At 58.6% G+C, this 45,593-nt stretch carries 36 protein-coding genes, 1 tRNA gene and 3 pseudogenes; 13 read left to right on the top strand and 27 right to left on the bottom strand.

Annotation, left to right across the window (positions count from 1 at the left end; all coding sequences use genetic code 11):
• Together LKG04_RS05135 and LKG04_RS05130 are read right to left on the bottom strand one after the other, a co-directional pair.
• The coding region (locus LKG04_RS05135; RefSeq protein WP_291763368.1) for a 30S ribosomal protein bS22 at nucleotides 1–61 on the bottom strand (61 nt) is incomplete at its 3' end.
• 181 nt (nucleotides 62–242) lie between these two features.
• Nucleotides 243–851, bottom strand: coding sequence for a hypothetical protein (locus tag LKG04_RS05130; RefSeq protein ID WP_291759794.1), 609 nt, complete (start codon nucleotides 849–851; stop codon nucleotides 243–245).
• 170 nt (nucleotides 852–1,021) lie between these two features.
• Here LKG04_RS05130 and radA point away from each other — a divergent pair, with 170 nt between their 5' ends.
• The 10 genes and pseudogenes from radA to LKG04_RS05080 all read left to right on the top strand — a co-directional run bounded on the left by radA (nucleotide 1,022) and on the right by LKG04_RS05080 (nucleotide 13,450).
• The gene (radA, locus tag LKG04_RS05125; RefSeq protein WP_291759798.1) at nucleotides 1,022–2,437 is read left to right on the top strand and encodes a DNA repair protein RadA; all 1,416 of its coding nucleotides are present in this window, start codon (nucleotides 1,022–1,024) and stop codon (nucleotides 2,435–2,437) included.
• A gap of 606 nt (nucleotides 2,438–3,043) precedes the next feature.
• Nucleotides 3,044–4,189: a HesA/MoeB/ThiF family protein gene (locus LKG04_RS05120; RefSeq protein WP_291763365.1), complete on the top strand. Its 1,146-nt coding sequence runs from the start codon at nucleotides 3,044–3,046 to the stop codon at nucleotides 4,187–4,189.
• Nucleotides 4,179–5,354, top strand: coding sequence for an insulinase family protein (locus LKG04_RS05115; protein WP_291759803.1), 1,176 nt, complete (start codon nucleotides 4,179–4,181; stop codon nucleotides 5,352–5,354). Before LKG04_RS05120 ends, LKG04_RS05115 begins: the two co-directional genes overlap by 11 nt.
• A gap of 16 nt (nucleotides 5,355–5,370) precedes the next feature.
• Complete coding sequence (locus LKG04_RS05110; RefSeq protein WP_291759806.1) at nucleotides 5,371–6,678, top strand: MFS transporter; 1,308 nt, start codon at nucleotides 5,371–5,373, stop codon at nucleotides 6,676–6,678.
• A 289-nt stretch (nucleotides 6,679–6,967) separates the two neighbouring features.
• Nucleotides 6,968–8,557: an adenosylhomocysteinase gene (locus tag LKG04_RS05105; protein WP_291759809.1), complete on the top strand. Its 1,590-nt coding sequence runs from the start codon at nucleotides 6,968–6,970 to the stop codon at nucleotides 8,555–8,557.
• A 119-nt stretch (nucleotides 8,558–8,676) separates the two neighbouring features.
• Nucleotides 8,677–10,002: pseudogene (locus LKG04_RS05100) on the top strand (amidohydrolase family protein); the annotation flags it as partial.
• A 107-nt stretch (nucleotides 10,003–10,109) separates the two neighbouring features.
• Nucleotides 10,110–10,661: a cupin domain-containing protein gene (locus LKG04_RS05095; protein ID WP_291759812.1), complete on the top strand. Its 552-nt coding sequence runs from the start codon at nucleotides 10,110–10,112 to the stop codon at nucleotides 10,659–10,661.
• A gap of 224 nt (nucleotides 10,662–10,885) precedes the next feature.
• A complete protein-coding gene (locus LKG04_RS05090; RefSeq protein WP_291759813.1) occupies nucleotides 10,886–11,758 on the top strand; it encodes an ABC transporter substrate-binding protein in 873 nt (290 codons plus the stop codon).
• Between the two features lie 16 nt (nucleotides 11,759–11,774).
• Entirely contained in the window at nucleotides 11,775–12,647 is an 873-nt protein-coding gene (locus LKG04_RS05085; RefSeq protein ID WP_291759928.1) for an amino acid ABC transporter permease, read from the top strand.
• Complete coding sequence (locus LKG04_RS05080) at nucleotides 12,644–13,450, top strand: amino acid ABC transporter ATP-binding protein (protein WP_291759815.1); 807 nt, start codon at nucleotides 12,644–12,646, stop codon at nucleotides 13,448–13,450. The genes LKG04_RS05085 and LKG04_RS05080 overlap by 4 nt, the downstream gene beginning before the upstream one ends.
• 66 nt (nucleotides 13,451–13,516) lie before the next feature.
• Here the strand turns inward: LKG04_RS05080 and LKG04_RS05075 are convergent, their stop codons facing one another.
• The 4 genes from LKG04_RS05075 to LKG04_RS05060 form a co-directional block, all read right to left on the bottom strand.
• Complete coding sequence (locus LKG04_RS05075) at nucleotides 13,517–14,434, bottom strand: ABC transporter substrate-binding protein (RefSeq protein WP_291759817.1); 918 nt, start codon at nucleotides 14,432–14,434, stop codon at nucleotides 13,517–13,519.
• Nucleotides 14,435–14,615: 181 nt separating this feature from the next.
• Nucleotides 14,616–15,293, bottom strand: coding sequence for an ABC transporter permease (locus LKG04_RS05070; protein WP_291759820.1), 678 nt, complete (start codon nucleotides 15,291–15,293; stop codon nucleotides 14,616–14,618).
• Complete coding sequence (locus LKG04_RS05065) at nucleotides 15,293–16,027, bottom strand: ABC transporter permease (protein ID WP_291759822.1); 735 nt, start codon at nucleotides 16,025–16,027, stop codon at nucleotides 15,293–15,295. Before LKG04_RS05065 ends, LKG04_RS05070 begins: the two co-directional genes overlap by 1 nt.
• Nucleotides 16,024–16,851, bottom strand: a complete 828-nt coding sequence (locus LKG04_RS05060; RefSeq protein WP_291759824.1) for an ABC transporter ATP-binding protein — start codon at nucleotides 16,849–16,851, stop codon at nucleotides 16,024–16,026. The genes LKG04_RS05065 and LKG04_RS05060 overlap by 4 nt, the downstream gene beginning before the upstream one ends.
• A gap of 390 nt (nucleotides 16,852–17,241) precedes the next feature.
• Between LKG04_RS05060 and LKG04_RS05055 the strand changes: the two genes are divergently transcribed.
• Nucleotides 17,242–18,666, top strand: a complete 1,425-nt coding sequence (locus LKG04_RS05055; RefSeq protein WP_291759827.1) for a dihydrolipoyl dehydrogenase family protein — start codon at nucleotides 17,242–17,244, stop codon at nucleotides 18,664–18,666.
• 95 nt (nucleotides 18,667–18,761) lie between these two features.
• Here the strand turns inward: LKG04_RS05055 and LKG04_RS05050 are convergent, their stop codons facing one another.
• The 13 genes from LKG04_RS05050 to nusA form a co-directional block, all read right to left on the bottom strand.
• Complete coding sequence (locus tag LKG04_RS05050) at nucleotides 18,762–19,349, bottom strand: NAD(P)H-dependent oxidoreductase (protein ID WP_291759830.1); 588 nt, start codon at nucleotides 19,347–19,349, stop codon at nucleotides 18,762–18,764.
• Entirely contained in the window at nucleotides 19,346–20,041 is a 696-nt protein-coding gene (locus LKG04_RS05045; RefSeq protein WP_291759833.1) for a TetR/AcrR family transcriptional regulator, read from the bottom strand. Before LKG04_RS05045 ends, LKG04_RS05050 begins: the two co-directional genes overlap by 4 nt.
• A 138-nt stretch (nucleotides 20,042–20,179) precedes the next feature.
• The gene (locus tag LKG04_RS05040) at nucleotides 20,180–22,216 is read right to left on the bottom strand and encodes an ATP-binding cassette domain-containing protein (RefSeq protein WP_291759836.1); all 2,037 of its coding nucleotides are present in this window, start codon (nucleotides 22,214–22,216) and stop codon (nucleotides 20,180–20,182) included.
• Nucleotides 22,213–23,979: an ATP-binding cassette domain-containing protein gene (locus LKG04_RS05035; RefSeq protein WP_291759839.1), complete on the bottom strand. Its 1,767-nt coding sequence runs from the start codon at nucleotides 23,977–23,979 to the stop codon at nucleotides 22,213–22,215. Before LKG04_RS05035 ends, LKG04_RS05040 begins: the two co-directional genes overlap by 4 nt.
• A 114-nt stretch (nucleotides 23,980–24,093) precedes the next feature.
• The gene (locus LKG04_RS05030; RefSeq protein ID WP_291759841.1) at nucleotides 24,094–25,149 is read right to left on the bottom strand and encodes a hypothetical protein; all 1,056 of its coding nucleotides are present in this window, start codon (nucleotides 25,147–25,149) and stop codon (nucleotides 24,094–24,096) included.
• Nucleotides 25,149–26,162, bottom strand: a complete 1,014-nt coding sequence (locus tag LKG04_RS05025; RefSeq protein ID WP_291759843.1) for a SagB/ThcOx family dehydrogenase — start codon at nucleotides 26,160–26,162, stop codon at nucleotides 25,149–25,151. The genes LKG04_RS05030 and LKG04_RS05025 overlap by 1 nt, the downstream gene beginning before the upstream one ends.
• 1 nt (nucleotide 26,163) lies before the next feature.
• The gene (locus tag LKG04_RS05020; RefSeq protein WP_291759846.1) at nucleotides 26,164–27,489 is read right to left on the bottom strand and encodes a radical SAM/SPASM domain-containing protein; all 1,326 of its coding nucleotides are present in this window, start codon (nucleotides 27,487–27,489) and stop codon (nucleotides 26,164–26,166) included.
• A 9-nt stretch (nucleotides 27,490–27,498) separates the two neighbouring features.
• Nucleotides 27,499–27,642: a hypothetical protein gene (locus tag LKG04_RS05015; RefSeq protein WP_291759848.1), complete on the bottom strand. Its 144-nt coding sequence runs from the start codon at nucleotides 27,640–27,642 to the stop codon at nucleotides 27,499–27,501.
• A 406-nt stretch (nucleotides 27,643–28,048) separates the two neighbouring features.
• Entirely contained in the window at nucleotides 28,049–29,251 is a 1,203-nt protein-coding gene (locus tag LKG04_RS05010) for a riboflavin kinase (protein ID WP_291759850.1), read from the bottom strand.
• 44 nt (nucleotides 29,252–29,295) lie between these two features.
• A complete protein-coding gene (gene truB / locus LKG04_RS05005) occupies nucleotides 29,296–30,465 on the bottom strand; it encodes a tRNA pseudouridine(55) synthase TruB (protein WP_291759852.1) in 1,170 nt (389 codons plus the stop codon).
• Entirely contained in the window at nucleotides 30,462–31,058 is a 597-nt protein-coding gene (rbfA, locus tag LKG04_RS05000; RefSeq protein ID WP_291759854.1) for a 30S ribosome-binding factor RbfA, read from the bottom strand. The genes truB and rbfA overlap by 4 nt, the downstream gene beginning before the upstream one ends.
• Before the next feature lie 276 nt (nucleotides 31,059–31,334).
• Nucleotides 31,335–34,193 carry a translation initiation factor IF-2 gene (gene infB / locus LKG04_RS04995; protein ID WP_291759856.1) on the bottom strand — a complete coding sequence of 953 codons (2,859 nt, stop codon included), beginning with the start codon at nucleotides 34,191–34,193 and terminating at the stop codon, nucleotides 31,335–31,337.
• A gap of 245 nt (nucleotides 34,194–34,438) precedes the next feature.
• Nucleotides 34,439–35,509, bottom strand: a complete 1,071-nt coding sequence (nusA, locus tag LKG04_RS04990) for a transcription termination factor NusA (protein ID WP_291759859.1) — start codon at nucleotides 35,507–35,509, stop codon at nucleotides 34,439–34,441.
• Nucleotides 35,510–35,633: 124 nt separating this feature from the next.
• Between nusA and LKG04_RS04985 the strand changes: the two genes are divergently transcribed.
• Together LKG04_RS04985 and LKG04_RS04980 are read left to right on the top strand one after the other, a co-directional pair.
• A complete protein-coding gene (locus tag LKG04_RS04985) occupies nucleotides 35,634–36,479 on the top strand; it encodes a hypothetical protein (protein ID WP_291763361.1) in 846 nt (281 codons plus the stop codon).
• Between the two features lie 189 nt (nucleotides 36,480–36,668).
• Nucleotides 36,669–38,423 (top strand): TcaA 3rd/4th domain-containing protein, encoded by a 1,755-nt coding sequence (locus LKG04_RS04980; protein ID WP_291759864.1) that lies wholly within the window; start codon nucleotides 36,669–36,671, stop codon nucleotides 38,421–38,423.
• 228 nt (nucleotides 38,424–38,651) lie between these two features.
• Here LKG04_RS04980 and LKG04_RS04975 read toward each other — a convergent pair.
• From LKG04_RS04975 to rpsK, 8 genes and pseudogenes are all read right to left on the bottom strand, one after another.
• Nucleotides 38,652–38,737, bottom strand: a tRNA-Ser gene (locus LKG04_RS04975).
• 117 nt (nucleotides 38,738–38,854) lie between these two features.
• A complete protein-coding gene (locus LKG04_RS04970; RefSeq protein ID WP_291759866.1) occupies nucleotides 38,855–39,658 on the bottom strand; it encodes a transglutaminase family protein in 804 nt (267 codons plus the stop codon).
• Nucleotides 39,659–39,764: 106 nt separating this feature from the next.
• Nucleotides 39,765–40,553 (bottom strand): annotated as a pseudogene (locus LKG04_RS08790) (alpha-E domain-containing protein); the annotation flags it as partial.
• A 255-nt stretch (nucleotides 40,554–40,808) separates the two neighbouring features.
• Nucleotides 40,809–42,158, bottom strand: a pseudogene (locus tag LKG04_RS08785) (circularly permuted type 2 ATP-grasp protein); the annotation flags it as partial.
• Between the two features lie 139 nt (nucleotides 42,159–42,297).
• A complete protein-coding gene (gene truA / locus LKG04_RS04960; RefSeq protein WP_291759931.1) occupies nucleotides 42,298–43,215 on the bottom strand; it encodes a tRNA pseudouridine(38-40) synthase TruA in 918 nt (305 codons plus the stop codon).
• Nucleotides 43,216–43,363: 148 nt separating this feature from the next.
• Nucleotides 43,364–44,008, bottom strand: a complete 645-nt coding sequence (rplQ, locus tag LKG04_RS04955; protein ID WP_291759871.1) for a 50S ribosomal protein L17 — start codon at nucleotides 44,006–44,008, stop codon at nucleotides 43,364–43,366.
• A gap of 83 nt (nucleotides 44,009–44,091) precedes the next feature.
• On the bottom strand, nucleotides 44,092–45,087 hold the full coding sequence (locus LKG04_RS04950) for a DNA-directed RNA polymerase subunit alpha (RefSeq protein WP_291759876.1): 996 nt from the start codon (nucleotides 45,085–45,087) through the stop codon (nucleotides 44,092–44,094).
• 79 nt (nucleotides 45,088–45,166) lie between these two features.
• Entirely contained in the window at nucleotides 45,167–45,565 is a 399-nt protein-coding gene (gene rpsK, locus LKG04_RS04945) for a 30S ribosomal protein S11 (protein ID WP_024464353.1), read from the bottom strand.
• Nucleotides 45,566–45,593 lie beyond the last annotated feature (28 nt).

The raw sequence follows: 45,593 nt of genomic DNA, 5'->3' as shown, positions 1-45,593 counted from the left end.
GCATTTTGCGGTGCTTCTTCTTGCTCATCCGCTTGCGGCGCTTCTTGATGACAGAACCCATCTGAAGCCTCCAATCCTTGACTATAAGTGTGCAACTTGCCCAATACTACACTGCTTTGGCGACTTTGGGGCTCGGCGTGGGAAACTGGCCGAAGGCTGTTCGCGAACCACTACGAACCGATCTCCGCCTGACCCTGCGCCCCTCAGCTCCACTCCTGACATTGGCATGCAAGTCGAACCGGCTACAGCGGGAACTTCTGGTAGAACCGTTCAACCGCGTCCTTGGAGCCTGTCGCCTGGAAAACCACAGTGTCGTTCTGCCATAGCGCCACAGCCTTGCTGTCATCCGTCGAATCTGTTTTGACCACGTAGCTGCCCGTGGCATTGCCTGCGACCTTGACGCTTCCCGAGCCCAACTCCTGACCCTTCATCGTGCCTGCAAGCGAGTCATATTGTGCCTTGGCCTCGTCGGCGCTCGACCATTGGGCTGTGATCAGAGTGACGGTGCCGGCAGCGGCGCCAGTGCCGTATGTCAACGTGTATTCCTCGATGGGCGTCGATGCAGACCAGCTGGTGCTGGAAGCGGTTTTGGTACGCGCGAAATTCAGCACACTGTCGGGCATCGCCTTGAGCAGTTCGCTCGCGTCACTCGGCAACGGGCTCGCCGTGATGCTTGGCGTCGTCGGCGCCTCCGTGCTCTTCTGCACGCCCGGGTTCTGGGCAGGTGCCTTGTTCAACGCCCAACCCGGCCAGATGAACGCGGAAAGGAAGGCGAGCACGATGACGAGCGCTGCGGAGACGACGACCGCGATGAGCCTGCCATGAGAAGATGAGGATTCGCTTTTCGACATGGCACCGATTATCGCACAGCGGATTGACTCACCGCTGACTGTGCGGGGCGGCCAAAGCATACGCGCGATTGACAAAAACGGCTGAAGCACTCAACACTGAAACACTCAATATCGTGTCTGAAACTGTTATCCGGCAACGCTTGTCTCGAAACTTCGCTAGCGTCGCAGACATGGCAAAGAGCGCAACGCAATACGTGTGCACGGAATGTGGCTGGAACGGACCAAAATGGTATGGCCGCTGCCCGCAGTGCGGCCAGTGGGGCACCGTCGAAGAGTTCCATGAGGCTCGCCCAGCCACTTCCACGCATACGGCGGCCCCGGGCCGCACGTCACGCACCTTGGCCAACCACACTGGTGATTTGGGCGCCACACCTATCACTGACATCGACACGCACGGCGTACAGCGTATCCCGACCGGGTTCGGCGAATTCGACCGCGTGCTTGGCGGCGGCATCGCGCCCGGTTCGGTCGTGTTGGTGGCCGGCGAGCCAGGCATCGGCAAGTCAACGCTGCTGCTGGAGACGGCCGGGCATGTGGCGCGCGGCCAATCGCCTAGATCAGTGTTGTATATCTCAGGTGAAGAGTCTCAGGCCCAGGTCAGGATGCGGGCATCACGCATCAACGCGGTCGAGAGCAATCTGCTGCTGGCCTCCACCACCGATCTGTCGACGGCGCTTGGCCTGATCGAGCAGGAGAAGCCGGCGCTAGTCATCGTGGATTCGGCACAGACCATTGTGTCCCAGGATGTGGATGGCATCGCCGGCGGCTCCACGCAAGTGCGCGAGGTAGCCGGCGCCTTGATCGACAGCGCGAAAAGCATGGACATCCCCGTGTTCCTCGTGGGCCATGTGACCAAGGACGGTTCGATCGCCGGCCCGCGCACGCTGGAGCATGTCGTCGACGTCGTCTGCCAGTTCGAAGGTGATGCACAGACGGCGCTGCGCATGCTGCGCGCCGTGAAGAACCGTTTCGGACCGACCGACGAGGTCGGCTGCTTCGATATGAGCGGCGAAGGCATTGAGGAGGTGCCCGATCCTTCCGGGCTGTTCCTGTCAGCTGCCGACGAGCCGACCGAAGGCACCTGCGTCACATTCACCCTGGATGGCCACCGCAGTCTGCCGATCGAGGTACAGGCCTTGGCGACCGCTTCGGCGCTGCCCACCCCACGACGTGCCACCAACGGCATCGACGCGAACCGCTTGGCTATGCTCATCGCAGTGCTCTATAAGCATGGCCATGTGAATCTCCTGGCCAAGGACGTGTATGTTTCGACGATCGCGGGCGGATTGGCGAAGGAGCCGGCGTGCGACTTGGCCATCGTGTCCGCGCTGGCGAGCGCCGCCGCGTCGCGCCCGATCGCACGCACCACCTGTGCGATCGGCGAGATCTCGCTCACCGGCCAGGTGCGCCCGGTGCCTCGTCTGGCGCACCGCCTGGCCGAGGCGACCCGGCTGGGGTTCACTACAGCTGTCGTGCCGGTGCCGCGCGGCCGCCGGGCCCCTGCGCCCGCACTAGCCGGAATGCATGTCATCGAGGTTGCATCGCTGCGCGACGCGTTGGCGGCTCTAGGCGTCACGGCGCGGTAAAGAGTTCTCATGAAAAAACTTCATCGTTGAATGTGTACTACTCATATTCAGCTCGACATGCATTCGAATCTTTTCTATATCACCCATGTGTCGAAATTCGGGATTGTATTCATCATAATAATACTGTATGTATACAAAACGCTGCGCTAGGACGATCAGACAAACTAATGTAATATATTTTCACTCTTCACACTATAGTTACATTTCTGTAACATTCGGCTACACATACTAAATATGTGCTTATTGCATATCAGTAATAGGTGCACAGCGGAACGATGAGTTGTCTTGGGGTGATTTTGGCAACGTATCGTTTTAGCCTAATGTCAGGGGAGGCAAAAAAATCACACTTGTGAACCATTATCATTGATTAGATTGGTAAATCTTCTTTAAGGAGTAATTATGCAGTTTGCAACAACGCACGTTCTTGATGATGTATATGTTGAAGACGAAGCTTTCGACATGGAGCAGGATTCGAGAGCTGCAAGCAAAACAGTGGTGAATTGGTACTTCATCTAGTAACTAATAACGTTTTACTCGGCTAATTGGATGGGGCTGGCGGAGAGCATTGCTATCGCCAGCCCCATTTCCAGTAAATGGAAGTGTACAGTGTTCGAATCCTTATACCCAATGATACCGAGAAATCGGTTTATTTATCATATGCAAAATAATGAGACCAGGATTGGGACTGATGATAACGACATTTATTCCATAATGGATTCCTCTAAAAAGTGGTATCGCCTACTTAAATTGCTAGATGGGGAGCATAGTGTCCGACAGGTTTACGACTTGTATCATCCTCAGCAGTGTTTGTCTTTTGATTCCTACAGAAAAGTCTTAGCTAAGCTAGAGAAAATAGGTGCTGTGACTTTTCTCTCAAAACCTTTTCATGAGCTAGATGAGTACGAAAAACGGAAATCTGATTTTACGTTATATTATGGAAAGGGCGTTGATGGTGAAAAGACAGTTAGATGGCTTCAGGGACTTACTGTAGCGGTTTTAGGTAGTGGGGTCGGGGGTTGCCTCATTGCGCTTGAATTGGCAGAACTTGGAGTGGGTTCACTAAAGATAGTCGATCCTGATATTGTCGATCTGCAGAACCTCGACCATCAATTGGTTTACACACAAGAAGATGTAGGACATCCCAAGGTACTGGCCCTGCAGAAGCATATCAACAGCAGATGTAAAAAATGCCAAGTGCAAACTTCAGTGGCAAGAATACATAATGTTGCTGACGCGTTGGCAGAGGTTAATGAAACGGACTGGGTGTTCTGCTGCATGGACGAGCCACCTTATGTGGCGCAGCGAATAGTCAACCGCGCCTGTTATATAAAAAGCATTCCGAGCTTATATGCATTTTCTTCCAGAGATTCAGCAAAGGCTTTCATCGTTGATCCAGATATAACAGGTTGTGCGGATTGCCTATTATCGTCAGAAGCTGCCAATGGTTTGACACAACTGGTAGCTGCACTAAAGAAGGCAGATTTTTCTCCCATCACTCCGACAAATGCAGTCAGCGCAGCAATAGAGGCCTCTTGGATAGTACAGAAATGGCTTCAGAAGTGCATATTCAATACAGCTTCCGGAGGTATCCTATACAGGTTTGATTTTGATGCAATGCAAGAAGACAAGTTCGTGCATTTTCAGCGTGATTCGGCCTGTCCAACTTGCGGAAGACAATCGCCACCCAACAATTCTCAGCGAGATCTCTGGAAACTTATCTCAATAGAAAGTCAAGGTACAAATGTATCTTAGAACCCAAAAAACGCAATCTTCAGGCGTGGCAGGATTATGTGTCAAGTTTCATCGCGGAGCAAATTTAGACCCGAAAGACAAGATCGGTGTCACGCACCTAGTTGAGCATATACTACTTCACGCCTCTTCTCCGTATCTAGACAATATTCGAACAGCTAATGGGGAATTCCAAGGTGAAACCACCCGATCGGAAACATCATTCATTTTGCTATGCCCATCCGAAGTTTTCAAATCCTGTGCCGAAAATTTCTTGAATGAAATATTCTTTTTCCATCCAAGCAAAAAAGATCTGGAAGATGAAAAATCTACAGTAATTCAAGAGATTCGGGAATACTCTCACGATTCCATCTCAGTTTTTATCAACGAGGCTTTGGCCTTAGCTTTTGATGAGCGACAAGGGCACGACCCGATCATGGGGGATTCACATACCGTGTCCTCGTTTTCGTTAGATGATGTCTTTTCAAGTCTTAAAGAGTTGCGTAAAGTACAAAATGCAGTTTGTTATGCTGTTGGCGACGATGTCGAATTCCTTCATAAATATGTAGAAAAAATAAATACTAATATTATACTGTCGTTTGGAAACAAGGAAGAGGGATTAGTTTCTCCAATGTTTCATGCGCTCAGTACTGAGCAAAAGAAAAGTTCAGATCCTACAATTTCTTCGATCTCATTCATTTTTCCGTTACCTGATATAGCCTCTCGAGACATAATCGCAACAAGCATGCTGCTCACTCTATTGACAACAAATCGAGGCTTTAACTTGAAGGGTGAACTTCGCAGCGTAGTCGACGGAATTTACGACATTATCGTTCGCCCGTTGTTATATGGCGACAAATGTTTTATACAGATTTTGACGAACGTAGGAGGAAAATCAGCCAGTAACTTTGTTACAATGCTTCAACAGAAACTTCGATCACTATCAAACTTCCCAGCGTCTGAACTAGAAGCTTTGGCCGAAACCCAATATCAATATGTCCACTTTCGCCAGAGCCTCTTATTTGATGGCGTTCAAAAATCTATACGAAGTTTTTCTCATATGCCAGAAAAACAGGAATCAATTATTGAGCTTCCTTCACATCTAGATATACATATAAAGGCTAACTTCATCGAGCTCGTCCGCTCAATAGGAGAGGAGAAGAACAGTGTCTACACTGTCCAACAGTGATAATGAAGGGCTGACTATGGGACATAAGCCAACTTCGCGCTGGAGTATTCCGATTCTGCTGGCGGGCGAGGGGGCTTCGCAGCTCGGCGACAACCTATTCATGCTGGCGGCGGACTGGTACATCGCCAAATTGACGCAGAATGCGGCCATCATCGGCATATTCTCCGCATTGTTCGCTTCCACCAGCCTGACCATGGTGTTCACCGGCGGGGTGGCCGACCGGCATCGGCGCATGCCATTGATGCTTGGCGTCGACGCAGTGCAGACGGCCATCATGCTTGCGGCGACCTTCCTGTATGCAGCGGTTCCTCCCACGGTGGTGGGACTGGCCGCCATCGTGCTGCTGACGCGACTGGTCGGCATGTTCTTCATGCCTGCAGTCAACGCGCTGATCCCACAGCTGGCCGATGACGATTCGCTCGAACGGGTCAATGGCATGTACCAGGGCGTGTCCATGTCCATGCAGATGGCGGGCACACTCATCGGCGGTGCCATCGTCGCCCTGATGCCGCTGGCGACGTTCACCGCGATCAACGCTTTGACGTTTCTGGCGTCCCTTGCATGCGTGGGTGCACTTATGCATGTGCATGCGGAAACCTACGAGCCTGCTGCGAACGAGGATGCGCACGGCTGGCGGCAGGGAATCGACTACATCCGTGGCAATAGCCTGATGCTCGGCGTCATTCTGCTCGCCCTCGTCGTCAACTTCGCGCTCGGCCCGGTGATGAGCCTGGATGTGCTGTGGGTACAGCAGGTTTTGCACGCCTCCGCATTCGCATACAGTTCCATCCAGATCGTGCTGATGATCGGCATCATCCTGGGCAATGTCGCCGTATTCGCATTGCAGCGCGCACCGTTCAAGGCCAAACTGATCGGCCCGCTGCTGGGTATGGCTGGGTCGATTGCGATCCTTGCGCTGTTTCCTTCGCTCTGGCTTACGCTGGCGATGATTCTCGTGATGGGGCTTGCCGCCGGAATCGTGAACGTGACGATCGCGACCACCGTGCAGCGTTTCACGCCCGAGCACCTGCTGGGCAGGGTCAACGGCGCGTTGCTCACCGGCACACAGGCCGCACTGCCTGTAGGCATGGCGCTCGGCGGCGTCATCGCGCAGCGCATCGGGGTCGCGGGCGTATTCCTGGGCGGTGCTGCAATCGCCATGATCGCGGCGCTCGTGGCTGCCACACGCCCATGGAACGTGCCGGACGAGGAGACTGAAACCAATGTGCCCGAGGATTCCAAGTCGTTCGAGGCGCTCCAGACTACTGTCGATGAGGCTACGCAAGGGGTGTCGGCAGCCGAAGGCGGGCAGACCAAGGCCTGAGAATCTGAACCGAACGGGATGGCGCGCAATGAGGCGCGGCATGGCTGAAATCATGCAATGGCAAATCGCATACAGGGAATCGCATACAGGGAGCCTCATGGCGAAAATCACAGGCAGGGGAACTGTACACTCTGCGTGATGCCACTAGACTGGCATGCAGCTGGACAATCAACATTGAGTTAAATAACACAGAGTGATCGGCATAGAGTAATCAACACTGAGTTAAATAACACATGGCAATCAACATATGATGCCATGCCCTACGCCGCATGCAAGGAGACGTATCACCATGACTACCGAGAGGGCCGCCGATTTTGCATCATGGGCCTGCCGATATTCGCAGCGCACCAATCGATCGCTGGCCGGGGCACACATTGTGCTGCCTGAGACGGTCGACGCATTGTCAGCATCCACTGCGTCGCGATCGACTGCTGAGCCAGCGCCTATCGCCGCACAATCCTCATCGCAGGCGCAATCATCGGTTCCTCTCATGCCGGCTGCGGCGCAGCAATGGGGTATGGTGCCTGTCGACGCTGACCAGCCGTCGCAGCCCGACCCCGGCCAGTTCCTCATCGATGCGACGATATCTGCCGATCAGGTGCCGGACATGCGCCTGGCGACAGGTGCTGCCGCCATGGATTATGCTCAGGAGCATATGGTCGTGCTGCGCACACTGATGGCCCAGCTGCGCGGCGAGATCGATTTCACAGGCGTGCGCATCGCCGTCTGCCTGATTCTCGAACCGAAAACCGCCGTGCTGCTGCGCGCACTGCATGCAGCCGGCGCGATCGTCGGCGTGTTCGGCGGCCCGGATACGACTGATCAACGCGTGGCACGCCAGTTGCGTGCTGAGGGCATCGTCGTCGAGGCGGACACCGGCTGGGACGCCCGGCAGACTCATGAGGCGGCGCTGCGACTTCTTGACGAAATACGCCCCGAGATCATCGTCGACGACGGCGCGAGTTTCGCCCGCCTCGCCTCGCTCGAACGCCCCGAGTTGATGCGCAGGCTAATCGGCGTGGCTGAGGAGACCACCAGCGGCGTGCGCGCCTTCCAGGCGATGCAGGACGCCGACGAACTGAACTATCCGGTGGTGGCGGTTAACGACAGTACGCTCAAAACCGGCTTCGACAACGCGCATGGCACTGGAGAGACCTGTGTAACCACATTGCAGCGAATCCTGGGCGAGCATGTTTTTGCAGGTGCCAAGGTCGCCGTAATCGGCTACGGGCCGGTCGGGCGGGGGTTCGCGCTCAGAATCCGAGCGCTTGGTGCGCAGGTCACCATCTGCGATACAGACCCTGTGGCCTGTCTGAAAGCGGTGTTCGAAGGCTTCGCTGCCCAAGACATTGACGACGCACTGCCTGCGGCCGACATTGTCATCTCCGCGACCGGCGTGCGGCATACCATCACGCTCGATCATCTTCAGCGCATGCGCGGTGGAGCCGTACTGAGCGTCATCGGCGGCATCGCGAACGAGATCGCGTTGGACGACATCCCTGACTTCGTGCCACAGATCGGTCGCGACAGCATGACACTGACCGTTTCCAACGGCCCGACCATCACGCTCATCGCCGACGGGGACGGCGTGAACTACACCGTGGGCGGCGGCAACCCCATCGAGATCATGGACTTGAGCTTCGCCGTGCAGGTCAGCGCCGTGACCTATCTGCTGCAGCATTGCGACGAACTGGATCCCGGCTTGCTGCGGCTCGACGCGCAATCCGACCGCCGCATCGCGACGATCGCTTTGGAAGCCCGTGGCTGCCATGCCAGTCACGCAACCGTGGATAACGGCTACGACTGGCGGCTGACGCGCTTCGCAGAAGAGGACGCGGCACGCACGCGCTCATGCAGGGGAAACGAGGAAGCCGCATGACCGCGAATACAGTCGAAGCCGTGGATGCCGCAAACACCACCAATATTCCACACGTCACCGATACCCCACATGTCATCAGCGACGCGCCCGTCACCAATCCAGCAGCCAGCAGCGACCTCATGAGCGAAGTCACCATATATTCAGCCAAACTCGTGATTCCCGTGACCGGGCCGGTGATCGTCGACGGTGCGGTTGCGGTGCACGGCGACCGCGTCATGCATGTCGGCAAACGCCGCTGGGTGCTGAATGCGGTGAAACAGGAAACCACGTCGGGCGCCGCAATCGCCGAATGGCACTGGGACGGCGTGCTCACGCCAGGCCTCATCAACGCGCACACCCATCTGCAATACACCGGCATGGAGGCGGTAGGCAAAGGCACATACGGGCGTTTTCGCGATTGGGAGCTGGCGTTCAACAGCGTCTACGCGCTGGCAAAAGACAATCAGCCGTGGAAACCGTGGGCTGATCGCGGCGCACGCATGCTCGTGGAGGCGGGCACTACCGCCGCAGCCGATATCGTCACCGACTTGCAGGCTGCCGACGCCTTGGGCTCGCAAGGATTGCACGGCATTGCCTATTGGGAGGTGATGGGTTGGCATAACGACGAGTGGCAGGCCACAGGACGGTTCGAATTGCGCCGTCAGCTGCGCGAGATGAGCCGCAGACGGCTGCCCAGCCTCGGCATCAGCCCGCACGCCCCGTATACGCTGGAATCCGAGCCGTTCGTAGACCTTCCCGACATCGCTCGGCAGCTCAATATGCGTCTGCATATCCATTTGGCGGAGACGCCGTTGGAGGCCGGCACATATCCTCCGGTACTCACCACATATTCCAGCGATGACTGGAACCGCGAGACGTGGGACAGCTACCGCCAGCTCAAATCGAGCGGCAAAGGCGCCTCCGCTATCCAGTTCGTTGACCAGCTTGGCTCGCTGGGACCTGATGTGCATATCGCGCATGGCGTGTGGGCCGACAGGGAAGACCGCCGTATCCTGCGCCAGCGCGGCGTCGGCGTGGCGCTGTGCCCGCGTTCCAATCGCATCACCAACACCGGCAGGGATGCGCCGGTGCGCGAATATCTCGATGAGGGCAATCTGCTTAGCGTCGGTACCGATTCGCTGTCCAGCTCGCCCAGCCTCGACGTGCTCGACGATGTGGCAATGCTTTACGATCTGGCGCGCGAGCAAGGATACAACGGCGACGATCTGACACATCGGCTTATCCGCATGATGACGCTCGGCGGGGCCGAGGCCATGGGTATGCACGTTGGCGTCAACCGTATCGGCCAGATCAATTCTGGCGCCTTGGCCGATCTGGCCTTCTTCGACGTGCCGACCAACACTACGTCGCCAGCGAAGATCGAGGAGACCATCGAGACCTTGGTACGCCATGGGGCGGGCACCAACCGCGCCACTGTGCTCTCCGGCAGATTGGTGTACAACGACGGCGCATTCGCACGCGCGGACGCGGCCGCGGGCATCCACACGGTTGCGCCCATGGGCGCAACATCCGCCGGCACCGCTGCAGCCACCACTAATTCCAAGGAGCCACAATGAGCATTCCACTGGATGATATGAGCGCGTTCGCCCGCGACGCAGCACGGCGCCTCGGTCTCGAGGCCCATCCGGAAGGCGGCTGGTACGCGCGCGACTGGCAGAGTCCACGCACCGATTCGATCAGTGAGCGTCCGTTGGCTTCGCTGATCTATTTTCTGCTGCCCCAGGGCGATGCGAGCGCATGGCACAAAGTCGACGCCGACGAGATCTGGCTATGGCACGGTCCGGCCGCGGTCACACTTGAACTCGGCGGCAACGGCGATCAGCCCGCAGCCGACCCGGCGCTGCGCACGCTCATCACACTCGGCGCCGGACTATCCGGCACAGACGCAGACACACAGTACGCCGCAAACGTCAACGCCCAAGACGCCGATGGCCCTGCAGCCGCGCAGACGGCACCTGCAGCATCCCAGGCTACCCCCACAGGCCATGCCATCGTGCCGGAGGGATGCTGGCAGCGCACGCTTCCTGGCCCGGGAGACGCGCTCGTCTCATGCGTGGTCTCCCCCGGATTCGTGTTCGAAGGCTTTACACTCGATCAGGCCTGACTTCGTGACGGCACAGCCGCAGCGCTCCGGCGCTGCGACGCATCCAACACACTGACGCCCAACACGCTGATAACTCGCCATCACCGTTTGCTATACTCGCGGCGCAGCGCATGCAACGTCTGTCGGCTACACTGAATTCGTTATCACGTACCTTCGATACGCAACCACTGCATTGGCGCTTGCGCGACACGCCACGCCAAGCGTCCCAGAAGAGAGGAAACATTATGATCGGGAAAAGCTCGAAAGGCTTCGCACGGGCACTGGTCGCGGGAGCAAGCATCATGGCACTGGCATTCGCGGCGGCGTGTGGCTCCGGCCAATCCACAGCGCAAGCCAGCGGCTCGACGTCGGACGATATCACGCAGCAGACCATCACCCCGGGGAAGCTCACCATCGCGACGGGCGACCCGGCTTATGAACCGTGGGTGATGGACGACAAGCCCGAGAGCGGCAAGGGCTTCGAGGCCGCTTTGGCGTATGCCGTCGCCGACAAGCTCGGCTTCTCCAAGAGCGATGTGGTCTGGACGCGCACGACCTTCGATACCGCCATTGCGCCCGGTCCGAAAAACTGGGATCTGAACATCCAGCAGTTCGGCATCACCCAGGAGCGCAAGAAGGCCGTTGATTTCTCCAGCAGCTACTACAACGACACCCAGTCGGTGATTGTCAAGAAGGACAGCAAATACGCCGACGCGACGAGCCTGGCGCAGCTCAAGGACGCCAAGATCGGCGCGATGATTGGCACGGAAGGCTACGACTACGCCAAGAAGCTCATCACCGACGACGTGCAAACTTTCAACGACGACGCCGCCGTGGCGCAGGCGCTCGACGCGGGGCAGATCGACGCGATGATCACCGGCACAGTCGAAAGCGTTTATATCGTCCAGTCCGGCCAGGTCAAGAACGGCAAAGTGATCGGCAAGGTACCCGGCTCCGAAGACCATAGCGGCACCGGCATCGTGCTGCCCAAGGATTCCAAGCTCACAGCCCCGGTGACCAAAGCCATGGACGAGCTCAAGGCAGACGGCACGCTCAAGAAGCTGCAGGACACCTGGCTCGCTGAGTACACGACCGATCTGACCGAACTCGCGAAGTGATTGCGTGAGCGTGCGCATGGATTCGGCAGGTGACGCGTTGAACGGCGGATATGCCGTCAGCCAGGTCGAGCTTGGCCGACGGGGCTTCCGGCGCAGCCAGCAGATCAAATCGGTGATCACCAGCATCGTGAGCACGATCGTGCTGGCGGTCATCATCATTGTGGGGTTGGAGCTTTCGCCCGGCTGGAGCCACGTCAAAGAGACCTTCTTCTCGCCCGAATACTTCGTCAAATCCCTTCCCGACGTGGCCAAAGGCCTATGGCTCAACGTGCGCGTGCTGGTCGTCGCAGTGATCGGCGTCGCGCTGATGAGCACCCTGCTGGCGCTCATCCGCACCAGCCGCACCCCGATCCTCTTCCCGCTGCGGGCGCTCGTGGCGATCTACACCACCGTGATGCGCGGCGTGCCGATCATCGTCGTGCTGTATCTGATCGGCTTCGGCATCCCCGGACTGGGCCTGTTCGGGCGCATCGATCCCTCGATTCTGGGCACAATCGCCGTGGTCATGGGCTACAGCGCCTACGTTTCCGAAGTGCTGCGTGCCGGGTTCAACGATGTGCACCCCTCGCAGCGCGCCTCGGCCCGCTCGCTGGGGCTGACCTCCGGCCAGACAACCCGCATGGTCGTCATCCCCCAGGCGCTGCGTTCGGTCGCCCCGGCGCTTATGAACGATTTCATCTCCATGCAGAAGGACGTCGGCCTCATCTCCGTGCTTGGCGCGGTCGATGCGGTGCGCGCCGCGCAGATCGACGTGGCCAGCACCTACAACTTCACCCCGTATGTGGTCGCCAGCATCCTGTTCATCCTGCTGAGCGTGCCGTTCATCGTACTCAACGACTGGTATTCGGACCGGCTGCGCAAACGCGAACTGAGCGGAGGTACGGTATGAGCAAAATCGACGAAACAACGTCGTCAGCTGAGCCCGCAGGTTCAGCAGCTGCCGATGCCCCGGCGGTGCCGCCGGTGCTGCGTCTCGACCGAGTGCGCAAATCCTTCGGTTCCGCCGCAGTGCTCAAAGGCATCTCCTTCGAGGTGAAGGAGCACGAAGTGGTCGCGCTGCTCGGGCCGTCCGGCTCGGGCAAATCGACGCTGATGCGCTGCATCAACCTGCTCGAGCGCGTGGATGACGGCCAGATCTGGCTGCGCGGCACCGACATCACCGATCCGCGGGCCAACCAGGACCGGATACGAGCGCGCATCGGCGTCGTGTTCCAGCAGTTCAACCTTTTCCCGCATATGTCAGTGCTCAAGAACGTCACGTTGGCCGCGCTCAAAGTGCTGCGCTGGGACAAAGACCGAGCCAACGAGCGCGCCTTCGAACTGCTCGACCGCATCGGCATGCGCAGCAAGGCCGACGCCTACCCCGATCAGCTCTCCGGCGGCCAGCAGCAGCGCGTAGCCATCGCCCGCGCCCTGATGACCGACCCCGAGCTGCTCCTGCTCGACGAGATCACTTCGGCGCTCGACCCGATGCTAGTGGGCGAGGTGCTCGATATGGTCTCTGAGCTCAAGAGCCGCGGCACCACGATTCTCATGGCGACCCACGAAATGGGCTTCGCCCATCGCGCCGCCAACCGCGTCGTCCTGCTCCGTCACGGCGTCATCGCCCAGAACGGCACGCCGGCCCAGGTCATGGACGAATCCCAAGACCCGGCGACCAAGGAGTTCTTCAGCCACTTCCGCGGCCTGTAATGATCAGTCTGTGGGCGACCTCGTGCGTTCCTTGCGTCTCGGCCCCTTATGATGCCTTGAAGGCCGTCAGCTGAGCTTGTTGTCGGCGAGCCACGCCTTGGCGATGACAGCTGGCGACTCCTGCTTGACGGTGCTGCGCACGTTGAGGGAGATCAGGCTCGTCGGCGTGAGTTTCGCGCTCACGGCATTGATCGCGGGAGCCACCTCAGCAGCAATGCTCTTGTTCACCAACGGCACCACGTTGGAGGCCAGAATCAGCGCCTTTGGATCCTTCAGCACCACCAGGTCACGGGTTTGAATATTCGGGTCAGCCGTGAACACATCGGCGACGTTGATGGTCCCCGCCACCAGATCCTCGACCGTTGTCTGCCCGGTCGCGGAGAAGTCGACGGAGACGCCGTAGGCCTCCTTCAGCCCTTTCGGACCATACGGCCTGTCTGCAAGCTCAGGCTGCCCGCCGAGAGTGAGCTTTTCACTCACCTTCGCCAGATCGGCGATAGAACTGAGCTGGTATTTGTCGGCGAAGGCCTTCGTGACCGTATAGGAATCCTGGTCAGTGGCCGAAGCCTGCTCAAGCACGGTGAGACTGCTGGGCAAAGCTTTCTTCAACGCCGCATAGACTTCCTCGGAGGAGCTCTCCGTAGCCTTGCTGTCGACGTATTGCAGCAGATTGCCGGTGTATTCGGGGAACAGGCTGATCGCTCCGCTTTCCACTTGGGGCATGTAGGCGTCGCGCTGTCCGATGCTGAACTGACGTTTGACGCTGAAGCCCTTGCCTTCGAGCGCCTGGGCGTAGATCTCCGCGATAATTTCATTGGAATAGTAAGCTTGCGATCCGATGACGATCGCGCCGGACGACGCGGTATCGCCAGTGCTGGGGTTGGAAAGCGGGTTGCCGGAGCCGCACGCAGCGAGCACGAGCATGGCTGAGGCGACGGCGACGGCCAGAACGGCGCGTAAACCGCGGAAACGTTGATGAAGCATGATTTCTTCTCTCTGTGTTTATTCCTTGCGTGTCTATATTCTTGCGTGTCTATTTCTTGCCGAATTGCCAGTTCTTGCTGAATTCCCTGTGACTGCTGAAGTGCCTGTGTTCCCGCCTCGAACAGTGACAGTCAAGTATATGGGACTTCGCTGAGACCTGAGCTTTCAAGCTGCTAGCGGATTATGAGGCGGGCCGCAGCACTCCTTTGGGGGCAACGGCGCGCTGAATGATGGCCAACAGCGCGTCAAGTGCCAGGGCGAGCAGGGCGACAACCAGCGAACCACCAAGCACCATGTCATAGCGTTGCAGGGCAATGCCGGTTATGATCGGCAGGCCAAGGCCGCCAAGATTGACGTAGGCCGCTATGGTGACCGTGGATACGACCTGAAGTACGGCTGACCGCAATCCACCCACCAGCAGCGGCAAGCCGAGCGGTATTTCGACTTTACGCAGGATCTGCCATTCCGACATGCCTGTGGCGCGCGCCGCATCGATGACGCTACGGTCAACCGCCTCGCACCCGGTATAGGCACCGGCCAGCAATGACGGAATCGCCAGCAGCACGAAGGTGATGCCCCCGGCTGCAGGTTTGCGCAGCACTCCCAGCAGGAGCACGAGCAGGATCAACAGCCCGAATGACGGGACGGCACGCGCCGCGCCGGAAATCGCCACTGCGATCTCACGTCCACGGCCCGTATGGCCGATCGCCCAGCCGGCCGGAATGGCTATGGCGGATGCAATGGCTATCGCCATGGCAGTGAGGTACAGCTGCTGGAACAGCAATAGCGACAGCGCATCGGCTCCCTGCCATTGAGCCGGCGCGAACAGCCAGGACATCGCATCGGATACCAGTTTCATCAGGCTTCCTCCGATGCTGCCGGCGCAGCTGCCAGCGTTCGCGAGGATTGGGAGGTTTGCAGTGTTCGCGGCACCGAGTTGTGCCTGTGGGTCCGGGCGCTCGAACTGTGCGTCCAGGGCATCACCAGTCTCCCGACGAACAGCAATGCCAGGTCAATCACGACGGCGATGGCCGCGACTGCGACTATTCCGGCGAGAACCTCTGCAATGATGCGCCGTTGCAGGCCGTCTGTGAACAGATAGCCGAGATTGGTGACACCGACCAGGATACCGACCGTAGCCAGCGATATCGTGCTGACGGCCGCGACACGCACGCCAGCGAGAATAACAGGGCCCGCCAAAGGCAAATCTACTGTCCAGAACCGGCGCGCGGAGCCATAGCCGAGCGCCGTGGCTGCTGCTCTGGCGCTGGCATCAACCGAATCAAGCCCCTCGACCACCGCCCGTACCATAATCGCGATCGCATACATGGTCAGCGCTACAACCAGGTTGATTTCACTCGTGGCGGGATACCCGAAGGCGACCGGAAGAATGAGCAGCAGCGCCAACGACGGGATCGTGTAGAGCACGCCGGTTGCGGTCAGGATCGTCGAGCGCAGCCGACGCACGCGCCAGGCCGCCCACCCCAGCGGCAATGAAAGCGCGAAGCCGAACACGATCGCAATGAGACTCTGCTGCAGATGCTCAACCGTCAACGACAAGATCAGCGCAAGATTATTCAGTGCCCAAGTCATGCAGCCGAACCGTCCTCGACCAGCACGCCGCGCGTACGACCGTTGCCGTCAACCAGCATCCGGCCGGTCCCTGTCTCGCGGATATGCAAGGCCCGGGAACCATGCTCCGCACCGATGAACTCAGCCACAAAATCATTGGCCGGATGACCGATGATCGCATTGGCGGACCCTACTTGTTCTATATGGGCCCCTGCGGTAAGAATTGCCACCTGGTCGCCAAGCAAAAACGCCTCGTCGATATCATGGGTGACGAATACGACCGTTTTCCCCAGCTCATGCTGCAGTCTCGAAAGCTCACGCTGTAGTTCGGCGCGCACGATCGGGTCCACCGCTCCGAACGGCTCATCCATCAACAGAATATCCGGGTCCGCGGCAAGTGCGCGGGCGACACCCACACGCTGTTGCTGACCGCCCGAAAGCTGACTCGGGTATCGCTCGGCAATGGCAGGGTCAAGACCGACCAAGTCCATCAGTTCCAATGCGCGAGCATGCGCCGCACGACGCGAGCTCCCTAGGAGCCTGGGCACCGTCGCGATATTGCGAGCGACTGTGAAATGGGGCAGCAACCCGGCGTTCTGCATGACGTAGCCGATGTGGCGGCGCAAGGTCACCGCCGGACGACCAGCCACATTGTCTCCATCGATCGACACGGTTCCGGAAGTCGGCTCCACCATCCTGTTGACCATGCGCAGCAGCGTCGTCTTGCCACACCCCGAAGAACCCACCAGCACGGTGAGTTTGCGGGAGGGAATAACCAGATTGAAATCCTTCACCGCCTCTGTACCGTCTGCGAATCGTTTGCTCACATGTGTGTATTCGATCACGCGACCCCTCCTCAACCGTTGGAACGTGAATCGTTCAATGCCACCGCCACGTCGAGAGACATGAACCACCTTCAACTCCCGTGCGCACTGTGCCCATGCACGCAATCCATACTGCACCGATCTCAGCAAGCATGTCTGGCCAACCCTATCCCCATCGCGTCCCGTCATCAACTTCTTCGCTAAGGGATGAGGCCTTCATGCCCGCCAGTACTGTGGAGACATATACGCCAATGCGCAATGCGCACCGACCCATGAACTCAACCGGGTTGACCGGCAAATTTCGGCGATCGCGCGTTTCTGCGCATCCGTTTGTGCGCTGGCATCACTCAGCCAAGACGCTGCGCACGGCTTGGCATCGCCTGCCCTGCCCGGCACGACAAAGGAGACATTATGGCATCAACGTTTACGACACCAACGAACAATCACGCATACGATTACGATCTGATCGTCATCGGGGCCGGACCGGTCGGCGAAAATGTAGCCGATTATGCAACGAAGCAGGGCGCCAAATCAGCGGTCGTCGAATCCGACCTGGTCGGCGGGGAATGCTCGTATTGGGCCTGCATGCCGTCGAAGGCGCTGTTGCGCAGTGCCGACGCGATCCGCGCTGCGCAACGCCTGCCAGGCGCGCGCGAGGCGGTCACCGGCGATATCGATGCCTCGGCTGTGCTGGGCAGACGTTCGTCGTTTACCAGCGAGTGGAAGGACGACGGCCAGGCAGCTTGGCTCGAATCGGCAGGCATCGAACTGATTCGTGGCTACGGTCGGCTGGCCGGTCCCCATCTCGTCACGGTCGGCGCACGTAGCTATACCGCAGAGGCCGTTGCACTGACGACCGGCTCTGTTCCGATAGTGCCGGATATCCCGGGCCTTGCGCATTCCAAACCGTGGGGCACGCGCGAGGCGACCAGCGCTGACCATATTCCCCCGCGGCTGATCGTGCTCGGCGGCGGACCGGCGGCGCTGGAGCTGGCGTTCGCGTTCTCCTCACTCGGCTCCAAGGTAACGGTTCTGGCCCGCAGCGTCCTATTGCGTCATGAGGAGCCCTTTGCCGGCGAATACCTCACAACGACGATGGAGAACAACGGCATTGACGTGCGTTGCGGCACTACGCCGGTACAAGTCGACCGGAACGCCGACAACGTGGTCACCGCAACGCTGGACGATGGCGCGCGCATCGCGGCCGAAGAGATCCTGGTGGCGGCCGGGCGTCGGCCGAATACGGACGACATCGGCCTTGACAGCGTCCATCTCGGCGCGAAGCTGACGGTGGATGACACGATGCTGGTCCAGGGCACCGACTGGCTGTACGCGGTCGGCGACGTGAACGGACGAGCGCTGCTCACGCATCAGGGGAAATACCAGGCACGGGCTGCCGGCGAGGCCATTGCGGCTCGCATCCAGCGCCGCCCGGTGCTGGACAAGCCATGGGGCCGGCATGTTGCCACGGCCGACCATGTGGCCGTTCCCCATGTGGTGTTCACCGATCCGCAAATCGCACGCGTCGGACTCACCGAGGCCCAGGCGCGCGACAGAGGGCTGCCCATACGCGCGGTCGAGTACGATCTTGGTGCCGTGGCCGGCGCCTCCCTGCACGCCGACGGGTATACCGGACGCGCGAAGATCGTCGTCGACGAGAAACGCCATGTGATTGTCGGCGCGACCTTCGTCGGTCAGGACGTCGCTGAATTGCTGCAATCCGCGACGATTGCGATTGTAGGCGAGGTCACGATTGACAGATTGTGGCATGCCGTCCCCGCGTACCCAACGATCAGCGAGATCTGGCTGCGGCTGCTCGAGGCCTACGGGCGGTAATCGCGTTCAATTCGGTGCGGTTGCTGCAACACGTGGCACTCGGGCTTGGCCAGGGCTTGGTTTCGTGCAGCCTTCCGCACTGGTTCTGCTGCTGTTCACTCGAACTTCATTGTTGCGATCCTGGCGAGATAGCGTTCGCGCTGCTGGGGCGTGGACGCGGTAATACCGCCAAAGTTGATCCAGCGGCGGTGCTGCATGCCGAGCTGCTTGAGCGTCTGGTTGATGAAGATCCTGCTGACACCATCACCAAGGAACAGCCGGAAAAAGAGAGTCGGCGAGGTGGATGTGGTGAGCACATAGGTGTGCTTGATGTTGGTCAGCTCGCCTTGGACGCCGAACCGGCCTATCGTATGGCTCAGTCCTTCGCCTTCCTTCATCACCTTGTCGATGAAGCCCTTGAGCATGCCGGGGATCGAATTCCACCAGATCGGCGTGATGAACACCGCCGTGTCGGCCGTACGCAGCATATCCAGGTATATGTACGCCTTGGGGTCGTGTGTATTGCCATCGTGGAACAGTCGCAGCTCCTCGGCATCGTAGGCTGGGTTGAAACCTTCGGCATGCAGATCGATGACATGTGCCCTGTGACCCTGTCTGTTCATGTTTTCGACGGCGGTGCACATCACGGCATGGTTGAAGCTGCGTTCATATGGGTGGCAATAGACGATAACGACGTTGCTCATGGTAGCTCCCAGGCTGCGGTTGTTGGTTTGCGAATGGAGGAAACGTTGGGGCACTGGCGAGACATCTGGCTGTGCGTATGCCCAACTGGTGACGGTGAAGGTGCCGAAGGCCCCGGCAATGGTTCGCTAAGCAGACTCAGCAACGTTTCGCGGAGCATGCTTGCGCTGTAGCCGGCGACACCGCGCATGACGAGGTTGCCGTAGCCCTGGATGAAAGCCCAAATCTGCACGAACAGCCGATTCGGGTTGGCAGTCGTACTGTATTGTTCGCACAATCGGGTGCATATGCCAAGCAAAGTGGTGAGGAATCGCGGCTGCTCAACTTCACCGAACTGCTGCGTTGCCGTATTGTAGAGCGGCCCGAAAAACAGGAATTCAACGCCATGCGGATCGTCCCGCATCAATTGCAGCAGCCGGTTTGCGATGGCCAAAAGAGTTTCGACATCATGGCCTGCATTGTCCGAGCCAGTCTCTGCCGGCACAACGATGCCGTCGACAATCCGGGACATTTCATAGCCAGCGGCGTTCAACAGCTCTTCCTTCGACGCGAAATGCCGATACACCGAACCGGTTGTCAGCTCAAGTTCCCCCGCCAGCGTGCGCAACGATACCTGCTCGTACCCGTGCTCACGTATATCGCGCACCGTTTGGTCGACGATACGCTGGCGAGTCTTGTCTCCGCGGGAAGCCATGGGTGCCTCCATCGATAACACCATGATATGATAACACTGTTATCATATCATGGTTCATACTCCTTGCACACTTGTTCTTGTATGTATTGACTGAGGCGGTCATGCGGCTGACAGACGATATGAATTCAGCTCACACGCCTAATGGCGCATACCCTCATCTGCCGCGGCAAACAGTTTCGCATACGTGCCATTCAGCGCCAGCAATTCCTCGTGTGTGCCCTGTTCGACGATGCGGCCATGATCAAACACCAGAATGAGGTCAGCGGCCAGCACGATGGGGAATCGATGGGTAACGAAAAAGGTGATGCCGCCCTTTGCAAGATCGGCTCCGAGGATGACGGAACGCAGCTTCTCCTCCGCTTTCGCATCGAGTGCGCTGGATGCTTCGTCGAAGACTCGAACGCCGACTGGGTCAAACACCGTTGCAGCCGGAGACGTTGACGCTGCTGCCTGTATGCACTGTTGCGGGAAGCCCGCCTGTTTCGCCCGATACATACACGAGAGCAGCGAGGGAAATATTGCGCGTCCAATCGCCAGCCGCTGCCACTGCCCGCCGGACAGGCCATGGGAGGACGAGAAGCGAGTTCCCACCAAAGTGCTGGCCTGCTGTGGCAGGGCGGCAACCGCTTGACCGAGCTGAACCCGAATGAGAGCCGTGTCAACAGCCTGTGCAAGCATGCCACAGCGTTCATGGCTGGGGCTGTGGAGCGCACGTTGCGCATCGAGTGCTGCGAAAGTGACGTTATCCTCCACAGTCGTCTCATACCGTACATAGTCCTGGAACACCGCGGAAGCCGTCACGTGGCCGGTCTGCATACCGATTTGAGACCCCGATCGCACAGGAAAAGACTGTGGCGCCAGGTTGCCGTGTTCGTCGCGCCACTGCACGTATCCCCGCTGGCAGCGACGCAGACCCAGCACGATATCCAGGAACGTGGTCTTCCCTGAGCCATTCTGCCCGACCAACGCCACCCGCTGCCCGGCGCCGATACGAGTGCTCACCCCGGTAAGTGCGGCGTCGGCGGCTCCGGGATAACGGTACTCGATGTTCGATACCACCAGGCTGGCGGGAACGAATGGCTTTGACAAGTCCGCATTGCCATCTGCTCCCAGGGGGTGCCGCTGCGTCTCGTTGGCTCTGGTGCTGGCCGTCTGCGTGGCCTGATGCCCCATATGCTGAGCAGCATAGCGCCGCAGCCAGAGCACTCTTTTTGCCGGTCGCGCCGAACGATACAGGCGCTGCACGGCACTCGGCCCCTGTTGCGCCGCGCCAAGGAGACGGGTGACCATGAACAGCGCGCCAACCACAACACCGGGAGCCAGCTGCCCCTGTCCAGCCTGCCAGACCAGCCACAGCAGGACACCGCCGGCAGTCAACTGGATCAACAGATCCGGGCCGAGGAAGGCCAGCGACCTGCGGCGAGCCGACTGGTTCAACGGCCGACGCCATGCTGTCAGCAAAGGACCGATCCTGCTGCTGAGAAAGTCCTGTGCCTGCCACAGCTTCATCTCATCGTGAGTTTGCGGCTCGATAAGCGTCTTCATCAAGGCATCCTTGCGTTCACCGAGAGGAGCCGAGGCGTCTTCAGCGTCGCCATCCCACTGATCCGCCTTCTTCTCGAGCAGCAGCGACGGGATGGCCGCGAGCGGGATCAGCATGAGCCAAGGGCTGAGCAGCAGACCTGCGATAATGGAAACCCCCATCTCCACCAAGCCTCTGGCGGCTATCAGCCAGCCGTTGACGGTCCGTCCCAACTCCGACGACCGCTCGGCCACAGCCTGCGCATTCACTCGAAATGCCATGGTCTCGAGGTCATCAAGAACATGAATGCGTCCGACGAGCCCAGCAATCTCAAGGTCGTACACATGTCCGACGGTCCTCATCAAGGTCACGCGGCTGTTCGTGCCCAGGGTGGAAGCCCAGATATCAGCGGTAACCAACACCACCAGCAGGCACAGCACAGTCCACGATATCTCATGTGCGGGCCCCGTCAGCCCATTGAGCAACAAGGCAATCACCCATGGTACGAGCGCGTTGGCCGCTGCGGCGCCGATTTCGGCCAGGCTGCCGACCAGCGCCATCGGGCAGTGCTGCCGGACGACCCTGAGAACGTCGCTGACCGCCGCAAGACTGCTGATGTGTTCGAAATCAGGTTTGCCTGGTTTGCTCATCATGAGTTCCCTTCCACGTCGCTGTCAGCCTGCGCCATGCTGCGCCGCTGCCGTTCATAGAGATCCCTGTACAGCGCGCACTGCTTCATAAGTCGACTGTGAGGACCGTCGCCAATGATCCGCCCGCCATCAAGCACAATAATTCGATCGACATCGGTAATGCTGGTGATCTTATGGGTGACCAACACCGTGGTCAGCCCTTGGGTCAGCCGTCTGAAATCATCGAAGAATGTCTTCTCGGTCAGAGGATCGACTGCAGCCGTCGGCTCATCAAGGAGCACCACGCCGTCGCTCGGTGAGGATTGGCGAGCGTGGGCCAGGCAACGAGCCAGCGCCACCCGCTGCCACTGCCCGCCGGAGAGCCCCGGATCTTCGCCAACCATGGACCGTCTGGCCAGCAGCTGCCCATCGACAGCCGCGTCCTCGGCGGCCCATGCGACATCGGGCAGCCCCAGACCAATGTTGTCTCCAACCGGCAGGGGAAAACGCGCAGGACTCTGGAACACGGCGGACACAGCCCAACTCCTGCCCTCCTGCATCCCCGAGATACGCACCTGCCCGCAATCCGGCTCCGCCAAACCTGCCAGCAGCCGGATCAGCGTGCTTTTCCCTGACCCATTGACGCCGACGATCGCGGTTACGGTTCCGCGCCTTAACCTGAAATTGACATCGGACAGCGCTGCGGGCAACGTGTCGGCATACGAGAACGTCACGTGATTGAGCTCAACCGCGACTCGATCATCGAGGTTCGCCCGTTGGCCTGATGTAGTCTCCAAAGCGGTCGTTTCGGAGGACCTTGGCTCCGGCGTCGAGTCAATCGAAGAATGCAGCGCAGCTAGCTCGCACACGACTTGCATGCACTGCGCACGGCCAATGGCGGCATCACCGATCATGCCGAATCCGTTGAGATTGATCAACGCGCCGACACAACTCACGAATGCGCCGACGCCTAGGGCCCCTGACACCACCTGGTTGGCCAGCAGCATCAGGGAAACAGCATACGCGAGCACCAACAGGATCGAGACCACATAGACCGGGGCCGCACGATGGCGAAACGACCGTGTGGACAATGCCATGAATGATTTCCATGCGCGGTGCGAACGTGCGGCAAACTCGCCGCCGAGCCCAAACAACCGCGCCTCGCGTCGCGCTCGCACATCGAACGACAGCGAACGCCAATACTCACTGATGTCGCCATCCTCTCCAGTGCCCTCCGTCACCGCGCGCAGCCATCGAGTGCCCAACGCACCCACCAGCAGATACAGCAATCCAACCACCGTTGTCATAACCGCTAGATGCGGCACCACGATGGCGAACGAAGCCAGTGCCACACAACGCATGTACACAATAGTGAGCTCGCCTTCGAGACTGTTGACCACCATACTGTCGGTAATCTCTCCATACAGCCTGTTCAGCCGCAACCGACGTTCACGCCCGCCCATGGTGAGATCCGCCAATGCCGCATGCAGGAAATCCCGGTGCATGGCGACGGCGAGATGTGACGAGGCACTGACGGTGGCACTGGCACCGAAACGGCTGCACAGAGCACCAACCACCGTGGCCAGAACCAACGCTCCCGCCCACATCAGTGCATCGCCGCCGTATTGTGATATCACCGAAGCAACCATATTGCCCAGCAGCCACGGCGTCACACCAACGATAACTGCCTCCAGCACGGTCAGGCAGCAGGCCAGCCAACCCACCACGCCCCAATGGGCACACTCATAGCGCAGCCAATGGTACGAATCACGAATCGTTTGCCACATACCCCTGGGCCACGCCCGCCATGATCGCCACATATCTCCCCCTGCCCCTCACCAACTCTCCCGCCAAGGAAATGCAGACAACACTTTCACGACGAGAATACGTACCCAACCGTCTCAGACAAGACCAGCGTGAGCTAGCCGGTCGACACAATCATAGATACGGCTCCCTAACAACTGGTAGCTACGTGATAGCGTATCGTACCGAGCTGGAGGATTAGACCTAACACGAAGGGCCTGTGTCGCCTTGCGCCCATAAATCTCGCATGCTAATGACGCAATGCGGCGGGCACTTGCATATCGCCCCTGAGAAATCAAAGCCCGTACTGAACGATCCGCAATTTGTAATCCGCCCCGCTCATCAAGAGTTAATAAGTCAAGAAAAGTGGTCCAAATTAAAGGTGTATTAGAATTTGAAAATATAAAACGTTGAGATTTTAGTATACTCTTAGTTTCCTGCACTTCTTTCATCTGAAGCGAATTATGAATCCGACGTAACCACAGCATATGACACCTTTCCAAAAACATCATCTCAGTACCTGTAGGTTTCTGTAAAGCGTTTCTATCTTTCCAGATCGAATTTGGAGCACCATGATCACTGAGAAATTCTAGAGGGAAAAAACATCCACCATATACAATTTTAGGCATTTTAATCAAACACTGTTCTGACCATTTTTTTGCAATATAATCTCCTCGTACACTCTGGCATCGAAGACCATCCCAGACGGTAGCAATGCACAAAACATATCTCACCTGTTTTTGCATTTGCGAAGTTAATGATTCGTATTTGAACGGAACCATATTCTCAATCCACGTAACATCACTTGCCCCGGATGAGAATTGAAAGAGTCGTTCAAATATTGCCGCGGCAGTATTCGAATCTAGCCTGCTAAGTAAACGACAATAATTAATAAAACTTTCAATAGCGTAATCAGATAATACTGGAGCATGACTAGCAACGGCTTTAGAAATTGGCAATCTAAAGGACAGCACCTTTGCTGCTAATTCGATTTGACCTGATAAAACACAAGCCAAACTAAGATTGTTGATATGTCCAAATAACTCTCTAACAAACAATTGATTGTTAATCTTATCCGATAACGGTTCATGGAGATGAACTAATTCATTCGCGTTATGTTGGTTAACCTCCCAATCGCAAAGAAACAACGGCATTATGCCTTCTTCCCAAAAGCCACTACTGCAGTCGCAAAACGACTGTCACCAACAGGAATAATTCTTTTGAAAGTATTATTGTCAATTGCAGTCGATAGCCATGCGCTAATAGCATAGTCCTCGAAATGAAGAATCACATTTTCAAGGGCGTGACCGACATCCTCGTATACATCTGTGTATCCTCGAGGATTTCTGTATTTCCAAGCAATTCGTTCAGAAAGACAGATAGTTAAGAGCATGAAGGCACTATGCGTCATCCCCTGTCTACCTGTAAGATCTTCTAAATCATCAAGATTATATGACAAGTTCAGCTGTAAAAAGTTGTCGTTTTCATCATCATAGAGATAAATGCCTGCATCAATACCAGTAACATTAAAAATAATTACTAATAGTTCATGCTCATGCCTTGCACCTGACGATGGATACCCTTTTAACGGTAGTTCGCCGAAAAAACCAGAATTCACGTATTGCGAAACTCCAAAAGTGGTAGAAACCACCTCTGACAAGACAACACCTGAAATAGGCTCGGAAGAAAAGCGACGAACCGTTCTTCTACGTGAAATCACCTCTCCAACAGGCGACTTCACCTCTTCATGCGGTAAACAGACTGATCTTGTATATTCTAATTCATCACGAAGACTAACCCGAGGTGGGGCATCAGACATTCCAATTTTTTGCAAATCGATTTCAATTGGGTCTGAAAGAAACCTTGTATGCATAGCAGCATAATGGAATAATTGAGTTTCAAAACCCCAATAATTCCAAGGCATCGGCTTTTCCACTGATTTAACAAATACATTTCGCCGAATCAAAACCTCAACAAAATCTGGAACCCCTATATTTGGTTCAATAGAAATACATAATTCGTTATAACGACTTTTTTTTAAATTTTTATACATCCATTCGAATGCTTCCCAACTTAAATTTGCTACATAGTTCCACTCCGGATTACGAATTTCAATATTTTCATTTTTCAGAAGAAAATATGAAGAGCTATTCAAAAAATAAATCATTTTACATTGCCTTGACCAATTGTCTAGCAGCAAGCGAAACTCTTTGAGCTATGTTTGTCTTAAACGAAGGGCATGGATTTTTCCTGCCAAGCGAACATCCTCCGGCACAAACAGGAAGAAGCGCACACTCAAAGCAACGAGACTCATGCAATGACATCTTTCGAAGCCAGTTGTCATTTATTATTTTATCGACCGGCCTAAAGTCTGACTTTGCTGGAATATTCCCAAGCCTATGTAACGCTTCTGTTTTGGTTAGTGGATATTCCGGACATGAAAAAACAGTTCCAAATGAGTCAATACACTCTCCTCCTCGACGAAGTGCTACACACGGAAGCGTTTCTCCTGACGAAAGTAAATCCATAGAGAAACCAAGATCCGTAGCCTGTTTAAGCCAAGCAATTTCTTGGCTCTCATACCATTTATGGGAATTCGAACTCTCATTACCAGCCCATTCGTGAACTGGGGCTATATCGAGAATCACTCGATCGCAATTTGTTAATCCCATTTCTGCAAGAGTATTCAAATATTCTGAAATATGTGGAGATAGTTGAGGTGTAACATTAGTCCGAAGCACCCACTGAATTGGATTTTCTTCCCTAATTGCATTTGAGACAACATCAAGAATACGTTCAAAACTATGTCCGCCAGTTTTGAGATGTCGGCTCAAATCATGCTGCTCGGCCGGCCCATCTAGGGTGACACAAATCGAATTTACATGAGCTGTTCTGCTCAGTTCATTCACACGACGTGAAGTCATCAAAGATCCATTTGTTGTAACTGAAGATGAGTAATCGATACCGGTTTCTCTACATATTTCGTACAATCGAGAGCCCATTTGGATAATATGCCTATATCCAAGCAGCGGCTCACCCCCGAACCATTTTACTGTAATTGACCTTGTATTCTTTGAGGTAGTAACATTTTCAATTCTCCTCATGACCTTGGTTTCCCAATCGCTAATTCCTTTTACACGTTTGTGAATTTGGCCACAATAGCTACAGTCCATATTACAATCCGAACAAACGAACAGCACAAACGTTCGACGAGAAGCGTCAAGATTATCCCGTTTAAAAGAATCTCTTACTCGAATCCGATCTTTCACAGGGTCATTAGTCAGCAGACCCATAGATAAGAATTTTGATATTTGCGCTTGACTTGCGAAATGACCTGAAAGTAACTCTCCTTTAGCCTTTTCTGTCAATAAGAACAGTTGATTTAGATCAGTCTGATACACCGGCCATAATTGCTGTTTATTAAAGAGAACTGTCTTCTCTCCCCATATTATAAAAGGTGAAGAGAAGACGGTTTTATATGATACTGAGGGCATTATTCTATCTCACTCGCATACATTCACCCTATTTTTGGCAAACGACAAAGCATCCTTCAAAGGAACAACAACCACCTCTTCTTCTTCGTTCTCCCCCTTTACTTGGTTATTGCTTGATTCAACTACTGTAGAATCGGAAGATTTCTTTTCCATTTTTTACTCCTTAATAATAATGATACGATTATATTAATTTACTTCGCAGGTATCTCTCTCATTAATAGATTGATTTACCTGTTTTAGAAGATAGCACTTTTACTGAATTTAACAGATGTCTAATGTCTCTAATTTGTTAACAATATAGTAAAACTAGATATTACAAATCGTGCGAATAGACAGTGCCCAATGATTTGCTCGTTTCTTTCGCGGCATCGGTGGCTTCGTTTAGTTCGCCTTGTTCTAGCAGCTTTGCAAAGCTGAAACGCATCAAGATGACAAGTCAACAACACACAGGACGCAAAACAAAAAGCACCAAGCCACCACAACTACTACGACTAATCAATGACGAATGAGATCAACGAGATAAAAAAGGCATGGGACCAAGACATTAAGCGACCTGGCATCAGCCCTGCTGCTTCGTCAGTGTCAGCGTGTCCTCGACATCACGAGCGAGCGCCGCCTTGAGTTCGTCAACGCCGTCAAACTTGATCTGTGGACGTAGGAAACCGGCGAATTCGATACGCAGCTTATGCCCATACAGATCGAGATGCCTGTCTGTTATGGCGTAGGATTCCACCACGCGCGCGTTGAGGCCGGTGGTCTCGCTGAATGTCGGCTTCGTGCCGATGGATATCGCTGCGGGCCAACGCCATGTCGAGCGCGCAGCCAAACGCATTTCTTCGCTCGGCGCCACGGAATCATCGGGTTGCTGGGGCTCGCCCAAATCGATCAGCCACCCGGCATATACGCCATCGACGGGAAGGTAGCCTTCAATGGTCTGCCCGAGATTCGCCGTAGGAAATCCGATACGGTCGACACCGCTGTTCTCGCCATGCACCACAATACCTTCGATGCCATAGGAGCACCCAAGAATTCTGCCGGCGTCCCGGACACGCCCCTGCGACAGCAGGTAGCGCACGTTCGAGGAGCTCCATACGCGGACTTTGCGGCCTTGGTGCTCCTTGCTCCATGCGCGCAGCTCGGCTTTGGTCATGCCTTCGGCCGGGTCGACGGGCTCTCCGGGCTCCACCGGCGCCTGCGGGACGATGGTTGCCGGGATCCGCACATAGCCGGGGCCTCGATCATCGACGACATCGAGTTCGAACACGCCAGTGGCCTGCGCAAGGTTCTCGATGGCTTTGACGTCACCGGTCCGGTTCGCGCCCATGGCCGCATCCGCGCCCAGCACGATCGTGCGCATGCCGAGTTTGCCGACCAGCTGGCCGAGGAAGAACCGGAAGGATTTCGCCGCGAACGCCAACGAGTAGCGCACGACCAGCACATGATCGACGCCGAGCTCGCGCATCACCCGTATGCGCTGGTTGGCTGAGGTCAGCGCATCGGAGTCGCGGAAGTCGGGACCGGGCTCGCTGTTATAATGGGCCGCCGCATAACGGTGAACCACGCTGGGACGCGGATCGAACATGATGGCCACGGAGAAGGATCCGGTCGCCTTGGCCAGTTCCACCACCCGCTCGATCACCGCGCGATGCCCCCGATGCATGCCGTCGAAACCGCCGACCGTGACCACGGACTTCTTGGATGTGCTCAACGTGGGCCAGTCGACCAGACCATTCTCATCGGGTGTTAAAAAGGTGATATTCATAGTTCCTCATCGTGTCTTGTTACGGCGTTAACAATACCAGCGAATCAATCGGCGGGGAAGACGACCACAGGCTTGGCGAGGCCCGTGCCGGCGTCGCCGCCGGCATCCACCGGTTCGAGGAGCGCTATCACTTCGCCGCTCGATGGCACGTACGCTGCAGTCGTCGACTCGACGCGCACCGCGATGCGTCTGCCGAAGCGCAGATCGCGCGCCAGCTCCTGCGTTATCGCGATAGTCGGCAGGGCAGCCCGCGCGGCCTCGAGCATCGGCATCGCGCAGGAACGCAACCCGTCCGCATCGCAGTCGAGCACAGCCTTATTGCGCGTCACCTCGTTGCCCTCGCGATTGGTGTAGGTCCTAGGCACAGTGCGGGCGGACACAACGTTCGGTGCAGCGACCTGAAACCTGCCGACGCGGATGCGGCGCAAAGCCGTCAAGTACCCGCCGACGCCGAGCTCGCGCCCAAGATCGCGGGCCAGAGCGCGGATATATGTGCCAGCCGAGCAGGTCACCCGCACGTCGAGATCGATCAGGTTGCCGCTCGCCGTTTCCTCGGTTTCTGGTTCCGTTGCCGGCTGCGCCCGGAAAACCGCGTTGGAAGCCATGCCAGGCATCTCATTGCCTATGCCATGTTCAGGAGCCTCGTTCGAGGCCATGCCGGATGCCGTGTTGGGAAGCGAATGAGAATCTGGACGTGAATTCGTGCCGGGCACACGCCGCATGGCGAGGACATCGAAAGCGCTGACAGTGATCGGGCGGGCGTGCAGCTTGACGTCCATACCTTGCCGGGCAAGGTCGTAGGCGCGCCTGCCGTCGATTTTGATGGCAGAGTATGCGCTCGGCACCTGGTCGATCACCCCGAGCAAATGCTCCCGGATGGTCTGTTCCACCGTTGCCTGGTCGATCACGTCGCAGTCAGCCACAGGACTCGTCGCAATCGGTTCGCCTTCGGCGTCATCGGTGGTCGTTGCCATGCCGAGCCTGATCGTCGCCTCGTAGGTCTTGTCATGCTCCACGATGACATTGAGCAGCCGCGTGGCATGGCCGAATCCGACGATCAGCGCGCCGGTAGCCATCGGGTCAAGCGTTCCGGCATGCCCGACCCGCTTGATATGCAGGATCGAACGCACCGCTGCCACCACATCGTGGCTGGTCACACCCTTCGGCTTGTCGATGACAAGCAGCCCTGAATCAGCCCGAGATGTTGGCGTCATCGCGCGGCTGACGCCTCGTGAGCAGAGACGTCGGCACCGGAAACCGCCTCGGAACCGACTACGCCAGAATCGGCGCCCCAGTCGCTGAAACCATCAGCGTCGCCGGATTCGTCATCGATTCCGCCGGTTCCTGCCTCGTCTTCCGATTCGTCATCCGGCTCATCGTCATGCCAATAGGGATCTTCGTCTCCGGCATACTGTGCGTTGGCGCGCGACTTGGCGAGCTCCTCATCGCGTTTGCGCGCAGTGATGAGAATGTCTTCGATCTCATGCGCCTCGCTGGGCACTTCGTCGTAGATGAATTGCACCTCCGGCGTAAGCCGCAACCCGGCCTTGGCGCCGACGGCGGCGCGCAATCGCCCTTTCGCCTGCCGCAATGCCTGGGTAGCGCGCTTGCGCTCACCTTGTTCCTTGCCCTCATCGCCCAGCTGGGTCCAGTAGACGCGCGCGATTTGCAAGTCGTTGGTGACACGCACCTCGGTGATGGTCACATTGGCCAGGCGCTGATCATGCAGCTGCGTCTCGATGGCAGCGGCGATGACTCGCTGGACGAGTTTGGCTACCCGCGCCGCGCGCGGATTAGTTCCCGCCATAAGAAGCTCCCTATATTGTCTGTGAAAATTGTGCGATAAGAACGAAAGATGAGCTCTGCCGGAAAAGTAAGTAGGCGTTGCCAGACTGCATGGCCGTCCGAACGGCCTTGGAATGTGCCGGGCAATGCCTTTTCTTTTCCGGCAGAGCGTCCTCCGCTACGCGGCCTCGCAGCCTTAGCCGCTGCTCACTTCGCCTACGGACAACCCACGGGGCTACCCGCCTAACGGCCCAGCATGCCCAGCAGCATCCCTCCCTTTCAACACAGCGGATGCACTCTACTGCCGTTCGATCTCGCGCATCTCAAAGGTTTCGATGATGTCGCCCATCTCAATGTCGTTGAACGTGCCGAGATTGATGCCGGCCTCGAAGCCTTCCTTGACCGACTGCACGTCGTCTTTGAAGCGACGCAGCGAGGAGATCTCCAAGTCGTTGACCGTGGCGACGCCGTTGCGCAGGATGCGGCACTTCGTGCCGCGCTTGACTTCGCCATCCTGCACCAGGACGCCGGCGATATTGCCGAACTTGGAGGAACGGAAGATCTCGCGGATCTCGGAATGCGAGGTCGTGACCTCCTCATACTCCGGCTTGAGCATACCCTTGAGCGCGGCCTCGATGTCTTCGATGGCCTTGTAGATGATCGAGTAATACTTGATCTCCACGCCTTCGCGTTCGGCCAGATCGGCGACCTGGCGGTTCGGGCGCACATTGAAGCCGATGATGACGGCCTTGTCGACGGTCGCCAGGTTGACGTCATTCTGCGTGATCGCGCCGACGCCGCGGTGGATGACCTGGATGCCGACCTCTTCGGAGACTTCGATCTTCATCAGAGAGTCTTCCAGCGCCTCGACGGAACCGGAGGAGTCGCCCTTGATGACAATGTTGAGCATATCCACCTCGGACTTGGCGAACTGCTCCTTGAGGCCCTCGAGAGAGACGATCTTGCGACGCTTGGCCAGCTGCGCCGCGCGTTCGCTCGTCTGGCGCTTTTCGGCGATCTGACGTGCGGTACGGTCGTCCGACGCCACCAGGAACAGGTCTCCTGCCGTGGGCACGGAGGTGAGTCCCAGCACCTGAACTGGCGTGGACGGCGCAGCCTCGGACATCTGCGTGCCGTTTTCGTCCATCATCGCGCGGACGCGACCGTAGGAGGTGCCTGCCACGATGGCGTCGCCGACATGCAGCGTGCCGGACTGTACCAGCACGGTCGCCACAGCGCCGCGGCCCTTGTCGAGGCGGGCCTCGACGGTGGCTCCGCGCGCGTCCATATCCGGGTTCGCCTGCAAGTCGAGCTCGGCGTCCGCCGTAAGCACCACGGCCTCGAGCAGCTTGTCGACGTTCGTACCCAGTTTGGCCGAAATGTCGACGAACATGGTGTTGCCGCCGTATTCCTCGGGCACGAGGCTGAATTCGGTGAGCTGGCCCCGCACCTTCTCGGGGTTGGCGCCGGGCACATCAATCTTGTTGACCGCGACGACGATCGGCACATTGGCAGCCTGCGCATGGTTGATGGCCTCGACGGTCTGCGGCATCACGCCGTCATCCGCCGCCACGACCAGCACTGCGATATCGGTCAGTTCGGCGCCACGCGCACGCATGGCGGTGAAGGCTTCATGGCCAGGGGTATCGAGGAAAGTGATCTTGCGTTCCTCGTCCTCGACTTTGACGGTGACCTGATAGGCGCCGATGCGCTGGGTGATGCCGCCGGCCTCGCGTTCGACGACCTTGGTTTTGCGGATCGTGTCGAGCAGCCGGGTCTTGCCGTGGTCGACATGGCCCATGACGGTGACGACCGGCGGGCGGGGCTGCAAATCCTCGTCGCTCTGCTGTTCTTCATCGTCCAAGTTGATGTCGAACTGCTGCAGCAGCTCCTTGTCCTCTTCTTCGGCCGAGACGATCTGGATGTTCCAGCCGATTTCCTCGCCCAGAATCTGGAAAGTGGCCTCGTCCAAGGACTGGGTGGCCGTAGCCATTTCGCCCAAGTGGAAGAGCACAGTCACCAAAGCGGCCGGGTTGACGTTGATCTTCTCCGCGAGATCAGAGAGCGTAGCGCCCTGACGCAGACGGACGATTTGTCCGTGGCCTGCCGGTATGCGCACGCCGCCGATGACCGGCGCTTTGATCTCTTCGAAATCATGACGTTTCGCGAGACGGTTTTTGCGCGACTTGGAGGAACGGCCTCCTTGACGCCCGAATGCGCCCGCGGTGCCGCCGCGCCCGCGGCCACCGCCGCGCGAAGGACCGCTGCTGTTGCCGGAAGCCCCTTGGAAGCCTCCCTGAGTGCCCGCTCCGAAACGGCTGCCACCGCGTCCGCCCTGCCCTGCTGACGTGCCGCCGGCCTGCCCGGGGCGATTGTGCCCCCACTGCCCTGGCCTTGCGCCTTGGGTTCCTGCGCCTTGCCCTGGCCGGCCTCTGAAGCCGCCACGTCCGCCCTGTCCCGGGCGGCCCTTGCCACGGCCGCTGTTGACTGTGGGGCGGGCCATCGGATGCGGACGCGGGATGTCGCCTGGCGTAGGCGTATGCATGCCTTGCTTGCGGCTGAAGGGATTGTTGCCAGGGCGCGGCCCGGAAGTATGCGGGCGCGGCTGCGCCGTTGGGCTGCCGCCCTGCGGATTGCGGGGCGCGGAATTGTGTGATGCCGAATTGCGCGCCGCTGGATTGGCAGGACGCGGTTCGTTGCCGCGACGCCGATCCGGACGCTGCTGACCGCGATCACGATCCCGATCCCGGTCATGCGATTCCATACGGTGGGAGCCTTGGCCTTGCCGTTGCGGCATGCCATGCGCCGCGGGTTTAGGCGCACCGGGCCTGGCCGATGATCTCGGCCGAGCGGTCTCGCCGCGCTCTTGGCTGCGACCCTGCGGGGTCGGGCTCGCAGACGAGCTGCGCGCCGCGTTCCTGCTCGTATTGGCAGTGTTGGGCGTTGCGCCCTTGGATGCGCCGGCGCCCGGTTTACGGGTATCGGTCTTCTGCGGTTCAGACCCCGCAAAAGCGTTCTTCAATCGGCGCACGACCGGGGCCTCGACCGTCGATGAGGCGGATTTGACAAACTCACCCATATCCTTGAGTTTCTCAAGGACCGCCTTGCTGTCGACGCCAAAGTCTTTGGCCAATTCATATACGCGCTGTTTTGCCACTCAGTTTTCTCCTAATTCCAGTGACCGCGCGTACATGCGCGGTCAGCTTTCGATGACGGCGAGCCTACTCTGTTTCATCGTGCGACCATGATTGTGTTACCTCGTCTCCATGCCACAAGACGCATGCGGTGTGCATGCGCTCGCGAATTACCGCATTCAGCATACTCGAGATGCTGGATTGCGTCCATTGCCAGGCCTGTCAATGCGTTACAAGCGTATTGTTCAGCGCCCTGTCCCCGTGCGTCTCACGCCTGCTCTTGCGGCTTCTGCTGCTCGGCGCCCTGCGTGGCCTTCTGCTCGGCGGCCAGCTTCGCCGCATGGGCTTCGCTGGATTCGATGCCAATCTTCCAACCAGTGAGCTTGGCGGCAAGCCGGGCGTTCTGCCCTTCTTTGCCGATGGCCAGCGAAAGCTGATCGTCATGGATATACGCGATGGCGGTCTTGCTCTTGTCACTGACGACCTGCACGCCGGTGGCTATCGCCGGCGAAAGTGCGGAAGCGACGAACTGCGCCGGGTCCTTGGACCAATCGACGATATCGATCTTCTCCGGCCCCAGGTTCTCCATGACCGCGCGCACGCGCGCGCCTCCCGGCCCGATCAGCGCGCCCTTGGGGTTGACGCCTTCGGTGTTCGCATGCACGGCGATTTTGGTGCGGGCGCCGGCTTCGCGCGCGATGGCCATGATCGATACGGCTCCCGAGACCAGCTCGGGGACTTCACGTTCGAACAGCCGACGCACCAGTTCGGGGTGCGAACGCGAGACAATGATCTCGGGGCCTTTGAGCCCGCGCGCCACATTGACGACGTAGACGCGAATGCGATCGCCATGGCGGTAACGCTCGCCCGGCACCTGCTCGCGTCTGGGCAGAATAGCCTCCACCTCGCCCACGGCGACATGAACATTGGCCGGGTCCTTGGCGTCCTGTTGCACGACACCAGTGATGAGGTTGCCACGCTGGCCCGAGAAGGCACCAAAGATCTTCTCGTCTTCCGCGCTGCGGAACAGCTGGGTGATGACCTGGCGGGCCGTGGCGGCTGCCAAGCGCCCGAATCCCTTGGGCGTGTCGTCGTATTCCTCGCCGAGACCGGAAGCAGGGTGCGGGGTATCCTCGGTAAGTTCGGCTTCGATCTCATCGCGCGCCCATACCGTGAAGGTTCCCGCACGATCATCAAGCTCGACGCGGGCGTGTTTCGAGGATTTCGGCGTTTGAAGATAGGCGAGCCGCAGCGCCTCAGCAAGCGCGGCGTCGACCGTTTCGGCATCAATCCCCTGTCCAGCAGCCAACTGGTGGATTCCTGTCAGGTCCAATTGCATGGTGCAAGACCTCCTATGAAGTTATTGAGCCGAGCGCTGCGCCCCACTTGGTCATAATCGTTCATTAGTCTAGAGGTCTATGCAGACACTTCCGGTTCTCCTCATGCATGGCGAACGACATCTCATGCGCGCGCTTGCCAGCGTACCAGCGCTATGCCTGCTGGTCTCATTGGCGGCGTGCGCATCCCCGCGGTTGGAAGGCCGGGCCGAAGCCGGCATAAACGCGACCCCGTGTGGACGCGCGTACCAGTCGGCCAGCACCGCGCAAGCCGCCATGGGCACGCGAAATCCGCGACTGGTGCGCTTCTTCGCAGCTGCTGCGGCAGGCAGGCGATGGACTGAAGTGGCGGCGACCTGCGCGCAGCGCTTCGACGAAGGCACGTTACGCGCTGCGCAGGCGCAATACATGGCGCAGGCTTTGGCTGCTTCAGTAGGCGCAGCATACGCCGCCCCCGGCACTCCTCGCGGCGGGTTTGACGCTGTGACGGGCATGGACGCTGATTCGCGAACGCTCCGAGCCGTGATACTGGCCGAGGACCGGGCGGGCTTCGCCGTTGAATTTCTTGCCGCGCGCAAATCCCCGTATGCTTCGCTCTCAATCAGTGACGACCACAAGGCAACCGCTTCACGACTGTTCTCGCTGGCATCGGCAGCTATCAGGGGCATCGTGGATCCTCGGCAGAAGGTCTATTCCCTCAGCCGTTTGATTGCCGCTCCGGACACGGTCATCGACGACAGCACCGGGCTCAGGGCGCCGACGATGGCCGCGGTTGAAATCGGCTGCGCCCGCGAGGAGATTGCCGGCGTGGACGATCTCGCCAACAAAGCGCAAGACACGGCCGGCATGCCTGGAGATTCGACTGCCACACGCACGAACACCCTGCGCGCGCTCTCCCGTCTGGCCGCATCGCGTGCTGCGCTGGCGCTGGCCTGCGGCTACCCATCCTTCGACGCTGCCCTGTTCGAGTGAAGTATTGGTGCGTCGTATGACGTATTTTTCGTTGTCTGCGGTTTTCGGAAAAATGCGAAACCGCAGAATTCAGCCATTCTTGTTCTGGCGAAAATACGTCACACGGCGTTCATCTGACTGGCACGGGGCGCCTCGTACAATACAACACAACAGAGCTACGAAGAAAAAGAGTCGAAAGAGGCCACTGCCATGCATCATGGCTATCCGGAAGAGGCCGAGTCCCCGGTCGGCGACAACGAAGCGCTAGCCGCTGATGAGGCGGACGCAAACAGCGAAACAACAGCAGCTGACAATACCGCCCATGACTTTGCCGCGCAACCGGCATCGATCGCGCGATCGGACGATGAGCCGTCTTGGCAAGACGACGAATTCGCCGCCGCGCTGTTCTCCGTCGCCCAGCCCGAGGAACCGGATTATCCGGAAAGCCATCATGATGCCGATGCCGGTAGGCAACCATCGCTCCCGCCAGGCGCGGTGATGACCGGGCAGCGGTCGCAGGCCCGAGTCGGCAGGCCGCTGTCCAGGCATTTCACGCTGTGGACGTGGTCGGGCATCATCCTTGCCGCCATACTGTGGGCGGCTGGTTCTGCTGGCTATTATTTCCTGAACTATTTCGGCGCTTCGCCCACGGGCTTCAGTTTCTACTGGACGCATCAGCCCAGTGAGCTGAACCGTTATATAGCGGATTACAACATGCACGAGCCGCTGAGCGATGAAACGCTGCACTGGTATGTATGGTCGGACACCGGCAAGCCCGTCACGCCAGCCGATCTGAAATACAAGCCGGCCTTGCCCTCATCGCTCGCCGCCTCGGCTTCAATTCCGCGCAGCGGTCTGCTGCCGGGCACGCGCGCGCAACGCACCGGCACGCAGTACCTCCTCTTTCCCAGATACCAGATTGCAGTAACCCCGCAGAAGCTCGAGCTGCAGACCGATGCCCAAGGGCTTGCGCTGTCGGTCGTCGGTTCGGACGCAGGCACGTCAGACCCCGGCTCCACCACACTCTCGCTTGATCATGTGTTCCCCGGGTCATACGACGTCACTGCCAAGGGAACCCTCAACCAAGTCCAGATCGACCTGAAACAGACAGTGACGGCGACGACGGGCAATGCGCAAGCCGATTTCGCTCTGCAGTTCGTCACCTTCCATCTCTATTCGAACATATCCAACGCCGACGTGTACGTCGGGGACTCGAAAATCGGGATCTTAAGCGGCGGAGACTACAAGTTCAACCAGATACCCGCGCTCGCCGGCCAGCGGCTGCACGTGCAGAAGACTTTCGGCGACGGAGTCGTGAAGACCAAGTCCGTGCCGGTAAGCGGCATCACCGACGGCTCATCCATTTACCTCGACTGGGACCAGGAGCTCACGCAGAATGCGGCGAACAGCCTGTTCTCCAATGCGCAAACCATATTGTCGAACATGTCGGGTGGCTATGCCGCGGATGATGCCGCATCCGTGTTCGACGGCGGCACCGGCAATTCGGCGTACGCGCGCTTCATGCAAGACAGCGTGACGGACATCAAGTCGCCCATCCTTGACGGGTTCACGCCCTCCTCGATAGCCTTCAACGGCGCGACTGTGAACACGATCGTGCAGAGCGGCGTGAATACGTATGACGTCACATGGAGCATGACCTGGGACTTCAACTTTTCGCACGTCCTCAACCAAGCTGGAACGCAGTATGCGGCAGGCGATTTCGTCCAAAACCACCGGTACGTCTCTCAGGTCGCGTATGTGCCGGGCGGCAACGCATCGATCGAAGGCACCGCGGTCGACGGTTCGAACGAGCAAGGAGACCAATCCGACGGGCCGAGCGGCTCCGACGACGCTGAGACCTATGCGGCAGGCAACGATCCGGCCAACTTCCGCATCACATCACTCGACGATGACATCACCATCGCCAACATCACCAATGATGTGATCCTACGATCAACGGATTGAGCGATGACGGACCAGGCGCGAGTGCGGTACAACCATGACCGCATTCTTCGCGCCGCCTCAAACGTCCCATTCTGTTCCCGCAACCTTGCGTTTCACCCACATTTCAGCACCCGGAAACGCCATCCGCCGCCCATCGATATTGATCGGGACGCCTCTCCAACCTCCTACTGCCAGGCGCGAACCGTTGGAAAACAAAAAGTCCCCCGGGGTGGAAACCGGGGGACTCGGCGGATGAGGCGAGATTCGAACTCGCGGAGGGGTTCGCCCTCACACGCTTTCGAGGCGTGCTCCTTCGGCCGCTCGGACACTCATCCAGATTGCCCAGAAGGCAACTTGTTCATTATACGACGAAAACCGAACCGCGCAAGCGAAATCAGCGTCCGGACGTGTTGCAGTGAGATTTGAGGCGCGTGGGCCATGCGCCGGCTGCCCTACGCCGGCTGCTGCTCGTGGACGGATGCGTTGACCCATTGGGTCTGGCGGACGTTCGCGCCGGAGAAGATGCCGATGTCGAGCATGCAGTCGCGGTAATCGCGGCCGTGGGCGATGGTGATGTAATTGTCGTCGACCATGCGGCTATGCGTCGGGTCAAGGCCAATCCAGCGATCATTGTGGTATACCTCGACCCATGCGTGCGTCGCGCCTTCCCCGCCGAGCAGCCCCGCGATGTAGCGCGCGGTCAGGCCGAGGTGCCTGCATACGGAGAGCATGGCGTGCGCGTAATCCTGGCATACGCCGGCGCCCTGGGTGAGCGCCTGCTCCGCCGTGGTACGAATCGTAGTGGCGCCCGGAGTGTATGCGAAAGCTTTGAATACCTCGTTCATCACCACTTGCGCCCGGTCGATCGCCGTCGCGTCGCCGTCCAGACCGGTCAGCTTGGCGCGGCAGGTCGCGATCATATTCCCGATGGCGGGACCTGGCACGGTCAGCGCGGAATCGAAGCGGTAGAGCGGCTTATAGGGCTCTGGCTTGGTGTTTTCCGTATCGACGAAGGCGATGCCCTTGACCGAGTATCGGAAGACGTCGTGCGCCTGCCGGATGAATCCGGTTTTCACCACGGAGTCGAAGGAATCGACCGTGGTTTCCAATTCCGTCTGCGGATCCATTTCGACCTCGACATCCACCACCTGCTGGCGTGGACCGGTGGCGGGAACGCAGCGCAGCTGGAAACGGTGATCGGTGACGGGCGCGCTGAACGAGAGCTTCGTCTCGTAATCAAACACCAGTTTCTTCATCGATTTGGCTCCTCGAATTGGGCTTGCACAGCGTAAATTCCCCTTGCTGTATGAGCTTAGCAGATCGCGATCCGGCAGCAAGGCCTGCAGTCAGGCGTGCAGCCAGTCAGTCGGTCACGGCTCCATCCATATTCCGGGACTTTCGAATGTCCATATTCATGGAGCTGAGCATGCCGTCTTCGGCCTGACCAAGTACCGAACGGCCCTCGAAATCATTCCGGAAACCGTCCAAACGCTCGGAAAGCTCAGCGTAGCCGCGCGCAGGCAGCTGTTCGGAGAGCCAGCCCATGCCGGCCGCGAAGCATTGCGGCAGCGGCAGCCCGTCGAGCATGTGCGCGTAAGTTTCCAGCTTCGCCAACGGCGCAGTGAGCTCCTCCGGCGCCAAGTGAAGGCGTGTGTAGAGGTCGAGGCGCTCGATATACTTGCCGATGAAAATGAAGGCCTTCAGCGTCGCATCTATGCTGGAATCCTCCAGGCCGCCCCAGAAGGCGAGCACGTTGTCACCGATGTCACGCTGCTTATAGATGTCTTCCGCATCGGCCGATCGGTTCGCCGCGTCGGTGATATTGCTCACCGCAAGCTCGATGTGCTGCAGCAGCCGCGAGCTGAGCTCGGGCCGCAGAATCACGGCGTTGTCGAAGGCACGCACGATAGCGCTGCGTACCGAATTGAGATCCTGCGCGTCGTACAGGAATGAATAGATGAAATCGTCGAAGTCGCCGAAATCCTGTGGCAGGTCAAGCGCCTGGGCGAAGGGGCGGAACGCATCCACGTCCGTGTCCATCACGCGGTCGTAGAAGGGGAAAAAGCGCGCAAGCGTGGTGAATGTACGCTCTGTATAGCGGCCAAGCCAGTATAGATTGTCCGCTTTCGAGGCGGTGACGAGCGAAAGCGCCTGTGGCTGCGGCTCCGCGATCAGACTGGCCGCTTCGGCTGCGCGTACCGTTGCCGACGCGCCATCCGCCTGCCGGCTTTCCTGCTGCTGGCCATGCTGCATTCGGCCACTCCGCATTCGGTCATTCAGAGCGTCCTGCATTTGCCCGGCCAAAACGCGCTGCGGTTGACTGCTCTGCGCATCAGGCGCATCCGCAGCCGGGACTGAGGCAGCGAGCGCACCCATCGCGGTCCCGGGCTTCGACGAGCTTCCTGGCGCATCCGGCGCAAGCACCCAGGTGTCTTTGAACCCGCCGCCCTGTGAAGAGTTGACGATCATCTGCCCGGGCTTTGACGAGTAGCGCGTCAGCCCCGAATACCATACATGCGTGTTCTGCCCGCTCACCACGAAGGCACGCAAATCGCATTTGCGCGACGCCTCGGCCCCGGTCACCGGATCGATCACGTTGATGTCCTTGAACTGGATAACCTCCTGGGCGATGAAGCGGCGCGGTTCGCTTGCGATGCGCTCGGCCAGCTCCCGGCGATGCGCCTTGTCGAGGCTCGAGCCGAAGACCACGCCATAGCCGCCGGCCTCGCTCACGTCCTTGATCACCAATTCGCCGAGCCGATCGAGCACTTCGCGACGGTCCTCTTCGAACATCGGCATATACGTCGGCGCATTGTGCAGAATTGGCTCCTCGTTCAGATAGTAGCGGATCATACGCGGCACGAAATAGTAGATCGCCTTGTCGTCGGCCACGCCGTTGCCCGGCGCGTTGACGATGGCGACATTGCCTGAGCGGTATACGGAGAGCAGGCCCGGCACGCCGATCACCGAATCGGGGTTGAAGGCGAAAGGATCGAGGAATTCGTCGGACATCCGCCGGTACATGACGCCCACGCGATGGCGCCGCCCGGCGTAGTCCAAGAGATACAGCCGGTTGTCCAAGACTTCCAGATCCTCGGGGAAGGCAAGCACAGCGCCGGTTTTCTCGGCCAAATAGGCATGCTCGAAGAACGCGGAGTTATAGCGGCCGGGAGTGAAGACCACGGCGATGCCATCAGTCGAGACGAAGTCCATGACTTTGCGCAGCAGTCGCGGATAATCGCGGTTGTCGCGCACATGCAGCTGGCGGAACAGCTTGGGATTGGTGCGGCGCTCGACGTCCCTGGCGAACAGCGGGTAGCTGGCGCCCGAGGGGATGCGCAGATTGTCTTCGAGTACCCACCAGCGCCCGTCTTCGCCCTGCACCAAGTCCTCGCCCGCGATATGCGCGAAAATCCCGCCAGGCGGAGTCACGCCATTGACTTGCGGGAAATAGCCTGCGGAAGTGTAGACGAATTCGCCGGGGACCACGTCATCGGCGATGATGCGTTTGTCGCTGTAAATGTCTTTGAGATACGCGTTGAGCGCGTTGACGCGCTGTTTGAGACCCGCCTCGAGCTGATCGAATTCATCCGATTCGATGATGCGCGGAATCGGATCGTAGGGAAATAGCCGATCGTGGTACTCGCCGTCTTTATAGACGCCGAACCGCACCCCGTTGCGGCTGAGTTCGCGGTTGATTCCCTCCCTGCGATCGACCAGTTCCCCCGTCAGTTGATGCAGCGACTGTAGGACCATCTTTCAGACTCCTCCGCGGATTATCGCAATGCCCCGATGTGCGCGCAGGCATGCTCCTTGCGATTTCTTTCGTCACGCTAACCATCGCGTATTACCATCGACGCGTGGCAATGTTACGAACGTGTCACCATAGCCACCGTCACGGCAGTATGCGTTTGGCGCGTATGCGTTCGGCCCGGGAAGCCAGCTCGCCGTCAGGAGGGTAGGCGACATGCTCCAGCGTAAGGCCTTGCGGCGCTATCGGGCCAGTGGATCCTTCGCGCGCCGGATGCGCCATCTTATCGGCGAACCAGCCGAGCGTGCGCTTGCCCAGCCCAATCTGCACGCAGGCGCCGACCAGGGAGCGCACCATGTTGTGCGCGAAGGCGTCCGCTACGATGGTGAAGCACACCAGCCCGGATTCGATCGCGGGCGTATGGTGGCCCGTTGTCCCCTCGCTGCACCGCTCATCGTTCAGCTTGCAAGGCTCAACCCTGCGCCAGAACGACGATGCGACCTTGCGTATGGTGGTGCCTCCTGGGTTCGGCGTGGCGAAGGAGCCGAAATCATGCAGGCCGATCATTGTCGCCGCCGCCGTGTTCATGGCGTCCACGTCGAGCACGCCGTCCACAGCCAACACGAAACCGCGCAGCCTCGGATCGGGATCGCATGCGCCATCGGCGATGCGGAAGACATACGTGCGCTCAAGCGCGGAGAAACGCGCGTCAAAACCCGAGGGCGCCTGGCTGATGGCGTGAATCGCGATGTCGTCTGGCAGAAAATGCCGCAGGCGACGCAGCAATGCCTCAATGGCGGGCACATCCATGTGCCCGATGCAGCATGAGAGCGTTTCGGGCCGTATATCGAGATGGCACACCTGATGGCTCGCGTGCACCCCTGTGTCAGTCCGCCCTGCGACTACGAGGCGCAGCGGCTCATCGGCATCATTGTCCGGTACGCCGAGGATGCGGTGCAACGCTTTTTCCATCTCGCCCTGCACCGTGCGCAGGCCGGGCTGCCTCGCCCAGCCATGGAACCCGCCGCCGTCATAGGCCAAATCAATTCGCAGTCTCATCAGCACCAGTATAAGCGCAAGGCCACTATGCCTCACATCATCGTTCGGAGAAGCATCGAGCAACGAACGAAGATATGCAAGAGCCGGTTGCCAGAGCATAACACTCCAGCAACCGGCTTAAGATCGCAGCCTAAGCTACGACCGCATACGCCTACTTTGCAGCAGCAGCGGCCTCATCAGCGACATCCGCGGATTCCTCGGCGTCCTGTTCGGCCTTGTCCGCATCCTCGGCGACCTCGTTGAGCTCAAGCGCGGCCGCATCAGCGGTAGCGGTATCGGAGCCAGTCTCATTGGCCTCGACGGCTTGTTCGGTGGCATCGGCCGCCGCGCCCGCGGCGCGAGCTGCATCGGCAGCGGCGTCAACTACTTCGGCGTCCTGTTCGGCAGCGGTCTTGGCCGCGGCTTCAGCTTCCTTCACGACGGCCTGCTTGGGGCTCACCGGCTCGGTGACGAGCTCGATGATGGCCTGCGGCGCGGCATCGCCCTTGCGCGGGGCGATACGCACGATGCGGGTATAGCCGCCCTCGCGCTGCTCCATCTGCTCGGCGATCTCGGTGAACAGCTTGTGGACAATGGACTTGTCGCGGATCACGCGCATCACACGGCGCCGCGAGTGCAGATCTCCGCGCTTGGCGAAGGTGATCAGACGTTCGGCCAGCGGGCGAAGCCGCTTGGCTTTGGGCAGCGTGGTCTTGATGCGGGTGTTCGAGAACAGGCTGGTCGCCATATTCGCGAGCATCAAGCGCTCATGCGCGGGGCTCGACGCCAGGCGCGGGCCCTTCTTGGGTGTAGGCATTATTACTCCTTATTGCCATTGAGTCCAGGTGGGCAACTGCCCGAACGTCCGGACCCGACGGCGGTTTGCTGAATGGCTGCGCGTCACTCGTCTTCCGGCGAGAAGAACGTGCCCCCTTCAAGGTTGTTGGTATCGAAACCAAGCGGCGAGGCCTTGAGCGACAGACCAAGCGTCTGCAGCTTCTCCTTGACCTCATCGATCGATTTCATACCGAAATTGCGGATGTCAAGCAGATCCTGCTCCGTGTGGGCTACCAGCTCGCCGATGGTGTGGATCCCCTCACGTTTGAGGCAGTTGTAGCTGCGCTGCGTGAGGTTGAGATCCTCGATCGGCACGGCCAACTCCGGATTCGTCTCTTCCGCGACCGGCGCGGGGCCGATTTCGACGCCCTCCGCCTGCGTATTGAGCTCACGGCACAGGCCGAAGAGCTCGACGAGAGTGGATCCGGCGGATGCGACGGCATCGCGCGGCGAAATCGCCGGCTTGGTCTCCACGTCCAGGATGAGCTTGTCGAAGTCGGTACGCTGTTCCACGCGCGTGGCCTCGACCTTGTAGCTCACCTTGAGCACGGGAGAGTAGATCGAGTCGACCGGGATACGGCCGATCTCGTCGCTATCCGACTTGTTCATCTGCGCCTGCACATAGCCGCGGCCGCGCTCGACGGTGAACTCGATTTCGAGCTCCCCGTCTTCGGCGAGCGATGCGATGTGCATATCAGGGTTGGCGATGGTGACGCCTGCCGGAGGTGTGATATCCCCTGCGAGCGCCTCGCCCTTGCCGCTCTTGCGCAGATACATGACGACTGGCTCGTCGTATTCGCTCGTGAGCACGATGCCCTTGATGTTGAGCAGGATCTCGGTCACATCTTCTTCGACGCCGGGCAGAGTGGTGAACTCATGCAGGGCACCGGAGATACGCACCGAAGTCACTGCAGCCCCAGGGATGGAGCTCAGGAGCGTGCGGCGCAGCGAATTGCCGAGCGTATAACCAAAACCAGGCTCAAGCGGCTCGATAACGAAACGCGAACGCTGCGGATTCAGTGTTTCCTCAGTTAGTGTCGGACGCTGTGCGATAAGCACTGTGGTTATCCTTTCAGCTTCTGATCGGCGGTGCACTCACCGGCCATAAGCGACTTTGGACGGATGGATTCTGGAGTGCTCAGACGCGACGGCGCTTGGGAGGACGGACCCCGTTGTGCGCCTGCGGGGTGACGTCGGTGATCGAACCGACCTCAAGGCCTGCGGACTGCAGCGAACGGATAGCGGTCTCACGGCCGGAGCCGGGACCCTTGACGAAGACGTCGACCTTCTTGACGCCATGCTCCATCGCCTTGCGGGCGGCGGATTCCGCGGCCATGCCTGCGGCGTATGGCGTGGACTTGCGCGAGCCCTTGAAACCGACATCGCCACCGGAGGCCCAAGACACGACGGCCCCGGACGGATCGGTGATCGAAATGATGGTGTTGTTGAATGTGGACTTGATATGCGCCTGCCCGACCGGCACCGACTTGCGGTCCCGGCGACGCGGCTTGCGCGTGGCTTGCTTTTGAGCTGCCAACTGACCCTCGTTTCCTTGTAACGAACTA

Origin of the sequence: Bifidobacterium sp., assembly GCF_022640935.1 — a bacterium.
Lineage (GTDB): Bacteria > Actinomycetota > Actinomycetes > Actinomycetales > Bifidobacteriaceae > Bifidobacterium.
This window is presented reverse-complemented; position numbering and strand designations above follow the sequence as displayed.

Bases quoted from the DNA above. Each gene is read 5' to 3' on its own strand.
- LKG04_RS05130 (WP_291759794.1), bottom strand. From the start codon at position 851: ATGTCGAAAAGCGAATCCTCATCTTCTCATGGCAGGCTCATCGCGGTC.
- radA (WP_291759798.1), top strand. From the start codon at position 1,022: ATGGCAAAGAGCGCAACGCAATACGTGTGCACGGAATGTGGCTGGAAC.
- LKG04_RS05115 (WP_291759803.1), top strand. From the start codon at position 4,179: ATGTATCTTAGAACCCAAAAAACGCAATCTTCAGGCGTGGCAGGATTA.
- LKG04_RS05110 (WP_291759806.1), top strand. From the start codon at position 5,371: ATGGGACATAAGCCAACTTCGCGCTGGAGTATTCCGATTCTGCTGGCG.
- LKG04_RS05105 (WP_291759809.1), top strand. From the start codon at position 6,968: ATGACTACCGAGAGGGCCGCCGATTTTGCATCATGGGCCTGCCGATAT.
- LKG04_RS05095 (WP_291759812.1), top strand. From the start codon at position 10,110: ATGAGCATTCCACTGGATGATATGAGCGCGTTCGCCCGCGACGCAGCA.
- LKG04_RS05090 (WP_291759813.1), top strand. From the start codon at position 10,886: ATGATCGGGAAAAGCTCGAAAGGCTTCGCACGGGCACTGGTCGCGGGA.
- LKG04_RS05085 (WP_291759928.1), top strand. From the start codon at position 11,775: ATGGATTCGGCAGGTGACGCGTTGAACGGCGGATATGCCGTCAGCCAG.
- LKG04_RS05080 (WP_291759815.1), top strand. From the start codon at position 12,644: ATGAGCAAAATCGACGAAACAACGTCGTCAGCTGAGCCCGCAGGTTCA.
- LKG04_RS05075 (WP_291759817.1), bottom strand. From the start codon at position 14,434: ATGCTTCATCAACGTTTCCGCGGTTTACGCGCCGTTCTGGCCGTCGCC.
- LKG04_RS05070 (WP_291759820.1), bottom strand. From the start codon at position 15,293: ATGAAACTGGTATCCGATGCGATGTCCTGGCTGTTCGCGCCGGCTCAA.
- LKG04_RS05065 (WP_291759822.1), bottom strand. From the start codon at position 16,027: ATGACTTGGGCACTGAATAATCTTGCGCTGATCTTGTCGTTGACGGTT.
- LKG04_RS05055 (WP_291759827.1), top strand. From the start codon at position 17,242: ATGGCATCAACGTTTACGACACCAACGAACAATCACGCATACGATTAC.
- LKG04_RS05050 (WP_291759830.1), bottom strand. From the start codon at position 19,349: ATGAGCAACGTCGTTATCGTCTATTGCCACCCATATGAACGCAGCTTC.
- LKG04_RS05045 (WP_291759833.1), bottom strand. From the start codon at position 20,041: ATGGCTTCCCGCGGAGACAAGACTCGCCAGCGTATCGTCGACCAAACG.
- LKG04_RS05040 (WP_291759836.1), bottom strand. From the start codon at position 22,216: ATGATGAGCAAACCAGGCAAACCTGATTTCGAACACATCAGCAGTCTT.
- LKG04_RS05035 (WP_291759839.1), bottom strand. From the start codon at position 23,979: ATGTGGCAAACGATTCGTGATTCGTACCATTGGCTGCGCTATGAGTGT.
- LKG04_RS05030 (WP_291759841.1), bottom strand. From the start codon at position 25,149: ATGCCGTTGTTTCTTTGCGATTGGGAGGTTAACCAACATAACGCGAAT.
- LKG04_RS05025 (WP_291759843.1), bottom strand. From the start codon at position 26,162: ATGATTTATTTTTTGAATAGCTCTTCATATTTTCTTCTGAAAAATGAA.
- LKG04_RS05020 (WP_291759846.1), bottom strand. From the start codon at position 27,489: ATGCCCTCAGTATCATATAAAACCGTCTTCTCTTCACCTTTTATAATA.
- LKG04_RS05015 (WP_291759848.1), bottom strand. From the start codon at position 27,642: ATGGAAAAGAAATCTTCCGATTCTACAGTAGTTGAATCAAGCAATAAC.
- LKG04_RS05010 (WP_291759850.1), bottom strand. From the start codon at position 29,251: ATGAATATCACCTTTTTAACACCCGATGAGAATGGTCTGGTCGACTGG.
- truB (WP_291759852.1), bottom strand. From the start codon at position 30,465: ATGACGCCAACATCTCGGGCTGATTCAGGGCTGCTTGTCATCGACAAG.
- rbfA (WP_291759854.1), bottom strand. From the start codon at position 31,058: ATGGCGGGAACTAATCCGCGCGCGGCGCGGGTAGCCAAACTCGTCCAG.
- nusA (WP_291759859.1), bottom strand. From the start codon at position 35,509: ATGCAATTGGACCTGACAGGAATCCACCAGTTGGCTGCTGGACAGGGG.
- LKG04_RS04985 (WP_291763361.1), top strand. From the start codon at position 35,634: ATGCGCGCGCTTGCCAGCGTACCAGCGCTATGCCTGCTGGTCTCATTG.
- LKG04_RS04980 (WP_291759864.1), top strand. From the start codon at position 36,669: ATGCATCATGGCTATCCGGAAGAGGCCGAGTCCCCGGTCGGCGACAAC.
- LKG04_RS04970 (WP_291759866.1), bottom strand. From the start codon at position 39,658: ATGAAGAAACTGGTGTTTGATTACGAGACGAAGCTCTCGTTCAGCGCG.
- rplQ (WP_291759871.1), bottom strand. From the start codon at position 44,008: ATGCCTACACCCAAGAAGGGCCCGCGCCTGGCGTCGAGCCCCGCGCAT.